The organism is Mesorhizobium sp. BR-1-1-10, assembly GCF_020165595.1.
GTDB classification, from domain to species: domain Bacteria; phylum Pseudomonadota; class Alphaproteobacteria; order Rhizobiales; family Rhizobiaceae; genus Mesorhizobium; species Mesorhizobium australicum.
This window is the reverse complement of sequence record NZ_JAIUIL010000011.1, coordinates 1-55,656: the sequence shown is the minus strand read 5'-3', so window position 1 is coordinate 55,656 and position 55,656 is coordinate 1. Positions and strand designations below refer to the sequence as shown.

Sequence of the window (55,656 nt, the reverse complement as noted above, 5' to 3'; positions counted from 1 at the left end):
GGAAACCATTCTCGGCGTCGGCCTGCTGGTGCTGATCAAGGCCGTCGACCAGCCGAGGACAATGCTGCTCCTGGTGCTCGGCCATATCCTGCTCGCCGTGCCCTATGTGGTGCTGATCGCCCAGGCGCGCATGATCGGCATCCGGCGCGTCTACGAGGAGGCGGCACTGTCGCTTGGCGCCTCTCGCTTCTCGTCCTTCCGCGAGATCACGCTGCCGCTGCTCATCCCGGCCGTTGTCGGCGGCGCCCTGCTCGCCTTCACCATTTCGTTCGACAACACCTCGGCCAGCCTGTTCTGGCGGCCGGCCGGCGTCGAGACCATGCCGACCCAGATCCTTTCCATGCTCAAGATTTCGATCAGCCCGGAGATCAACGCGCTCGGCACCGTGATGATCCTGGTGACCGTCGGCATCCCGCTGATCGGTGGCCTGATCCTGCAAAGCCTGACAAAACTGAGAAGACGTGGCGAACCAAAGGAGGAAATACAATGAAACTCACCACCACCAAGCGGCTGGAACGGCTGCACGATCGATACGCCAATGGCGACCTGAGCCGCCGCACGTTCCTGACGCTGACCGCCGCAGCGGCAGCATCGGCGGGCCTTTCCATGCCGTGGATGGGCCGGGCGCTCGCCGCGGTCCAGGAGGTTCGCTTCGACGGCTGGGGCGGCACGGTGCAGGACGCGATCGACAAGTTCGCCTTCCAGCCCTACACGACCAAGACCAAGATCAAGGTGGTCCAGGGCACGTTCGGCGACGAGGACGAGATCATCACCAAGATCAAGACCGCCAAGCCCGGCGACTACCAGGTCATCCATTCCTCCGGCGTCAACTACTACATCAAATACGTGAACGCCGGCCTGACCTCGGAAATCAACGAGGCCAACATTCCCAACATGGCGAACGTGCTGCAGCCGATGATCGAGCCGTTCCGCAAGCTGACACCAAAGCTCTCCGCCGTGCCCTACGACTACGGCACGACGGGCATCGCCTACAACACCAAGGTGATCTCGCCGGAGGAAGCCAAGGAAAAGGGCGCCGGGCTCCTGCTCGACAAGAAATACGCCGGCAAGGTCGGCGGCTATTCCGACATGACGACGCGCGTCTGGTATGCGGCGCTCGCCACCGGGCAGGACCCCAACAACCTCAAGGACATGGACGCCATCTGGGCCAAGGTGCGCGAGACGCGCGACCTCGCCAAGAAGTTCTGGAGTTCCGGCGCGGAGCTGATGGACCTGCTTTCCAAGGGTGAGATCGTGGTGACCGATGCCTGGTCGGGCCGCGTCGCCGCGCTGCAGGACCAGGGCCATCCTATCGGCTATCTCGATCCGGCCGGCTCCTACGCCTGGATGGAGGACATGCTGATTCTGAAGAGTTCGCCCATGGCCGAATGCGAGGAACTCATCAACTTCATGCTCGACCCGGCGACCTCGATCGCGGTGGCCGAAGGCCAGAGCTATCCGCCGTCGCTCGATCCTAACAAGGTCAAGCTGACCGAGAAGATCGAGAAGCTGCCGGCATTCGACAAGACGGGCACGATGAAGTCGCTGACCTTTGCCGATCCGACCTACTGGGCGACCAACGAGGACGCCTGGACCAAGCAGTGGAACAGGATCTCGAAGGGTGCCTGACAGCCAGGAAACGACACTCCATCCCCGGCCTGTTCAGGCCGGGGCAGCCGGCGCGAGCGCGGCCGCCGAGGCGAACAGCCCGGCGGTCGAGTTCCGCGACATCGACATCGCCTACGGCAAGTTCGTCGCGGTGCGCGATTTCTCGCTCTCGATCCGCAAGGGCAGCTTCGTCACCTTGCTCGGGCCTTCGGGTTGCGGCAAGACCACGATCCTGCGCTCCATCGCCGGCCTGGTCGATATTTCGGGCGGCCAGATCATGATCGACGGGCGGCGCGTCGACGACGTCCCGATCTACAAGCGCAACATCGGGCTGGTCTTCCAGAGCTACGCGCTCTTCCCGCACAAGAACGTATTCGACAACGTCGCCTTCGGCCTGAAGTACCGCAACGTGCCGAAGCCCGAGATCGTGCGCAAGGTCGGCAAGGCGCTCGAAATGGTGCGGCTGCCGGGCAGCGAGAAGAAGCTGCCGTCGCAACTGTCAGGCGGGCAGCAGCAGCGCATCGCGCTCGCCCGCGCCATCGTCTTCGAGCCGCAGGTGCTGCTGCTGGACGAGCCGTTGTCGGCGCTGGACGCCAACATGCGCGAGGAGATGCGCGTCGAGATCAAGAAGATCCAGAAGGAAACCGGCATCACCGCCATCTTCGTCACGCACGACCAGGAAGAAGCCCTTTCCATGTCGGATCGTATCGTGGTGATGAACGCGGGCGCGGTGGAGCAGATCGGCACTCCGGAGGAGGTCTACGAGGCGCCGGCGACAGCCTTCGTCGCCGACTTCCTCGGCAAGGCCAACATGCTTGCAGGGACCGTGAGCCGGTCCGGCCAAGGAACGGTAACGGTGGTGCTTGGCACCAGCCAGACGGTCAGCGTGGCTTGTCCAAGGCCGCTTGCCGACGGCAGCAAGGTCACCGTCGTGGTGCGGCCGCAGAAATTTTCGGTCGGTGCTGGAACGAGCGCCAATCGACTGTCCGGCCGCGTGATCTCGGCCTCCTATCTGGGCGGCAGCGCGATCTACGAGATCGACATCGGCGGCAAGACCAGCCTCCGCGCCAATACACCGATCACTGGCCGCGTGCTTCGCGAAGGCGAGACGATCGAGTTGGGTTTTGCCCCGGACGGCTGCGTGCTGCTGGACGGGGCCGGGAAGCGGATTTCCTGAAGGTCGCGGGCGCTTGGTGCGGTTCAGCCACCATTTGACGCGCCCGTGCCGTCTCGCGCAACAGCCCAGATCCCAGCCGCCTGAAGGCGTGGGGTCTGCAGATCCCCATCGGGGCTCTAAACGCTTGTTTCCGCAATTCCGGCAGCGCCGGTCTGGTTTCAACTCGCACCGGTCAGTGATCGACTTTGCGGATGTTGCGCTCGGCCGTGGGTGCAAGGCTCCCGGCTCCGGGCACTGAAGCCGGCGCGCCTTGAAGAACCCAATCCGCCGCGATCTGCCCGATCACCGGCGCCAGCTGGATGCCATAGCCTCCGGCGCCGGCGGCGGTGACCAATGCCGGTTCCGAGGCATCGATCGGTCCGACGAGCGGCCGATGATCGGCCGTGACAGGATAAAGGCCGGCCCAGCCACGGCCAAGCCGCGCGCCCGGCAGATCGGGCAGCCGTTCCAGCAGCAGTTCGGCCAGGTGGACCTTCGATTGCTCCTCGCACTGGTCGTTGTAATTGTCCGGATCCTCGGGAGCGATGGACGTCACCTTGTGGATCTCGGCAATCAGCGCGCCTGGCTTGTCGTGGCGGAAATTAAGGCCGCTGCCCTCGCCGTCCACGAGGTCCATGACCATCGGCATCGTATAGTCGAGCGGCCTGTCCAGATGGATGACGACCGCCTCATGGCGCTCGGGCCATATGTGCAGGCGCTGGCCGAAGAGCTCGGCGACCCGCGGCGCCCAGGCGCCGCCTGCGTTGACCACGGCATCGCATTCGACCGGATCGCCATTGGTCTCCAGCCTGTAGCCGCCTGGCCGCCTTCCCACCCCGAGGACCTTGCGGTACTGGTGGATGTCGCCGGCCTTTTCGCGGACGATCCGCGCCAAGAAATTGCACATGTCATAGGGATCGAGAAAGCCGTTGTCGGGTCCGAACAAACCGCCTTCGAGCCCGTCGGGGCTGAGGTGGGGAACAAGGTCCCTGAGTTCGTTCGCACGGATCAGGCGCGACTTCAGGCCGGCCCCGCCCTGAATCTCGACTGATTTCGCGAACAGCTCCATCTGCGCGGGCGTGCGCGCGAGCCGAAGATAACCGATGTGGTTGAATTGAAGCCCCTGCCCCTCCCACTGGCGAAACCGGCGGAACGATTGAACGCGAAGCATGATCTCGAACGGATCGGTAAATTGCGACCCGACAACGCCGACCGACCTGCCGCTCGAGCCCGAAGCGATCGACTGCGCTTCCAGCACCGTCACGCGCGCGCCCTGTTCGAGGAGGTTGAGCGCCGTGCATAGGCCCAGCGTGCCCGCACCGATCACCGCGACATGGAGGGAAGCTGTCATATTGTCACCTGCGTTCAGGCATGGTCCCCGATGTTCCAGAGCTCATGCTTCGACAAAGAGATAGGGAGGCGAATCGACCAAACGTCATCCTGATCCACGCTGCGCGGCGATCTCGCCCAGAATGTCGTCGATCGCATGCAGAATGCTGCGCGCGTCCGCCTGTGTCATTGGCGTCGAGAGCGCGAACAGGCCGTAGCTGGCAGACAGGACGCCGCGGCCGAGCAAGCCCTTGTGGAACGTATCGAACCTCCGGTGCTCGGCCTGGCCCGGATAGACGGATCTATAGTCCGTAACCGGATGCGAGGTAAAATGAACCTTGAACAGCGAACCGAGGCCCACGCATTGGCCGGCAAGGCCATGCCTGTCGAACGAGGCGGACACCCCTTCGCGCAGGAATGCGCCCAGCGTATCGAGATGGGCAAAGCTCTCCTTCGTCAGCGCCCGCATCGAGGCGAGCCCGGCCCGCATGGTCACCGGATTGGCGGTGAACGTGCCGCCATGGGGAAGAGCGGGCTTGCCCCTGGTCGGATCGAACACCGCCATGACATCGGCGCGCCCGCCAACGGCGCCCACGGGGAAGCCGCCGCCGATGATCTTTCCGAGCGCGGTCAGGTCGGGCTCGATGCCCCACAACCCCTGCGCGCCCGACCAGCCAAGGCGAAAAGAGATGACTTCGTCGAAGATGACCAGGGTCCCGGCCGCGCGGGCAATCTCGACCATCGCGCGCAGGTAGTCCCGGCGTGCCGGGATGAGGCCGGCACGATTGGGCATCGGGTCGATCAGCACGCCTGCTATGCAGTCGCCCTGAGCGGCGAAGACGGCGCGAAGCGCCTCGACATCGTTGAAGGGCACGGCAATCACATCGTCCAGCACCCCGCGCGGCGTTCCCATTGCGTAAGGCGTCGATCTTGGCATGTCGCCCCAATTGGACGGGGAACTGTCCAGGCTCACCTCGGCGAAATCATACGACCCATGGTAGGCGCCTTCGATCTTGACGATCTTCGGCCGCCCTGTGAAGGCGCGCGCGGCCTTGATGGCCATCATCACCCCCTCCGTGCCGGAGTTGGTGAAGCGGATCCGGTCGACGGAGGGCAGCCGGTCGACGAGAAGCTCGGCAAGCTCGATCTCGCTGAGCGTCGGGGCGCCGAAGGCCGTGCCGAACGGCAGTTGCTCGACCACGGCGGCAGCGACATCGGGATGCGTGTAGCCATGGATCATCGAGGTGAAATTGTTGATGCAGTCATAGTAGACGTTGCCGTCGACATCCCAGACCCTGCACCCCTCGCCTCGCGCGGCATAGATCGGAAACGGATCGACAAAGACGGTGGTGCGCGTATTGCCGCCCGGCATCACCTTCTTGGCGCGCTCAAAGAGGCTCTTTGATCCAGGCATGGCGTCGGGATAATGCGGCATGGCTCTCGCTGGCGAATTTGACCGTCAAGGCAGCGGCGGCACCGCCGCTCGTCGCAATGCTATGGCCAGCTTCTGCACCGACGCAATCGGCCAGGCGGAGTATGCGACACGACCAGGCCGTCACTGACCATTATCCTCCCGCCGCCACTGCCCGGTTCGGATGCCTGAGGTGGGTTGGCGTGATGCCGGTCTGCTGGCGGAACACACGGCTGAAATGGCCGGCATTGGTGAAGCCGCAGCGGTAGGCGATGTCGCCGATCTGCAAGTCGCTGCCTTCCAGCAGCGACTTCGCATGATGCACCCTGAGCGCCAGATATGCCGCCATCGGGCCGATGCCCAGTTCCAACCCGAAGAGCCGTTCGAGCTGGCGCCGCGAGCAGTTCAGGCGGCTTGCGATCTCCGCCACCGACAGCGTCTCCTGCAGGTTGCTCTCCATCAACAGCAAGGCCCGCTTCACCGCCCGGCTCGACGCCGCCGGAAACAGGTCGCCGACGGGCTGCACGTCGCGGCTGCTCCTGATCCGGTCGAGCACCAGGATCTTGGCGGCCTTCTCGGCCGCCTTCTGGCCGATGAACTGGGACACGAAATGGCCCGCGAGGTCGGCGGCACCCGTGCCGCCCGCGCATGTCGCGCGGCCCCGGTCGACGGTAAAAAGGCTGTCGGCATGGGCGTTGACCTCCGGGAACCGGCTGCGGAAATCCTTGATGTGGAACCAGCTGACGGCAGCGCTGTAGCCGTCGAGCAACCCGTAGCGCGCCAGCACGAAGCTTCCCGTGCAGAGCGCCGTCAGCGGCACTCCCTTGCCGGCGGCACGCAAAAGAAACGCCTCCTTCTCGGAACTCAGGCTGCGGTTTGTGTCGAGCAGGCCGCCGACCACGACCACGTTATCGAAATCCTCGGGGTTGCCGATCCCCCCGGTCGGCAGCAATTCGACGCCGCAACTTGCCCGGATCGGCAGGCCGCGTTCGCCGACGATCTCCCAGTCGAACTCTATCCTGCGGCTGCGGTCGCCCTCATCGCCCGCCAGCCGCAGCGTGTCGATGAACAACGATAGCGGCGACAGCGTGAAGTCGCGAACGAGGAGAAACGCAAAACGCCTGGCCATTGTTGTTCGGAACCGTCCTCGTGCCCTCTGATTGCACCCTGCTGCGCATCAATCGCCACCCCCTTATATAGCCCGTGTCGGAAAAGGCAGAGTTGGTTTGGCAAGCCCAACTCCTTTCGCTAGCGAATTCCTTTCGCCGGGAAAGTTCTGGTCTTCGGCTTCGTGCACGAGATCCCCGCGACGAACATCGGACGCTGCTCAAGCGCCCGTCGCGTCCGACATGAAGGCGATCGCAACCCTTCTCGCCGCGCGGGCAAGCGCGATCAGCGCCGAGATCAGGCGCGGCCTCGGAGTCGAGGACTTCGAGCAGTCGGATGAGCGCGACCGTCCGCGCCGGCGGCGAGACACTTCGCGCGCGCTGGCTTATTGGCTGCGGTGGCGGCCCCAGGGCCACCGACGCTGATCCGCACCTGGAGGGAGTTGCCAAGGCCGCGGCGCGGTGGTCTGGCGAACCCGAATGAAGCGTGTCCATCGGGCGGCGAATCCAACTGCCCCGCCGATGAAGCCGAACACCCGCCGGGTCCCATGCTAGGGGAACTGATCGAGCCTGATTTCGGTTGTCTGTTGTGCGAACGATCGTTGCACGGCAGGCACCTGACGAGCGAAGATAAAATATGAAACCTGCAGCCAAGCGGCGCGGTTCCCTGCGGAAGGTCCTAGGTGGCATCGCAGCGGCGATTGCGACCACCCCTGACCGGAGGGCCGAGCAAGGCGCGAGCACCGCGTCAATGGTTGCCGAATGGCCGCTGCCGCCGTCGGCGACGCTTGGCTCCTCCTTGCGCCTGAAAGGGATCGAACGCGAAGTACGGGCCAGGCTGCCCTGGACAGTGAGGAAATTTGCCAAGGCCGAGACCGGCCGCATCGTCTTGCGCATGCTGCAGGCCGACGCGGATGCGTTCCGGGCCGCCTCGGCGACCATCTCCAGGACGCTGGAGGGGATCGAAGCGCTGGCCGTGCTTCCGCGAGAAGCGGAGGACATTCTCACCATCTCGTCGCGCGAGCGGCACAGGTGGCTCAGGGACGGTCGCCTGAAAAAGCATCGGCACGCGCACCGTGAAGATGCGCGGGCGATCCAAGGCCGTGACCTTCCATGTCTTCGATCCACGCCACATCGAGGACGTTCTTGATCGTGACCTGGCGACCGCCTGGCGGGAGGAGGATGCGCGGGAAACATCCGAAAACAGGAGGCGCGGAGCCGGCAAGGCCGCGCTGACGCGAGCAGGCAAGCGGACGGGCAACGCCCGCAAGACCAGGAATTCGGGAAAAGACGACGCGCCAAAGCTCGAGGGCTGGGACACGTTCGAGGCGGAAGGATTGCTGCGGTAGAGCAACCCCAGGAAAGCGATTTTTCCGGCGAGGGTCGCGCTCGCGCCCCACTCGTCTACGGATATTGCGCCTTACCGGGGCCGGCAGCGCCGAGATCGCCTTGCAACTCCTTGGGCAGGGGAAGGCTCGAACATTGCAGATGGACGTCGCGGGCGAGCAGCTTTCGCTGCTTCTGCTCGTGCTCCTCGGTGGCTGCTATGATCCCCAATCCATACGGGCCAAGTGCGACGAATTCCCAACCCGGATGCGTTTTTTCGCGGACCGCGTAGTCCGAAGCCGCCGCTCGAGCTTGCTGGCATTGCGGCGACGCCCATTTCTGGTCCTGCTGCGAAAGAGAGGCTCCGTAATCGACTGGAGAGGTCGCGCATCCGGCCATCGTCGCGGCCAATGCGGACATTGCAAGCCCCACCGCAATTTTCATCCAGAAGCCCTTTGCCAACCACCGTGGAGAGTACATGGACGCCTTCATCTCACAAGGGAAGCGTTGCGACCAGAGAGCCCGGCCTCGTTTCCTGGGGCCCGCCCGTCGCCAGATTTGGACCGCAGCTGGGAACCAATGATGGGCGAGACTGTTCAGTTGTAACTTGATACGACGCTGACATTCTTGCCGGCGGGCAAGGCGGACATCTTCAGGAGTTCCCATCATGACTATTTCGTCCGGATTTCGTTCAATCGCCATTGCCGCGATCGCCGCTGCGGGCGTCAGCCTGGCCAGCGCCGCGCATGCCGACAGCGGTAAAATCCGCTTCTCCGTCTACAAGGCGGCCTTCTTTGTCGGAGGCTCCGGTGGCGAGGGCACGCTGACTTTTCATGGCCGCAAATACCCGATCTCGATCGGCGGCGTCTCGGGCGGCCTCGCCTTCGGCGTCTCCAAGACTTATTTCCAGGGCACCGTGCGCCACATCAAGCGCGTCCGGGACGTGACTGGCGTGTACGGCGCCGCCGGCGGCGGCGGCACGCTCGGCAAAGGCGCCCAGGTGATCGTGATGACCAACGACAAGGGCGCCCAGCTTGAACTCACGGGCCGACAGGTTGGCCTGCAGGTCAACGCCGATCTGAGCGGGCTCGCCATCTCGCTGAGATAAGCCCTCGTGGCGTGAAGCGCGTCGCCATGACCATGCGACGCGCTCCGGCGCACATTTTGAAACTGGAAATCAGCTCCTCAACCCCGGCGCTTCCTGTCCAGTGCGCTCGACATATTCCGTATAGCCGCCACCATAGGTGTGGATGCCTTCCGGCGTCAGTTCGAGCACGCGGTTCGACAGCGCGGCCAGGAAATGCCGGTCGTGCGAGACGAACAGCATCGTGCCTTCATACTGCGACAACGCCTCGATCAGCATCTGCTTGGTGGTGATGTCCAGATGGTTGGTCGGTTCGTCCAGCACCAGGAGGTTGGGCGGGTCGAACAGCATCAGCGCCATCACCAGCCTTGCCTTCTCGCCGCCTGACAGCACCCGGCATTTCTTCTCGATCTCGTCGCCGGAAAAGCCGAAACAGCCGGCAAGTGCCCGAAGCGGCGCCTGGCCGGCCTGCGGAAAATTATCCTCCAGCGTTTGGAACACGGTGCGCTCGCCTTCGAGCAACTCCATGGCGTGCTGGGCGAAATAGCCCATTTTCACACTCGGTCCCCGCGCCACCGTACCGGTATCGGGATCGGAAGCACCGGCCACCAGCTTCAGCAGCGTCGATTTCCCCGCGCCATTGACGCCCATGATGCACCAGCGCTCGCGGCGGCGGACCTGGAAGTCGAGCCCTTCATAGATGGTGCGGCTGCCATAGGCCTTGTGCACGTTCTTCAAGGTGACGACGTCCTCGCCACAGCGCGGCGCTGGCTGGAACTCGAAATTCACCACCTGGCGGCGCTTTGGCGGCTCGACCCGGTCGATTTTGTCTAGCTTCTTCACCCGGCTCTGCACCTGCGCGGCATGCGAGGCACGCGCCTTGAAGCGCTCGATGAAGGCGATCTCCTTGGCCAGCATCGCCTGCTGACGTTCGAACTGAGCCTGCTGCTGCTTGTCGGCGATCGCCCGCTGCTGCTGGTAGAATTCGTAATTGCCGGAATAGGCGGTGAGCGATCCCGCATCGATCTCGACGATCTTGTTGACGATGCGGTTCATGAACTCGCGGTCGTGCGAGGTCATCAGCAGCGCGCCGTCATAGCCTTTCAGGAACTGCTCAAGCCAGATCAGGCTTTCCAGGTCGAGATGGTTCGACGGTTCGTCGAGCAGCATGGCGTCGGGCCGCATCAGCAGGATGCGGGCCAGCGCCACGCGCATCTTCCAGCCGCCCGAGAGCTTGCCGACATCGCCGTCCATCATCTCCTGGCTGAAGCCCAGACCGTCCAGCACCTCGCGGGCACGCCCGTCCAGCGCATAACCGTCGAGTTCCTCGAAGCGATGCTGCGCCTCGCCATACTTTTCGATGATCTCATCCATCCGGCCGGCCTGGTCGGGGTCGGCCATCGCAGCCTCGAGTTCCGCCATTTCGGCCGCTACGTCGCTCACCGGCCCAGCACCGTTCATCACTTCCGCGACCGCGCTGTGGCCCGCCATGTCGCCGACATCCTGGCTGAAATAGCCGATGGTGACGCCACGATCGACCTGCACCTGGCCCTCGTCAGGCTGCTCCTGGCCCGTGATCATGCGAAACAAGGTCGTCTTGCCGGCGCCGTTCGGCCCGACGAGGCCGATCTTCTCGCCCTTCTGCAGCGTGGCCGACGCCTCGATGAAGACAAGCTGACGGCCGTTCTGCTTGCCGATGTTTTCAAGTCTGATCATGGTGGTCCGGGGAGGCTCAAAGGAGATTGGAGGATTTGCCCGCGCCCTTACGCGAATGAAGATGCCAGGGGAAGAGGCAGAAGCGCCGCAGATGCCTGGCGGAGCACGAGGCGCCGATCTCCTCAGCGGGGGGAAATCGGCGGGTTTGCATGGCTGCTCCTGCTTGTCGGCGCCCATGAAAATCGGCGGGCGGTCGAAATCCGCCCTTGTCGAACGACTTTGGCGCGGCGGCCTGCACGGCCGGACCAGCAACGCCAACAGGACAGGAACCATGGCAATGGCCAAGATGCTCGTGATCTACAAAACCCCGGCCGATCCGGCCGCCTTCGACCGCCACTATTTCGACGTTCACATACCACTTGCCAAGAAGCTTCCCGGGCTGCGGCGCTATGATGTCAGCAGGCGGCCCATCGTCAAGCTCTCGGCGGGCGAGATGCCTTATCTGGTGGGAACATTGTATTTCGACAGCCTCGACGACATCCGCGCCGCCTTCGCCTCGGAAGTCGGTGTCGCCTGCGCCGCCGACCGGCGGATACTGGCTCCGGGCGACGACGATCTGACGATGCTGTTGTTCGACGCCGACGAGGTGTGATCCCGACCGCCAGAAACACTCCAGAAACAAGATTCAACATCCGGGAAAAAGTGAAGAAAACATCGTCGGGCATAACATGTTCGTGGCAACCGGACAGCGGTCGCCACCAATGCAAAGGGATGCTGCCCGCGATGCAACGACATTCGACCGGATGGATGAGTGCCCTAGCAGGCATTTCGCTGGCCATGCTCGCGGGCGCACAGTCGGGTGCGGAGGCGGCGGTCACCCGTAGCGAATATTGCAGCCGGCTCGGTCTTCAACTCGACGGCGCCATCCAGACCAAGGCCAGGCCCGGTGCCAGTGCGAGCCAGATCGCGCAGGCAACGGCACTGCAGGACAAGGCGAACCGGTTCTGTGCCGAAAGCAAGCAGGCGCAAGGCATCCGGACCTACGCCAACGCCCTGAAGCTCCTCGGTGTGACACCGGTCGACCTCAACCAGTGACGAGCAGTCATCATCCTTGAAACCCGTCACGAAAAGGGCGGCTTTTTCCCACGGGCAATGCCGCGAGCGGTCCGCCCTCGCACAGCGTGTCTTGCCTTTGCTGGATGGCGGCAAAGTCCTGATGACGGATCTGGATGGAATCCGGGTAGAACGCGGTCGAGGAATTCTGCACGCCATCACCACGGCAGTCCCGCCGTCACCACGGCAATCTCTTGCCATCGCGAAAAAAGCCGCCGGTCGGGCCGTCGTCCGGCAAGGTCGCGGCCCAGACGATGCCGGCCGCCCCTTGCCTCGCCGGCAGCGACTTCACCGTCGCCGACATCGCCGTCTATGCCTACAGCCATCGCGCCGGGGATTGCGGCTTTTCGCTCGTGGACTATCCGGCGTTCGCCGCATGGACGGAGCGCGTGCGCGATGCCATCGGACCCGGCTACCCCGTCCATCCCTACGGTATCGATCCGCATTCCGGAGCCTGAGCGCATGCGCTGACGGATCTGGCTCCCGCCAGAATCCGTCTCTGTTTACACCGCAGTGGAATAGGGATACTTTTTATCCTTAATAGGTCGGTCGGTACCGGCCCGGGAACCCGTGGATGATCCTGAAAAGCCAAGTCGAATGGGCACTGCACTGCTGCGCCATTCTCGCCGGTCTGCCCGAGGGGCGGTATCTCTCCACAAAAGCGCTTGCCGAGTTCCACGGCCTTCCCAAGGAATATCTCTCCAAGGCACTGCAAAGCCTGTCGCAGGCGGGACTGGTGCACACGACGCTGGGGCCGTCGGGTGGATACCGGTTGGCGCGGACGCCGGCAGAGCTGACCTTCCTCGACATCGTGGAGGCGGTTGAGGGCAAGGCGCGGACGTTTGTCTGCAACAATATCCGCGAGAACAATCCGTGTCGTCCCCAGGGCTATTGCGAAAGCAATCCTTGCCCGGTGGCGCGCATCATGTGGGAGGCCGATGAGGCCTGGCGCGCAAAATTGCGCGCCGTCAGGCTTTCCGACCTCACCGAAGCGTTGGCGCTCGACATCCCCGCGGAGCTTTGGAAAAACAGCTTCGAATGGGTGCTAGAGCGCGCCGGATGAACGTGGCCGCATGACCGTCGCGGGCGGCCGGTCTCCCGTCGCCGGCATGCAGGCGGCTAGCCATGCCCGCATCGTTCCGGGCGCCCGTTATCGACAGCGCCACGCCGAGATAGATGGCGGCGACCACCAGGTCCTGGAGCAGGCGCGCTTCTCGCGGCCTCAGGCGTGCCATGGGACGCCCACGGCCCTGGAAATACCAGACGACGATGCCGGCAAGCCCGAGAAGGTTGATCAAGACCAGAGCCAGAAATGATGATCGCCGAACATGGGCTCACCGACAGTATTTTGGCTGGCGGCAGGGCCGGACGCCAGGAAGGGCGACCGGCCTTGCGCCCCTATTTCTTGGCCGGATAGGTCAATTCCTTCTGGGCGCTATCGACCACGAACACCGCCAGCAGCTTCGCGGGCTTCGTCTCGCTGCCGTTTTCGCTAACACTGTGGCGATCACCCGGCATCTCCGAAAAGCTCTCGCCGGCCTTGTAGACCTTGACCGGGTCGTCGTTGACCTGGCTGCGGATGGAGCCTTCCAGAACGGTGGCATAGATGAAGGCGGAGCTTGGATGCGTATGCGCCTCCGAATAGCCGCCCGGGCCATATTCGACGAGGATGCCCTTGATGCTCTTGCCGGGGGCATTCGGCAGTTCATGCTCATAGACGAGGGTGACCTTGGCGGCCTTCTCGCCGGCGCGATGGGCCTCCTTGGCTCCAACCGGGCCGGCCAGTGCCGCCGTCAGGGCGAGCGCGATGGCGATTGACTTGATCATTCGAAAACTCCTTTGTGTGTTGAGCTACGGCGCATCCTGGCGGTCATTTCCGCGCCGCGGTGGCGAACCATTGCTCGAAGGTGATGCGGCCAAGGCGCGGATTGTTGTCGGAGACGAGCGAGGTGTCGTTCAGCCTCGCGCCGAAGTAGAGCGCCTCCGGATCAGCCACGACCTCGCGGGGATCGCCGACAGCCTTGAGGTAGCGGGCGACGAGTTCGCTCATGCGCGCACGCTCCGGACCGGAAATCTCGATCATGCCGTTGATCGGCGCGCCGAGCGCGATCCCGGCCATCGCATCGGCGACGTCGTCCGATGCGATAGGCTGCACATAGGCCGGCGACAGGTGCACGGCCTCGCCGACCGTGCCGGACTTGGCGATGCTGGCCAGGAATTCCATGAACTGCGTCGAATGAACGATGGTGTAGGGGATGCCGGAGGCCTTGATCAGCTCTTCCTGGACGAGCTTGGCGCGAAAATAGCCGCAGTCCTGCAGGCGTTCGGTCCCGACAACCGAGAGCGCGATGTGGTGCCTGACCCCGGCAACTTTGCCCGCGGCGAGCAGGTTGCGGCCCGAAGTGGTGAAGAAATCCATGGCGGGCTGGTCCTCGAACGAAGGTGAATTGGCGAGGTCGATGACGACCTCGGCGCCAGCCAGCGCCGCCTCCAGGCCTTCGCCCGTGATGGTGTTGACGCCGGTATTCGGGGCGGCGGCAACCACCTCGCAGCCCTGCTTGCGCAGCCGTTCGACCGTCTTGGAGCCGATAAGCCCGGTGCCCCCGATGATGACGATTTTCATGATAGTCTCCGTTCGCGGTCGCGCCGCGTCGTTGCTGGTTTCGTTGAGGGAGAGGTCAGTTCAGGCCGGCCTTGTCGAGGCCATAGAGCTTGTCCGCGGAGCCGGGCACGGTCTTGAAGGCGACGCTGACACGGTTCCAGGCGTTGATGGCCATGATCGAGAAGGTGAGGTCGGAGATTTCCTTCTCCGAAAGCTGCCCGCGCACGCGTTCATAGAGCTCGTCCGGGATACCGCCTTCGGGGAGTTTGGTGACGGCTTCGGTCCAGGCAAGGGCGGCACGTTCTCGGGGAATGAATAGGATCGATTCGCGCCAGACGGCGAGATGGTACAGCCGCAGCTCGCTCTCGCCGTGGATCTTTGCTTCCTTGACGTGCATGTCGAGGCAGAAGGCGCAGCCATTGATCTGGGATGCCCTGACGTGGACCAGATCGCGGAGCTTCTCTTCGATCGCGCCATGTGTCTCGGCCATGCTGAAATCGAGGAGCTTCTTGAAGAGTTCAGGCGATTGCTGGGCGGCGTTCAGGCGCTGCGTCATGGCTTTTCCTTTTTTGGATATCTTGTGTCCTTAAGGATAATTAATATCCATAATGACTGGACAGTAAAGCGCCACCCGCCTACGATGCGAACATAAGGCTTATGTAGAAAAGTATGAGGGCGAGGATGGACGTCGTATCTGCGTTGCGAACGTTCCTGCGGGTGGCGCAGACAAAATCCTTCTCAGCGGCCGCCATCGACCTCGATCTGACGCAGCCGGCTGTATCCCGGCAGGTCTCCGCGCTGGAATCGCATCTCAAGACGCGCCTCCTGCATCGCACGACGAGCGCGCTCGCCTTGACGGCGGAGGGTGAACGGATGCTGCCGATGGCGTTGCGCGTCATCGAAGCGGTCGAAGCGCTCGGCGAAGCCAGCGGCGCCGAAGCGGCAGCCATATCCGGAAAGGTTAGGCTCAGCCTGCCGACGCCCCTCGGCTTCTTCCTCAGCGACCGTCTGGCAGGGCTGTTGGAGCGCCATCCGGCACTTCAGGTCGAACTGCTCCTTCGGGATGAACCGTCGGACGTGGTCGCGAATGCGATCGATCTAGAGGTACGCCTCGGGCCGGTCTGTGACAGCAGCCTGATCTGCCGCCGGATCGGCTGGACAACAGCCTTTCTCGTGGCCTCGCCAGCCTACATCGAGGGGCGCGACACACCGCGAACGCCGCAAGACATCAAGGATCACTCCTGCATTTGCTACAGCCGTGGCGGGGACGGCCGGTCGTGGTCGTTCTCCAGTGGAGCGGAGGAAGTGGTTCTGCGGATCGAGCCCCGCCTCGTCGCCAACAATTCGATGGCCGTCCATCGCGCGACCCTGGCGGGAGCCGGGCTTGCGGTGCTTTCCCACATCCTCGCCGGATCGGACATCGAAGCGGGCAGGCTGGTCAAGCTGATGCCGGATTTTCCGCCGACGCGCCTGCCGATCAATGTCGTCTACCCGTCCCGCCGGAATATCCCGCTGCGTGTGACAACGGTGCTCGACTTTCTTGTCCAGGCCGTCCGCGGCGATGTCTTGATGGCGTCGTCGGCGCCCGTGCGGACAATTCCCGGACCCTTGACCCACACTACCGCGTCTGAAGGCTGCTATTTCTTTCCCTGCGGATAGATCGTCTCGCCGCGCTTCAGCATCGCCACGAAGGCTTCGATCTTCTTCTTGCGCCCGGCTTCGGTCTTCATATTGTGGGTGCGGAAGGCGAGCGAGAAGCGGTTCTGCGCGCTGAGCTTTTCCAACATCGCCTTGGCCGCCGGCTCGGCATCGATCGCCGCTTGCAAATCATCGGGGATTTTCATTTCCTTGCCGCTGCCATAGGCACGTGCCCAGCGCCCGTCGGCCTTGGCCGCCTCGACCTGTTTCAACCCGTGCTCGGTCATGCGGCCCTCCTCGATGAGCCGCGCGACATTGTCGATGTTGATCTTGCTCCAGATGCTTTTTTTGCCGCGCGGCGTGTAGCGCTGCAGGAAACTGTTCTCGTCCAGCCCCTTGCGCACGGCGTCGATCCAGCCGAAGCACAGCGCGACGTCGATGGCTTCCTTCGGTGTGATCGACTTCAGTCCCGAGCCTACCTTGTGAACCTTGATCCACACTTCGGTTTCCGTGGCGTGGTGCTGGCCGAGCCAGGTATGGAAACTGGCCGCGTCGGGAAATTCCCTGACCTTTTCGGGATCGACCTTGACCGGAGCCATCAGCGGGCCTGCCGGTTCAGAATTGTTGTCGCTGGGGCCCCTGTCATCTTGCCTCCGTCATCCTGCGGCCCGGCATCATGGCATCACACCCAATTCCCGTCAGCAATGGAGACGCTGTCATGAAGTTGGAAACACACCATGGATTGCCGCGTTGCGGCTGAAGCGCGCCCGACCAGATGGAGGAGCACGACGCTTCCCCACCGTGCTATAGGACCACAAATGCCACGCGGGGGGGATATGCCGCAATGAAATCTCTGCTCTTCGGCCTTGCCTTGTTGCTGCCGGGCGTGGCGCTGGCCGAACCGATCGAAACCCGCAATATCATCACCGCGCTGACCGGCGACTTCAACGGCGACGGCGCTCCCGACCTTGCCATGGTGGTCGAGACCGGCCCGACCGACCCGATGGACATCCATTTCTTCCTCGGGGACAAGGAGCACAATTACCTCAAGCCTGTCGAGATCGTGCGCGAACAGATCGGTGGCGAGTGGAACGGCTACGACCGACCGGGCTACGATAACTCCAACGCCGAGCCGGAACTGACAATGCTGCCCAACGGCTCGATCAAATTCCATCTGCCGGCGCCGGAGATCGGCAGCGAGCGCACCAACCAGACGCTGACCGTCGCCTACCGCAACGGCGCCTTCATCGTTGCCGGCTTCGCCTACGATTCCGATGATTACCTGCAGGAGAATGCCGCCAGCGCCTGTGACTACAATGTGCTGACCGGCAAGGGCACCAGCTCGAAGCAGCAGCCGGACGGCAGCACGAAGCACAAGACCGTGTCGGCGGAAGGCAAGACCATCGCATTCCGGGACTGGAACTCGGGCGACGCCTTCGCTGCTTGCCAGGAATAATGGCTCGCTGGGCTTCGGCCGGCATCAGGCCGGCGGCGGCATTGCCGGCGTCAGGCCATGGCGGCGCATGATCTCCATCATGGCAGCTTTGTCGGGCGGCCCGCCGGCAGCGGCGTTAAGCAGACCGAATGCCTCGCGGAAATAGTCCGGACCAATTGCCGCCGGCGTGATGACGCACAGCGTCTTGGCATCCCGGGTGCCGTTATTGTCGAAGCGGTGGACGGCGCCGCGTGGAATGCACAGCGCCTCCCCCGGCCCAACCTCGATCGGCTTGCCGTTCACGGTCCAGGTCAAAACCCCGTCAATGCCGTAGATCGTTTCCTCGTAATGGTCGTGGCTGTGCGCCGGCGCGGGCAAGCGCTGCGCGCTTGGCACCATCAGTTCGAAAGCGGCGACGCTGCCGTTCGAATTTTCGCCCGACACCAGGAAACGGACCGACAGCCCCTTGGTGCCGATGGTTTCATCGGCTGGGTTGACCCCAGGATTCATGGATGACATTGCGCAAACCCCTCCGGTAAATTACATTTACTAGCTATCAGTAAATTCAATTTACCGGATCGTCAATGGCCACCTCCACCGAAGTTCTGCAGACCAAGACCGAGGACCTTTTGATCGGCGCCCTGCTGCGCGTGCCAGCCCAGGCGATCCAGCGCCGGCTGATCAGGGAGCTCAATGCCGCCGGCTTCGACGAACTGCGTCTGCCGCATATGGCCGTGCTGCAGTTTCCCGGCCCGGACGGCGCGCGGCCCGGCACGATCGCCGAGCGTGCCGGCATGAGCAAGCAGGCCATCAACCAGCTGCTCACCAGTCTGGAAGGCTACGGTTATCTCGTCCGCTCCGACGGCGAAGGCAGCGCGCGCGTGGTGCGGTCCACCGAGCGCGGCCACGCCGCTTTCTGGAAAATGGTCGACATATTGCGCGACATCGAGGAGGACTGGCGCACCGAACTTGGGCCGAAGCGCTTCGCCGAACTTAAAGCGCTCTTGTTCGCAGTCTGGGATAGCCCGCTGGCCCGTTGAGCAAGCTCCGGCCATCGAGGCAATCGGGTTTCCAAACCGCACCGCGTCGGGACCAATCGGCATCTCCGATAGCACCATCGGTTTCTTCCGTTTCCCCTCACCGCATCGAGCTGCCAATCCCTGCTCTTGTCCAACCAACGAAGGCAGAGCGGAATGAGCATTTCGAACCAGAGAATCCTGATCGTCGGCGGCGGATCCGGCATGGGCCTCGCGCTTGCAAGGCGCTGCCTGGCAGCCGGGGCCGAAGTCATCATCGCCGGGCGCGGCGAGAACAGGCTGCGGCATGCGCGTGAGGCGCTGGGCAATCCCGCAGGGCTGGGGATGGCCACTGTCGACATTACGCGGGAAGACCAGATCGGGGCGTTGTTCGCCGGGATCGGCGGCCTCGACCATATCGTCAGCACCGCCGCCGACATCGAAGGCGCCTACCGGCTGCTGCCGGAGCTCGGTCTCGAGGCGGCGCAACGCGTGGTCGACAGCAAGCTCTTCGGCCCGCTGCTGCTTGCCAAGCATGGTGCGCCACGGTTGGCAGTGGCTGGATCGATGACCTTCGTCTCCGGCATCGCCGCCTACCGGCCGGCCGCGCGCGGCTCGGTCGTCGCCGCCGTCAATGCCGCGCTCGAAGGGCTGGTGCGGGCGTTGGCCATAGAACTCGCGCCGCTCCGCGTCAACGCGGTGTCACCCGGCTGGGTCGATACCGAAATTTGGGCGCAAGTGGCGGGCGACAGGAAGGCAGACACGCTTGCGGTGATGGCCGAGCGGCTGCCGGTCGGCAGGATCGGCCAGCCCGAGGACATCGCCGACTCGATCGCCTTCCTCATCGGCAATGGCTTTGCCACCGGCACGACGCTCCACGTCGAGGGCGGACATCGTCTCGTCTAAAACGGACGGCTCTGCGAAATGCTTTTAAAGCAGGACCTTGGAGCGGCTTGAGGATTCAGCGTCTGAACTGGCTTTCGAGGATGCCGGCGCCTGCATGTCGCGCGCGGCGGCGAGCAGTCGGCGCAATGCCGGCGGCTGGACGCGCCGGCGCCGCCAGATCATCGTCAGCGGCGCCGCCTGTTCCGGGCCAGGCCAAGGCAGTTCGATCAGCTCACGACGCTTGAGCGCGTCGCTGACCGCCAGACGTGGAATGAGGCCCAGCCCCGCGCCGGCCGCCACCAGCCGGGCAATGGCACCGATGCTGCCGACTTCGGCGGCAAGTTCAGGCGTACCAGTGCCCGCCTCGGCAAAGGCGGTGTCGAACATGTGCCGGTAGATGCATCCAGGCTCCGTTGCCACGAAGCGCAGCGCGGCAAGGGCGGCCAGGTCGCACGGAACCGGCTTCTGCCCCGGCGCGGTGACCAGCGCCAGCGGTTCGGCCAAAATCGTGCGCCTGGCGAAGCGCTGATCGGCGCCGCCGTTGGACATATCGCGGCGCTCGAAACAGAAGGCGACATCGATGTCGCCCTCCTCCAGCAGGCGCAGCAGCGCGCCGCTATCAGTCACTTTCATGCGCACGGCGATATCAGGATAACTGGCCTGGAACCCCGGCAGCCAGGGCGCCAGCCGGGCCGAGGCGATCGTCTCCAGCGCGCCGATGGTCAGCGCTCCGCTGGTCTGTCCCGCCACAGCGAGCACCGCCGCCCGCGCTTCGGCATCGAGCCGCAGCAATTCCTCGGCGACAGGCTTCAACACCAGTCCCGCCGGCGTCAGTTCCAGGCCCGACTTCGAGCGCGTGAACAAGACAGCGCCAAGCTCGGCCTCCAGCGACTGGACCTGGTCGCTCACACTCGACTGGGCGAGATGAACCGTCTCGGCGGCGCGCGTAACGGTACGGCAGCGCGCCACCGCGAGGAAGGTCTTGAGCAGTCTTGGATGCATCGGCTGGCCGAAATCGCCCGGCCTACTGCAGCTGCGGCTTTTTCAGGAAACTGCCGCGGTCGGCGGATTTCACACGCAGCCACGTTTCGCGGCCGTCGCGCACCACCCGCATCGGGATCTCGGCACCGGCCGAACCGCTTTCCCACAGCTTGCGATAGAAATCGGCGAGGCCGTCGACCGCGCCGTCACGGACCTCGGAGATGACGTCCCCTTCGCGGAGGCCGGCCTTGGCGGCCGGGCCGCCCTCGGTCACGCTCATCACCACCACCTTGCCGTCGCTTTCGGCCGACAGCGCCCCGAGCCACGGGCGCGGCGGCTTAGCCACCTGGCCACGCGTCAGCAGGTCGTCGAGGATCGGCGGCAACAGGTCGATCGGCACCACCATGTTGATATCGGCCACCTCGCCGGCGCGGCTCATCTGCAGGCGCAGCGAACCGATGCCGAGCAGTGCGCCCTCGGCGCTGAACAAGGGCGCGCCGCCCCAGGACGGATGCGCCGGCGCGATGAAGATCGCCTCGTCGAGCAGATACTCCCAATAGCCGGCGAATTCCTGCTTGGTGACGATCTTGGCCTCGACTGCCCGGCCGATGCCGTCGGCAAGCACCACCGCGTCGCCGATCCTGGCCTTGCCGGCATCGCCCAGCGCCACGGCCGGCAGGCCCGTCGGAGCCAGCGCCTGGACGAGGCCAAAGCCTGATTCCTGGTCGTAGGCCAGCGCGTGCGCGGGGATGACACGGCCGTCATGCGAGGTCAGCCAGACCTCTTCCGCCTCGGTGATGAGATAGCCGATGGTCAGCACCAGCCCGTCATCGCGGATGACGACACCGCTGCCTTCCCTGAGCGTGCCGAGGGCCCCGGCCGTGAAGGCATCCTCCGGAACGGTCGCCCGCACGGCAACCACGGAGCGCGGATTGGGATTGATGGTCATGATTTTGTCCTGCGATGCGAATGCCTGGCGGCTTGTTGTATAGGTATGCCACGCGGGAGAAGGCGCAAGGGGTGAGAACGGTGGCCATGGATCACGAAGCCAATCACTTGGCCTTTCGAGGTTCGGACGCCCGGCGGGGCAATGCGGCGGCCCAAGATTAAACATAGTTCAACACAAGTTGAACTTCCCCCTCCACAGCCCTACCTATAAACGCCTATCCATTCTTCCCACGACAAGAGGCCGTGCAATGACCGAATACACCCCGCCGAAAGTATGGACCTGGAACAAGGCCAATGGCGGCACCTTTGCCAGCATCAACCGGCCGATCGCCGGTCCGACGCATGACAAGGACCTGCCCGTCGGCAAGCACCCGCTGCAGCTTTATTCGCTGGCGACGCCGAACGGCGTCAAGGTAACGGTGATGCTGGAGGAGCTTCTGGCGCTTGGCCACAAGGGCGCCGAATACGACGCCTGGCTGATCCGGATCAACGATGGCGACCAGTTCGGCAGCGGCTTTGTCGAGGTCAATCCCAATTCCAAGATTCCCGCCCTGATGGATCGCAGCGGCAAGACCCCGCTGCGCGTCTTCGAATCCGGCTCGATCCTGGTCTATCTCGCCGAAAAATTCGGTGAATTCCTGCCCACCGAACAGCCGGACCGGGCGGAAGTGCTGTCCTGGCTGTTTTGGCAGATGGGTTCTGCGCCGTATCTCGGCGGCGGTTTTGGCCATTTCTACGCCTATGCGCCGGAGAAGTTCGAATACGCCATCGACCGCTTCTCGATGGAGGTGAAGCGGCAGATGGACGTACTCGACCGCCGGCTGGCCGAGGTCGAGTATCTCGGTGGCAAGGATTATTCGGTCGCCGATATGGCGGTCTGGCCCTGGTATGGCGGGTTGGCGCTCGGCCGGATGTACAATGATTCCGCCGAATTCCTGTCGGTTCAGGATTACAAGCACGTTCAGCGCTGGGCAAAGGCGATCGACGAACGGCCGGCTGTCCAGCGTGGCCGCATGGTCAACCGCGCCTTTGGCGAACCGTCCATGCAACTGCACGAACGCCATGACGCCAGCGACTTCGACACCAGGACGCAGGACAAGCTGGCCGCCGAGTAAATTCTGGAGAACTGGCGGGCGACAAACAAAAGCCCATCACCGGATTAAATCGGTGATGGGCTTTTTGCTTGATGCTGAGACGGATCAGTGAAGAACTTCCACGATCTGACGGGTGTCCGGGTCGACCAGCACGGTCTGATCGTTGATCACCGCAACGCGATACTTGACATTGGGGACTTCGCGCAGTTCGACCTTGTCCGGCACGGACGAGCCGAGCTTAAGCTCGACGCCCAGCAGGTTCACCGACGCTAGCGGCTCCTTCTTGATGTATTCGCGAACCACCGTCTCCTGTTCCGGCTGGACCACGATCGTGTCCGCCAGGGCCGCTCCGACGCCGCCCAGCAGGACGATGGCAGCCGCGGCGCTCGTAAGATAATGCTTCATAACAACCTCCATGATTGGGTATTTCGCTCCGCCTCAGGGGAAACTCTCACGCAACTGGGAGGTTCCATCCTTGTTTGTGAAATAAATGTGGCGCGCAACCAGAAACATGCCACATTTTATTATGCACACATGTGAAGATAAGCAATGGTATGCTTTGCTTTTCTGAAGAAACTTCTTCTAATTTGCGGAAATAGCAAAAACATCGCGCGTTGCAGCGCAAGCAATGTCGCCTCTTTCTCGGATTACCCGCTCCTTAGGAACAACTAACGTATAGCGAAGAGTGTCGTTCCAAATGCTCTACCGGGCCTCCAAAAAAGGCCCGCCCTGCCGGGAGCAGAACGGGCCTTCAACGGACCGGTGGAGGTGGCGCCTCACCGATCGAGGCAGGAAAAACGCACGCATCACAGCTTCGTTCCACCGGCCGCCGCGATTTGGCGGAAGGTGCGCAGCGCTCGATACCGGAGCGGGAGCTCTTCGTCAGAATCGGACGCCGTCCCGATGGAGCGGCGGCACCGGGTTGACTGCATCCGGGCTCATCGCGACGTTTTGCGCGCGCCTGTAGATCAGCCCCACGACGAGCACGAAATAGCCGACCTGCAGGACGACCAGGACCACCACTGTCCAGCCAAGCGCCACCCAGAACGAACCGGTAGCAATATAGGTCCACACTGCGACAACGATCGTGGTCGCCGACATCCCGACGAGAAAAGACCCAAAATACATCGACCATCAAGATCGCCGAACCGATTCCGGTCCGGCGACTCCCTGCCCATCTCCACACCCGCGCACAGGCTTTCATTATTTTAGCAACTACGCAAGTATGGCGTCCGCCTAGGCATCCATGTAGAAGTTTGTTGCGGGGCGGCCCCGGCAGGAGCAGTTTGATGCTCACGGACCGCGATATCAGGGAAAAGAAGTTCGGTGGGGATTGGAAATGACGCTCAAGCTTATCGGCGCCGGTTTCGGCCGCACCGGCACATGGTCGACCTTTGCAGCGCTTAACAGGCTCGGCCTGCCCTGCTATCACATGCAGGAAGTGATCATGAACAAGGCCAATAAGGGCCATCTTGATTTCTGGCGCGCGGTGGCCAACAGCCCGCCCGGCACCCAGCACGACTGGAACCGCGTGTTCGCAAACTATACGGCCACCGTCGACAATCCAGGCTGCTGCGTCTGGAAGGAATTGATGGCTGCCTACCCCGACGCCAAGGTGCTGCTGACATTACACCCACGCGGCGCCGAGGCCTGGTATGAAAGCACCATCGACACGATCTACTTCACCGAGAACCTGTGGCAGTTCAAGATCCTGGAATGGCTCACACCGTTCGGCCGCAAGTTCGGCGACATGTCGCGCAAGCTCATCTGGGGCCGCACATTGGCCGGCGTCATGGGTGACCGCGACAAGGCGGTTGCCCGCTACGCCAGCTATGTCGACGAAGTGAAAGCAGCCGTGCCGCCGGAAAAGCTGCTGGTGTTCAACGTCAGCGAAGGCTGGGGGCCGCTCTGCCATTTCCTCGACGTCGCCCAGCCAAACGAAACTTTCCCCAACCTGAACGACCGCGAAACGATCAAGAAGATCATCCGCGACATCATCAAAGGCTCCTACATCATGCTGGGGCTGACGATGGCCGCCATCGCGGCGGTGATCGCGGCATTGTGGTGGTGGCTGGGGTAACGGCAAGCCCAGGCAGTTCGATCCCTTGCCTGCATGGAGCCGTCAAGTTTTTCGCTCCGAAACAAACGACCTCAAAAAGCTACCCGCTTTCACGCGGGCAAGCTGGCTGGCAGCGGCTCTCGCCGGAACTTTTGCGCTTGTCTTCCCCTGCCGGGCGGTCACCAGCCCATGCCTGTCCGAGCAGGCTACCATTCTTGAACCTGGCGGCGAGGCCGGGTGATCATATCTCGATTGGATAAAATAGCGGAACGTCCAATGGACATTGCCGGAACCGAACGTGGCCTCTCGGACTTTCGGGCGCACGAAACAAGACCTTGGTCCTACAAGGAAAACCGATCAGTTCGATCCGCAGGCGCGCAGCCTATCGAGTCAGATAGGAACGCAACGTCCCCGGTCAATCCATGGACCAGCACTTTGCCATACTGCGTTACCGCCTCGCCAGCCGTCCGGCGGTTGGTCGATCATGCCCGGCTAGAATGCCGAGCCTTGCGGCCCCTGCCTATTCCGCTTTCGCGGAAGTTTCCGACGTGTGGGCGATGTGCGATGGTATCGTTGCGGCGGTACGAGCCGCCCTGGTTGGCGCGGGCGCCGAGCACACCCCAACAATGCGCCCCCCCGTCCGCGTCGACCATGGCAAGCGCCCCGATTACTTGACCAGCGTCCATGCCCCGGCCCAGCGTCTCCAGGCATTCACCCCGGCGCCCCTGCAAACAGCACGACGCCGTCACCACCGGCCGCTGGCCAATCCCTGATGGTGCGGTCGGAGCCGCCGGTCAGCACCGTGCCATCGGCGGCGAAGGCGACGGCGTAGATCGGTCCGGTCTGGCTGTCGAACATGGCGATCTGATTCCCACTCGCCATGTCCCACAGCCTTGCGGTGCCGTCGAGTGATCCCGACAGCAGGCGTTTGCCGTCGGCCGATAGCACCAGTGCGTAAACCGTGCCCTCGTGGCCCTCGAGGCGCTTCACCTCGCGGCCGCTGTCGACATCCCAGACCTTGATCGTCAGGTCGCCGCTGCCGGTGATCAGATGATGCCCGTCGGCGGTGAACACGGCGCCATAGGTGCCTTGCTCATGGCCGTGCCAGCTGCGCAACTGCTTGCCGCTGTCGATGTCCCAGAGTTTCAGCGTCCCGTCGATGCTGCCCGAGAGGGCCTGCTTGCCATCGGGCGAGACGGCGACCGCGCTGATCGACCAGTCGTGGCCGGTCAGCACATGCAGCACGGACCCGTTGACGAGGTCCCAGATGATGACGTTGCCGGTGTCGTGCCCGCTGACGGCGCGCCTGCCGTCCGGGCTGATCGCCAGCTTGTTGACGCCACCATTCTGGCCGGATTGGAAGACGTGCAGCACCGCCCCGTCGGCGAGTTTTCGCTGCACGATCTCACCGTCGTCGCCGGCCGTCAGCGCACTGACGCCGTCGGGCATGTAGAGCGCGGTGCGCGCCATGTCCTTGTGAACGCCGAGATTGCGCATCAGGTGCTTGCCGCCCATGTCCCAGAGCTTGATCGTGTGGTCGGTGCTGGCGCTCATGATCGAACGCCCATCCGGCGCCACCGCCAGCCAGACGACCGCATCGCGATGGCCGTCGGGCTGCGTTGGTGCCGCCGGCGGCGACGGCGGCAACGGCGCCACCGTCGGCGGCGGAATGACCGCGACCTCCGGCGGCATCGGGGCCGTAGACGCCGGCGGAACAGCAGGCTCGGCCACCGGCGGAGCTGGTTGCACCGGCAAAGCCGGCGGGTTTGCAGCGGCTGGCGGCGTGGCCGCCTGCTCGGACGGCAGGGCCGGCGGCAAGGGCGGTGTCCGAGCAACCGGCGACGGCGATTCCGGCTTTGGCGCGGATTCCATGGGCGGCGCGCTGGCGACATGCTCGCCACCCTCATGCGGCCGCCACGAGCCGAACCCGTCGCCAAGCAGCGCCAGCAAGACAACCACTGGCAGCACCAGGAAAGTCCGGCGCAGGCGTGGGCGGCCCGCCGGCTCCAATTCGGCGTCCCTGCCGAACAGCGGCACCCCGGCCGCGTGCACGGGCCGGCCGGGCAATTGACCCGCCAGGAACAGCAACGCACCGATGAAACAGGCAAGTGCCGCCGCCGAATATGCCGCCGGCCGCAGCATGGCAACGTCGAGCCCGGCAAGGCCACGCCCGGCCAGGATGTCGATCAGCGGATAGACCTGGGCCAGACAGGCAGCCGCGACCACGGCCAGGACAAGCGCCAGCACCTTGTCAGCCAACCTGTTCATCGCGCATCCTCCTCGCCTGGCCTTCAGGTCAGACTATCAGCGTCATGGGCGTATCGCAAAATGCCGCCGGCATCGCGTGAGACGGACGCAGACAGCCGCGGTATAAGAAGATCTGCGGCGGCCCTGCTCAAGAAAACCCAGCTTGAGGTTGATTGCGCCGCCTCCGTCGTGGCCACGATCTCCGGTTCGACCAGACGACGCCGACAAAGGTTAGTGTTCAATTTACCACGGTCGCTGCCGATAGGAACTCAGCCATCCCCGGCGAAATATTGACAGCGGACGGAGTTATGACACACTCCGCCCGGGATATAGTGGAGAGCTTGCATCATGAAGAAGATTTATGAACGGCCCGTTTTGATCAGGAAGGGCAATCTGAAATTGATCACAGCCGCGACCAACGGGCCGATTGTGATCTCGATCACGAAGTAATCAGCTGGTCAGAACCAGGTCGTCTACAACCATTTGCCAGTGGTGTTTCGTCGAAAGGCGGACACGGGTGATCTCCCTGAGCATCGGGGCGTAGCGCAGCGGCGTGAGCGCCGACAGCACCATTTCATCGCTGGCGACCAACCGGTCGCCCGACCAGCTTTCGATCAGCGCCGTTTCCCCCTCCGCCTTCAGCCAGGCAGCGCTGAGCAGCACCGAGTGGAAGACAAATGGCGTCTCGCGGCTGAACTCGGCCGGATAGCCGCTGCTGGTGTATGCCACGTGGTCGCCTGAAACATTGCCGTTGACATAGCCCTCGCTGTCCTTGGTGTGGTCATTCGCCATGGCGTTCAGGTTGCGCCAGTCGAGCCCGGCGTGGCCGCATGGGATCTTGCGGAAGCCGCGCCCGGTGACGTCGTCGAAGCCGATCGTGCGCGCCGCCGCCTCATCCACCGGCGCCCGGGGCGAAAGCAACCCGAGATCGGTGGGGTAAGGCGACAGCACCAGCCGGCGGTCGAGCCCGCCGCCGGTGATCACCACAGTGTCGGCGTCGTCGGCAAGCTCGAACCGGAAGGCCGAAGCCGGCGCCAGCGTCCGGCTCTCCGTCACCTGCCCCCGCGCCATCACCGACAGGGTCGCGCTACCGCCTGCCGCCATCCTGCCGGCCAGGCTGCGCACCGGTGCCAGCCCGACCGGCCGCGGCAGGTCCTGCGATATCAGCCCGGCGGGCGAGCCGGGTGCCAGCCGGAACTCTATCGACTGCGTGTCGTTGGCGCTTGGCGAGCGCCAGCCCGGCGGCACTGAAACGGAGAACCGGTAGGCGGCCGGCACGCGGATCGCAGCCGTCAGCGCAGATGTCGACATGGCGAAATTGGCATAACCGCCATTGTTCGTCCTCGAGGACGCGACAAAGCCACCCTGCCCGTCGAACAGCCGCACCATGATGCCGGCCATGGGCCGGTCGGCCACGCCGTAGCTGCCGTCGCGGTCGACGTCGAAATAGACGAAGGACGAGTAGTTGACGGTGCCGGTGCTGCGGCTCCAGTCGGTGCGCACGGCGTAGTCGTTGGCAGGATTGGCCCGGCGCAGCGCCCGACGGCGCAGGCGCGCCTTGCGCAACAGCTGAATGGCGGCAACCGCGGCGGCAATGATCGCGAGCGCCGCCACAAGCAGGCCGACAAGAGCGAGGTCACTCATGGCAGACCGGCTTCGGTAGCCGCTCGCCATTGTCACAAATGCAATGCATCAACTATCCCCGCCGATCCTGTCCAGCTTAGCGCGAGAGACAACCCGCGGAAAAGGGTGCGTGCGCCGCTGACGGACGTGAAATCCCTCACCCCAATTCCACCCAGACCGGCGCGTGGTCGCTGGCGCCATCTTGCCCGCGCACGTCACGATCGATGCCGGCGGCCCTGAGCTTGCGCACCAGCGTCTTCGACAACAGGATGTGGTCGAGCCGCAGGCCCGCGTTGCGTGGCCAGCGGTTCCGGCGGTAATCCCAGAAGGTGTAGAGCGTTTCCTTCGGGTATTTCTTGCGCAACGCATCGGTCCAGCCTTGTTCGAGCAGCGCGGCGAAGGCGGCGCGGCTTTCCGGCTGCACCAGCGCGTTGTCGTCATAGGAGCGTGTGGCGTAGATGTCGCGCGGCTCGGGCACGATGTTGTAGTCGCCGGCCAGCACCACGGGCAGGCCGGTGTCGATGAGTTGTTCGGCATGCGCTTCCAGCCTTGCGTGCCAGGCGAGCTTGTAGGTGAATTTCGGTCCCGGCCGCGGGTTGCCGTTCGGTGCATAAAGGCAGGCGATGACGATGCCGTTCACCGCCGCCTCGATGTAGCGGCTCTGCCGGTCGGCATCGTCGCCGGGCAACACATCGCGGGTCAGCACCGGCTCGGCACCGCGCGCGAGTATGGCGACGCCGTTCCAGGTCGGCTCGCCTTTCCACACCGCGCCATAGCCGGCATCGGCAAGCGCGGTACGCGGAAACTGCGTGTCGCGCGCCTTCAGTTCCTGCAGGCAGACCACATCGGGTTTTGCGGAGCCGAGCCACGACAGCAGGTTGTCCAGCCTGCTGTTGATGTTGTTGATGTTGAAGCTGGCGATCTTCATTGGGATCAGGGCGCGATCCTGCCCATCCAAGCCTTCACCGTCTCCGCCAGCGTCGTCAGATGATCCGCGGTAGAGAAACCCGAAATACTCTTGCGCGGCTTCAAATCATGGTCGCCGTCCTCCAGCCAGATCACTTCGATGGCATCGGAAAGGTTGTAGGTCGCGACCTCGTCCTTGGTGCCGAACTCGTCGCGTGTGCCTTGGAAGATCAGCGTCGGCGTCTTCAGCCCGGCGAGATGTTTTGTCCGCAATTGCTCGGGCTTGCCAGGCGGATGGAAGGGATAGCCGAGGCAGACCAGTCCCGATATTTCGCCCTTGGAAAACATCTCGTCGGCGATCATCGACGCGACCCGCCCGCCCATCGACTTGCCGCCGATGATGAGCTTGCCCGTCACGCCCTTCGCCCTGAGGTCGGCGATCGCCTTGATGTATTCCGGGTTCACCGTCTCGGCACGCGGCGGCGGCTTGCGCTGGCCGTAGCGGCGCGCGGCCATATAGTGGAACTCGAAGCGCACGACCTGGAAGCCAGCGGCGGCCAGCGCCTTTGCGGTGGCTGTCATGGAGGGAGAGTCCATTGAAGCGCTGGCGCCATGGGCAAGCAGGATGGTGACGGGAGCGGTCTCGTGGCCGTCGAAGAGGAAGCTGGTCATGATGTGACACCCCGCGCGACGGCGAAGCTGCCGATCTCCCCCCACGAAGCGAGAGATCGGCTGTCATCGCGGCCTTCGCCCACCATCGTCACCCCGCCGACTTCGCCAGCTGCATGTCCACGAACTGCACACCCCTGGCAGCCACCCCTGCCCATTCCGAGACCGCGTCGAGCTCCAGGTACCGCATCCACAACCGCCGCGCCTCGAGCAGATTGCCGGCGTCAAACTCCAGCCGCGCCAGATTGAACACCGGGTCGGCATAAGTCTTGTCGAGTGCGATCGCCTTCTGCAAATGCCTTCGCGCCGAAGCGTCGCGCCCTTGCTCGCTCATCAGCCCGGCCAGGTTGAACCAGGCTTCGACGAAGGCCGGATCGAGCTTGATCGCCCTGGCATAATCATGCGCGGCTTCCGCCACGCGCCCGGACCCGCGCAAACAGTTGGCGCGGTTGAAGGCGGCGATGGCGTCAGTGGGATCGATGGCGAGGCAGCGCTGATAGAGTGCGGCGGCCCCGTCATGGTCCCCGCCCTCCTCGGCGGCTTCCGCCTCGGCGAACAAATCTTCCAGCGTGTCGTCGCCTTCTGCCGCGGCGCCGAGATCGAACAGCAGCTGCCCGTCGAGCTCGCTCTGGCCGCCTTCGAGGTAGATCGCGTCGGGCCGCCCGTGCCGCGAGCCGACATTGAGCGACTTGGCGGTGAGCGAGGCCACCGGGCCGGAGCGGTGGACGGAGCGCGCGATCGCACCCCATGTCGCACCCCCGGCGATCAGCCCGGCATATTTGCGCGCCAGGATCAGGTCGCGGAAGGAATAGGGCTCGCCATCATGCTCGAAGGCGTCGAACAGGCTGAGCCTGTCGAGATCGGCGCCGGACAGCCTTGACTGGTCGATCAGCGATTGGCGCGACAGCGAAGACGCCTCGGGCGCCTTCATCAGCCCGAGCAGCCGCAGGAAACCGTTCTCGCTCATGAGAATGCGCCCGGCCGCGCGCTCGGCGCCAACGCGGCGTTCGATCTCGCTATCGCTATTTTTGGTTAGTCCGGCCTTGGTCAGCCCCGCCTTGACCAACAATGCGCGTCCGAACACGACATGCGTGGTGCGGCGGGTGACGCCGCGCCTGAGCTGGCCGTGCTGGCGCTCCACCTCGCGTGCGGCAAGCCTGAGCGGAAACGCCGCCAGTGCGCCGATCGTGCCGAAGACAGCGCCCGGAACGGCCGGAGCCGTCATTTCTTGCTCTTGCCGACCGCCTTGAGCAGGTTGGCCTTGAGCGGATTTTCAGGCGCACCACCCGCAGCCGCCTTCTTCGCGGCGGGCTTGGCGGGCTCGTCGGCCTTGCTCTTCGACTTGGCCGGCGGCTTCGACTGAGACAGGCTGGCCTTCAGCGCATCCATCAGGTTGATGACGTTGCCGCGCTCCGGTGCCGCCGCGATGATCGGCTTGTGGCCCTTCAGCTTCTCGCGGATCATCGTCATCAGCGCGACCTCGTAGCGGTCCTCGTAATTCTTCGGATCGAAGGTGGTTTCCTTCTGCTTGATCAGCGCTTCGGCAAGCTGCAGCATTTCCGGGTCAGGCTTGCCGGCTGGAATGTTGCCGAAATATTCAGCCGTGCCACGCACTTCGTTCGGGTTCCTCAACGTGCACACGAACATCCCGTTCTCGCGCGCGCCGATCGTCACCACGCGCTCGCGGCTGGACAGCACCAGCCTGGCGATGGCGAGCTTGCCGGATTTGCGCATCGCTTCGCGCAGCACGGCGAAAGTCTCTTCCGCCATCGCGCCGTCCGGCGCCATGTAATAGGGCGCGTCCTGGTAGATGACGTCGACCTCGTCCTCATCGACGAAAGCCTCGATGTTCATCGTGTGGTTGGATTCGATGCGCACCGCGTCGAGGTCGGCATCGTCGATGATGATGTACTGCTTGTCCTCGTACTCGTAGCCCTTGACCAGATCCGCCCGCTCGACGAGCCCCAGTTCAGGGTCGACCGGCTTCATGTTGATGCGGTTGTGGGTCTTCTTGTGCAGCTGGTTGAACGAGATGCGCTCGCTGGCGCTGGTGGCGGGATATAGCCGCACCGGACAGCTGACGAGACTGAGTTTGAGGTAACCCTTCCAACTTGCCCTGGGCGCCATGATGAACTCCTACGCGGCCATGCACTGACTGTTACTTCGCAGCGCTTCGTCCGAAGGACGAACAAGGCTGCGCAAATCCTACACCGACCCCGCACAATACCGACAAATCCCTGACGAAATCTTCCAGCCGGGGCTGCGAGAGGACCGGCGACAAGATAATTCAAATTGTCGAAAGCGTCGATGGCGTTTGAGCCGACACGCCGGCGACCACAGCGAACGCTCCACGCTTCGTCATCCTAGGGCGTAGCAAGGAGCGAAGCGACGCGCGCAGACCCTAGGATCCATGCCGTGACCTACAAGCGTTGCCGCGGTGAAGGAAAGCTCACCATCCAGTCCCGCGAAAGAGTTCGAACCAGTCTGGATTGGCCTTCTCGATCAGTTCAACTTTCCATAGGCGCGGCCAGCGCTTAAGTGACTTCTCGCGCTGGATTGCATCGGTAATGTCGAAATATTCCTCATACCAGACCAGCCGTTGCACGCCGTATTGGCTGGTGAAACGCGAGCCTTGGCCCGACTTGTGTTCTGGCATACGGCGACCGAGGTCATTGGTGCCACCGATATAGATTGTGCCACGCTTCTGGCTCGCGGTCATGTAGACGTATCCGGTCATCTGAACAGGTGCATTCTACAACAACGGTCGCGGCATGGATCCTAGGGTCTTCGCGACGGAGCTTCGCTCCTGCTTCGCCCTAGGATGACGAGGTTCAGGAGCCCTGGTCGTCGAAGGGCGCCTCAAAGCCCGTTTACCTTTCCCGAGACCACCGGCAGATCCCTGGCGAAGTCGTCGATCTCAGCCCACGGATCGCCCGACGTCTCCAGCAACCCCGGCAGCGACGCATAATTTAAATCCTGCGGTGCATCGATCGCCTCCAGATCGGCCCAGCTCACCGGTGTCGAGGCCGGCAGGTTGGTGCGGGCGCGCAGCGAATAGGGCGCGGCCGAGGTGTGGCCACGCGCGTTGCGGTGATAGTCGATGAAGATGCGCCGCTTGCGGTTTTCCTTGCCCATTGTGGTGGTGAAGGTGTCGGGCGCGGTGGCCGCTAGATGCGTTGATATGGCGCTGGTTGCCTGATGCAGCTTCTTCCAGTTCTGCTTTTGCGTCACCGGCACGGTGATGTGGATACCGCTGCCGCCGGAGGTTTTTGCGAACGGCACCAGGCCAAGCCCCTCCAGCTCGCCCTTGATGTGCACGGCGGCCTCCACCACCTCGCGCCAGGAAATCCCCTCGCCCGGGTCGAGGTCGAGGACGATCTGGTCGGGCTTGTCGAGGCTCGAGCGATGCGTGCCCCAGGTGTGGAACTCGACGACGCCGAACTGCGCCAGCGCCAGGTATCCTTTCGCGCCCTCGACCGAGAGATAGGACTTGGTCTCGCCCTCGGAATTGGTCGCCTGGAACGTCACCACCGAAGGCGGCATGCCGGTGAACGCATGACGCTGGAAGAAGCAGTCCTTGGGCAGGCCGGTCGGGCAGCGCACCAGCGACACCGGGCGGCCAAGGATGTGCGGCAGCATGAAGTCGCCGACCAGCGCGTAATAGACGGCGATGTCGAGCTTGGTCGGGCCGGTCTTGCCGAACAGCCGCCGCGTCGGGTTTGTCACCCAGATGGTGGCGAGATCGGCTTCGGCGATCAGGCGCTTGCGCGTCGAGGAGACCGGCGTCGACAGGCCGACATCCCTGAGGCCCCGGAACACACCGTGGCGCAACGAATTGTCCGCGGTTCGATTGGCGTAGTGGATGCGCGCCGAAAACAGCGGCTTGACCCAATGCATCTCGCGCATGATTTCGCGCGGCACGCCTTCCGGCGGCGTGGCGCCGGATGTGAGCGGCCCAAGCCGGGCCAGCAGGTCGGCCGCGGTCCCGGCATCGAAGCCGGTGCCGACCTTGCCGCGATAGTGCAGTTCGCCGTCCACCCACTCGGCCATGCCGAGCGCGGCCAGCCCCTCGGCCGCGTCCGAAATGGTGTAGCCGGCGATGACGAAATCGTCCTTTTCGAGTGCCTTGGTCTTGGTCCAGCTCTTGGTGCGGCCGCTCTGATAGATCGCGGTGGCGCGCTTGGAGACCACGCCCTCCAGGCCGAGTTCCGTCACCTGGTCGTAAAGCGCTTGCCCGGAACCCTCGACATGGTCGGAGAACTGGATCGCGGAGTTGGCGCCAAGCCCGCCAAGCAGTTCGGCCAACAGCGCCTTGCGCCGGATGAGCGGCACCTTCATCAGATCCCAGCCCTCGAGATGCAACAGGTCGAAGGCGTAGAAATGCAGCTTGCTGCCGGCGCCCGCTGCCAGCGCGTCCTGCAACAGCGCAAAGCGGGAAATGCCCTTGGCATCGAGCACGACGATCTCGCCATCGACGATCGCCTCGCGGCACGGCAGCTTGGCGAACGCATGTGGCAAGTCGCCATAGCGTCTCGTCCAGTCGATGCCACCGCGCGTGATCAGCCGCACCTCCCCGTCGGAGATATGCGCCATGGTACGGTAGCCGTCGAATTTGATCTCGTGCAGCCAGGGCTCGTTCGTATTCTCGGCAAGGCTTTCGCCGCCCGGCGGCTTCGGCACCTGTGTTGCCAGTTGCGGCTCGATGCGGCTCAGCGCCGGCGCCTTGGCCGCGCCCGGCAGGTCGCCCGGCTTCAGCGAACCGGGCTTTGGCGCGGACTTCGCGGCCGGGCTAGGTGGCGCTGCCAGCTCCTCGATGCGCAGGCCGGATTTCACGCTTTCCGGCCGCGCTTCGAGGATATTCAGCCCCGTGTCGGCGGCGAGGTCGCGCTCCTTGAACAGCAGCCAGTTCTTCTTGTTCTCGTCTTCGCCGGGCTTTGGCTTCAGCCGGGTCAACATCCAGCCGCCATTGAGCTTTTCGCCGGCCAGCCGGAACTTGAAGGCGCCGGTGCGCAGGCTTTTGTCGACATCGTCCATCGGCGCCCAGCTGCCGGTGTCCCAGACGATCATCGGCCCGCCGCCATATTCGCCTTCGGGAATGACGCCCTCGAAATCGATGTATTCGAGCGGATGGTCCTCGGTCTCCACCGCCAGCCTTTTGTCGGCTGGGTTGAGCGAGGGCCCGCGCGGCACCGCCCAGCTTTTCAAGACATCGCCGACCTGCAGGCGCAGATCGTAGTGGTCCGCCGTGGCGTGATGCTTATGGATGACGAAGCGGTTGCCGCCCCCCGTCATCAGCCCGCCGGCCGGCTCCGGCGTCTTCGAGAATTCGCGCTTGGCGCGATAGGATCCGAGCTTGGCGGGCGGCATGTCAAAAGCCGAGCCTGGCGGAAACCAACAACCGCCTCGTTCCTTCGCGCCGTGGGGCGCTATCTTGGCACCGCTCGCGATTTATCACGTGGTCTCAGTCGTCCGTCGCCGGCGTCAGCTCCAGCTCGGCCGGCGACAAACCCTGCTGCAACTGGCTCAGCCGGAACTCATCCACCCAGTAGGCCTCGCCGTCGACCAGCACGCGCGCACTGTAGGTGCCGCCTGAGAAACGCTGCGCGGTGACGTAGACCTTGTGGCGGTCAAGTGCCTTGCGCACCGCGGCGCGCTTGGAGTTCTGGCCGTTCACGGCAGTGGACATGCGCTTCGCCCTCGGTCGCCTGACACGGAACTCGGCCGCTTTTGGCGGCCCGGCGACTGGCCCCAAGGATGGCGGAGACACGCGCGCCTGTCAATTTCGCGGGCGGCATCCTTCAGGTCTTCAACCGCCGGAAACGGCGCATCACGCCCTGCACGGCCTTGTAAAGCCGCGGCTTGGAGCGCACGAACAGCTCGGCCTTGCAGCGCAGCCTGATATAGGCGGTCGAGCCCCTGCCCTTCAGCGTCATCGCCTCGCACAGTTCGGCCAGCACCGAGTTCGAGGCGCCGATATGCTGCTTGTATCCCTGTCCGCCGACCGAGAGGTCGAAATAGCCGAGCCCTTGCGCCCGTGCCCACACCATCAGCTTGCCGATCATCGTCAGGCCCGGCGCGACGTTGGCCACCGCGTCCTGGTCGATCCCGAGCAGCAGGGCGTGCAAGGTGCCCTTCATGACCAGCACGTACATGACAGCGAGATAGGCCTGGCCGACGCGCAGCCCGAACAGCCGCACCGAGCCGTCGGAAAGCCCCTGCAGCGCGGCGTTGCGGTAGAACTCCACGATCGGCGCCTGCGTCAAAAGGTCGAAGCGCCCGAGTTCGCGAAAGCGGTTGAGCCTGAGGTCGAGCAGCCTGCCGAACTGCTCCTCGATCATCTCAGGCGTCTCGGCTTCGACCAGTGCGAGGCCTCCGAGTTGTTCGAAGCGGCGGCAGTGCTTGTTGAAATTCTTGGTGAAGGAGGATTTGCAGATACGCTTGACCAGCGTCTCCGGCTCGCCATCCATGACCAGACCCGAGGCGATCTGAATGGAGTCGCGCGCCGCCGAAAGCAGCGCCAGCGGATTGGCCACGCCGTGGATTTCCCGCGGAATCCCCGCAATATGGATGCGGTCGGCCGGCGGCAGCACGGCGCGGACCGCGGCCCAGGCGGCGTCGGCGTTTTGCCTGGTCCAAGGCCTGGCATCGGCCAGCAGCGGCGCCGAATAATCGCACACGCCGCAGCTCAGCCATTCGATCACGGAGTGGCCGAGCGCCCGGCGCCGCATCAGCGGCAGCAGCATGACATGCACGCCCGTGGCGGCATCATTGACCTCGACGACGAGCAGCTCGGCGCTTTTGGGCATCAGCCGCCCGGCGATCCCTTCCACCCAGGCAAGGCCCTGGTGGCCGGTGCACAAACCAGTCTCCTCAAGACGCTGCCAGAGCCGCCTTACGGTGTCGAAGCTCGTGTGCAGCCGCGCCGTATAGCGCGCGGTGGCGCCCATGCCTGCTCTAACCGGCGAAATCGGTTGAACCGGTGCATTCGCTGTCGCGACCAACCGCACTGCCTGGCTTGCCACATGCCTCTCCCATTCGTTCTGGGGCGCATGGGCATTATCCACGCAAGCGCCGAAAACCCCGCATTGTTCCCTGGACCGCGTTGAGCAGCCTTGGGCTGGAGCGTACGAAAGCCTCGACCCGCCTGCGGAACTCGATGGCGGTGGTCGCCACACTGCCCCGCATCGTGAACCCATGGCAGAGTTCGACCAATACCGAACCCTTGGCGCCCATATGTTCCTTGTAGCTCTGGTTGCCGACCGACAGGTCGAAATATCCAAAGCCTCGTTCGCGCGCCCAGCCGATCAACCTGCCCATGATTGCAAGCCCCGGCGAGACATTGGGCACGACGCCCTGGTCCATTGCTATCAGCAGAGCATGAACAGTCCCTTGATGCACGAGCAGATATTGAACCGCGATCAGAGCCTCGCCGACGAGCAGCCCGAAAAGCCGCACCGAACCGTCCAACAGGCCCTGAACAGCCGCGTTCCGGTAAAATTCGACGATGTTCTCCTGGGTCAGCAGATCGAAGCGACCAAGCTCGCGAAAGCGGTCGAGCCGCATCCGCACCAGTTCGCCGAAGATACGGTCAACCTCGGCCGGCGCCCCGGCCTCGACCAGTTCCACGCTGCTAAGCCGTTCGAGTCGGCGCCAGTCCTTGCCGAATTCCTTGACGAAGGATGGCCTGCAGAGACGCTTGAGCACTGTTTCGGGATCGCCGTCGATGGCGAGGCCGAAAGTGGTCTGGATGGAATCGCGTGTGGCCGACAGCAAGGCCAGCGGATTGGCGACGCCCTGAATCTGTCGGGGAATCCCCACGATGTGGACGCGGTCCGCCGGCGGCAGCGCCGAGCGCACCGCCGCCCACGCAGCCTGCGCGGATTGTCGCGTCCACGGGCTGGCATCGGCCAGCAGCGGTGCCGAATAGTCGCAGACGCCACAGCTCAACCATTCGACCACCCAATGATGGAAGGCCCTGCGCCGCATCAGCGGCACCAGCATCCTGGGTTCGCCAGTCGTGGCGTCGCCCACCTCGACGATGAGGAGTTCGGCGCCTTCCGGCAGCAGCCGCGTGGCGATCCCTTCCGCCCAGGCGTAATTCTGGTGTCCGGTGCACACACCGCTTTCCTGGAGGCGCAGCCAGAGTGGCCTGACCGCCTCGAGGCTGGTGTGCAGTTTTGCCGTATAGGCGTCGTTCGCCGCGACGGAGGTAGGATGCGAGACCTGCCCGCCAGGCAAGTCGGTCATCGCGGCAATTTGCACTGCGTGGCCTGTCACATCCTTCTCCTATCGCTTGACCGCGGCGAACGAAACCGCCCGTCGCCAGGAGCCCAGGCGGCTGTCGCGCTGCTGGTCCGGGTGTTCGATGTTCCACATGCGATGATGCACGAAATACCATGATGCCACGAGCACGAAGATCTCGGACACCGCCGAACCCAGCAGCGCCCATGGCGGGGAGGCGATCGACAGCAGGATGGCGATCAACGCCAGCCCGACGATGGCGCCGCCCAGGGTGATGAAGGCGACGATGCGGAAGTCACCCATTATCTCGAGCACGATGCGGGGCATGATGTAGAGCATGATCGGAACGAAATTCGCGATCACGAAAAACCCGATGAATCCCACCGATGCGTCCTGGAGAGCCTGGGACTTTATCATCGGCAGGACGAACAGGATGGCGCATCCATAGACAACCGCGCCAAGGCCCATGACAACGGCCCACAGCTTTGCCTGCGCCCAGACACGGCGCGTTTCGTTGTTGCGCATCAGCTTGGCGAGTTCGGGCTGCGTCATGTTCACGAAGGCAAGACTGCTGATGCGCAGCGGCGCGAACAGCACCAGCACCGCCGCCAGCGGCGCATAGGCGGCCGGCCCGGCAATCCCCGCGACCAGCAGCGCCAGGCATTGCCCCTGGATGTTGGTGGTGGTGGCGCTGAATGCCGACCAGCAGAGCTGGGACCACAGCCTCGCATAGCGCCGCCGTGTCGGCATGCGGAAGCTGATGCGCATCGTGCGGCGCGCCAGCCTGACCAGGACGAAGATGCCAAACACATTGGCCGCCGCGAGCGCATAGAACACAGTCTGCAGCGCGTCCTTGGCCAGCCAGATCGCCAGGCCGGCCATGACCGTGCCGGCGATCGTGAAGGCGGCATCGCTGACGGAAACGATCACCTGCTGGCGGCGCGCGAAGAAGGCCGTGCGCATGTGGCTGCGCAGCGACCATGCGCCGACGAAACAGCCCGCGGCAATTCCGCTGGGGTCGCCCAAGAGACGCATCACGATCGCCGTGCCGACGGCCATCAGCAAGGCAACAACCAGCGCCGCCGTCCCGAAGGCAACGTCATAGGCATCGACGCCGGCGCTGTTGGTGCTCTTGCCCATCCATATCGAGGCCGGAACGGCGGTGAGCGACCTGATGTAGGACAGGCCGACGCCGCCCATCACCATGCCGATGGCAAAGAGGCCGTAGCCTTGCGCCGAAAGCATATGCAGCAGCGCGATGTTGAGGGCGAAGTGGAAGCCGCTCTGCATCGCCTCGCCGCCGATCATCAGCACGAGACGCCGCACCAGATGGCCAGGAAGTTTCACGGCCGTGTCTCCGCCTGGCGGGCGGTTGCCGTCCGCCCCGGCCTGGCGATGGCTGTCTTCAGCTTGTCGGCGGCTATCGCCGCGATCGCCGCCGCCGCGACCGGTTCGCTGAAGACCGCCTCGTAGCGCGCCCGCCCGGCAGCGACAAAGGAGCGCCAGGCCTCGGGCCGCAGGATGATCTCCTCGAGTTTGGCTGCAAGGGCGGCGGCATCGCCGGGCGGAACATGCCAGCCGGTCTCACCATCGCTCACCACCTCGACCAGCCCGCCGATCGCCGACACCAGCGGCGGCCGGCCGTAGGCCATCGCCTCGATGGCGACGCGGCCGAGCGATTCGGGACGCCGCGAGGGAACGGTGACGGTATCGGCCCAGCGATAATGCTCGGCGGGATCGGGGATGAAGGGCAGCACGCTGACGCGTCCGCCGAGCCCCATGCTGCCGACCAGTTCGGCGAGCGCACGTTCGCGCTCGGTACTTTCGAAGGCGCCGCCGACCAGCCGCACCTCGATCCTCGACTTGAGTTCCGCCGGCAACGAGGCGATCGCCTCCAAAAGCACTTCCTGGCCCTTGATCCTGTTGATGCGGCCAAGCAGCAGCACCTTGAGCGGCCGCTTGCCGTCATAGGTCGTCGCTTCGGCCGCGGCCGGGCCGGCAACGCCGTTATAGACCACATGGGAGCGCGCGTATCTGGGCTCGCCGAACGCGGCGCGTGTGGCGCGCGAGTTGAAGATGAGATCGGCATGGCTCCAGTGCATCAGGCCGACTAGGATCCTGCGCATGGCGCCTTCGGGAATTTCGTGGATGTGCAGCACGGCCTTGTGCGGCAGCAGGCGCGCGGCAAGCGCATAGTCGGCCACGATCGAGGTGTTGACATAGGTGAGATCGCAATCCCGGAGCCGCCGCCAGGCCCTCAGCACCGCGACCGGCAGCCGCGCCATCTCGATGGTGGCAAGGCGCGCAATCGCCTGGCGCCTCAGCACCCAGAGCGGCTCGAAGACGATCCGGGTCGCATGCGGTTCGAGGATCCGCACGATCGGTCCGCTGCGCGGCAGGACGACCTCGATATCGGCTGAAGGAAACGCGGCGCGCAACGCGGCGACGCTCTCCGCGAAGCTGCGATCGGAACCATAGAGTTCATAGCCCTGATGGACGCATGCAATCCGCATATTCCCATGCATCTTTCTGCCAGGGGTAGTTTGACGATCCCGCCGCCTGACAGAACAGGCGACTGGAGACTTCAAGCCCAACACCCCTTTGGACTTCACTTGTTGCCGGCATGGTGACGAGCGGATGTAGAACCCGGATCACCATACCAAATGCTGCACGTCCTCCGCCGGTGTGGCGCACAGAAGTCCATGAGCAAGGATCATGCCGGCCCTGATTTCTCCGTCTGCAGGTCGCCCGGTCGCGGCATTGCCTTGTTTCGATACACATACGCTGGGATAGTTGACCGATAGTGAAACAACTCCGGCCGCTGGAAGAAATATTTTACACCCCGGTGCGATGATGGCTGGAACTGAGTCTGGCACGGATATTCGCTGGGCTGTGTTTCCAGAGGGACGGCCGCGCATTGCGGAATCGAGCGGACTTGAAAGCGCCAGCAGCCATGAAACCTGAAATGCCCACCATCCTGATCCTCGGGACGCGCGGCATTCCAGCGGCCCATGGTGGCTTTGAAACCTTCGCCGAGAGGCTGGCGCTGTTTCTTGCCGGGCGCGGCTGGAAGGTCGGCGTCTATTGCCAGGAGGAGGTCGAGCGGGTCGACCAAAGGGTGCGTGTCGACACCTGGAACGGCATCGATCTCATCCATGTCCAGGTCGCCTCGAAAGGTCCCCGCGCGACGCTGGAATTCGACTGGCAGTGCGTGCTCGACGGCGCCCGGCGGCCCGGCATCTGCCTGGTGCTCGGCTATAATGGCGCGGTCTTCCTGACCTGGCTGAGGCTGATGCGGCGCAAGATCATCACCAACATGGACGGCATCGAGTGGCGCCGGCCAAAATGGGGTATGGCTGCGCGCACATGGTTCTGGCTAAACGAATGGATCGGCGCCTGGGCCTCGCACCGCCTGGTCGCCGACCATCCGGTGATCGCGGATCACCTGGCGACGCGCCGGCCGCGCAGCGCCATCGCCACCATCACCTATGGCGCCGACCCGGTGACATCGGCCCCGGAGGCGCCGGTGCGCGCGCTCGGCCTTGAGCCTGGCAACTACCTGATCTCGATCGCGCGCATCGAGCCCGACAACAACATCCTGCCCATGGTCGAGGCCTTCTGCAGCCAGAAGCGCGACATGAAGCTGGTGGTGCTGGGCACGCTTTCCCCCGATATCCCTTACCATGCCGCCGTCCGCAAGGCGGCGAACGCCTCGGTGGTGCTGCCCGGCGCCATCTACGACCAGGCGGCGGTGAAGGCGCTGCGTTTTCACGCGCGCGCCTATCTGCATGGCCACACCGTCGGCGGCACCAACCCGTCGCTGGTCGAGGCGCTGGCCGCCGGCAACATGGTGATCGCTCACGACAACCCCTATAACAGATGGACCGCCGGCGCGGCCGCCATCTATTTCACCGACCGGCAGAGTTGCGCCGAGCGGATGCGGCAGGCGATGGAGGATGACGCGTTGGTCAGGACCTGCGGCGCGGCCGCGAGAGCCCGCGCCAACGAAGCTTTCCGCTGGGACGATGTCCTGCTTGCCTATGAAACCGAAGCCTGCCGGCTTCTGGGCGTGAGCGCCGCCGCAGCCCAGCCGGTCGACCGTCCCTCGCCCGGCGCCGTATGACGGGCTGGTCGCGACGGCGGCTGCTGAGGACCGCGCTGTCGACGGCGCTGGTGCCCGCCACGGCAGCACTCTCGTCCGCATCGCCCGCGCTGGCCGCCACCGGCGAATGGCGTTTTCACCGCGGCGTCAACGCCTGGCCCTGGTTCGCGCTGACGCGTGAGTTTCCCGCGCCGCGCACCGACTATGACTGGCCGCCCTTCCAGTCGCAGCGGCCGGTGCCGACACCGGACGACCTTCGCCGGCTGCGCCGGACCGGGCTCGACTTCGTCCGCCTGCCGGTCGATCCCGGCCCGTTCCTGGCCGCCGATGCTGCCACGCGCACAAAATTGCTGGCGATGCTGGACGATGCCGTCGCGGCAGTCATCGATGCGGATCTCGGCATCATCGTCAACGTGCAGGCCAACGGCGCCACCCATTACTGGAATCCCGACCGCATGGTCTCCAGCACCGCCGCCCCCGAATTCGAAGCCTATCGCGCGCTGGTCGGCACGCTTGCCGGCAGGCTGCAGCGGTTCCCGTCGGTGGCGCTGGAGCCGGTCAACGAACCGCCGCAATCCTGCTCCTCCAACGTCTGGTCGAACGTCCAGGCGGCCCTCCTGGCGGCGGCCAGGGCGTCATCCCAGACGTTGCCGTTGGTCGTCACCGGCGGCTGCGGCTCGATGGTGAGCGGGCTTGCCGCGCTCGATCCGGAACCGCTGGCGGCCTTCGAGCCGATCCTGTTCACCTTCCATTTCTACGAACCCTATCTGTTCAGCCATCAGGGCGCACCCTGGATGCGCGAGCCGGTCTACCGCGCGCTCAACAACGTGCCATGGCCAGCCTCCGCCGGTTCGCTCGAACGGACGCTGGCCTCGGTCAGGGCCCGCATGGCCGGGGACACCGAAACCTCGGAAGCGGACAAGCAGGCCGCCTATGCCGAAACCGAACGCGTGCTGAAGGTCTATTTCGACGCCAGGCCAGATCGCTGGTTCGTCGACAAATATATCGGCCAGGCGCGCGATTGGGCCGACAGCCACGGCATCGCCCCGACGCGCGTCATCATGGGCGAATTCGGCGCGCTGCGCACCGACGCCCGCTACGTCGCCGCCCCCAATCCCGACCGCGCCCGCTACATCGCCGATGTCAGGCAGAGCGCCGAGGCATCCGGCTTCCCCTGGGCCTTCTGGGACCTGTTCGACGGCATGGGCATGATGGACGACAAAACCCGCTCGCTCGACCCGGCGATGGTGGATGCACTCGGGTTGAGGATGCCGGAATAACCGCCTTCCAAATGCGGCCGAGTTCCTTGTCGCCGTAGAGCAGCGCTACCTCGGCACCCCTTGTGCGCCCGGACGCCCCGCCACCTTCACCGGCCTGTAAAGCACCAGCGCGATCACCACGAACTTGGTCATCAGCGTCGTCTTGGACGCCAGGCTTTCGGAGGTGTTGAGCAGGATCAGCCAGCCCAGCATCGGCAGCCAGATGCCGGGATGGCAGCGGCGTGCCACTTCGTGCATGAACAGCGCGAAGCCGAAAAACAACAGCAGGGTGAAGAAGGCGCCCTGATAAAGGAGCAGGCGGATGATCGGGTTCTCGATACCCTGTTCGAGGCCGTTGATGCGGCGCAGGCTTTCGATGAGATCGATGTCGGGCCCCACGATCAGGTCGCGCAGTTCGAAATGCTTGAACAACTCGAACATTTCGACGCGGGCATTGGCGCTGCCGCTGTCCGACACGAAGCGCTCCAGCAGCGCGTCGAAGAAGCCGTAGGAGAACAGCATGACCACCACGACCGGCAGCAGCGAGGCGAGCATGACGGCAAGGGCGGCACCCGGCAGGCTGATGCGTCCTCGCCGCAGATAAGCCACGCCACTGAAAAGCAGATAGATGCCGCCGAGCGCGATCGTCGTCACCATCGCCGAGCGCCCGCCAAATGCGACCAGCGCCGCGCATTGCAGGCCGATCAGCCCGAGCCGCAGCGGCATGGACAGGGATTTCGAACCGGAGAGCAGCGCCAGCACATAGATCGAGGTGATCGTGGCGTTGGACAGCGGATGGCCCTGGAGCGCCGTCGAGCGCAGGTCGTTCATGAACACCTCGCCGTCGAGCCGGTAGGGGAAGACCAGCGTCTTGGTGGCGAACTCGAACAGCGCCAGCAGCGCGTTGACCGTCATCACCGCGTGCACCACGGTTTGCATGCGGGCGAACGTCTTTTCGTCGGCCTCGGCCAGCATCATCACCAGCAGCGCCGCCGCCACGAACGTGTCGATCATGCCGGCCATGCCGGGGCGCTGCCTGACGATGACGACGACCAGCAGCATGATCGACATGACGGCCAGCAGCGCGCTGGCAGGCCGCCTGTCGGCGATGGCCAGCGTATAGCCTACCGGGTTGCCGAACGTGCAGGCGCGCCAGGCAAACATCAGCACGAGCAGATAGGTGGAAGGATGGATCTTGGTCGCCGGATTGCCCGTCAGGCCGTCGTAATTGTAGCCCACCAGCCACAGCATGCCACCCGAAATGCTGAACAGCAGCGCCACCACCGCCACAAGGCCGTAGCCGGTCACCCAGTCCACGGAATTGCCGGTGCGGGGCGCGGTCGGGGCTTGACCCTGGCCGGCCCAGCCGGCCGCCGGGGTGGCGGACCGGGCGGCGCCCCGGATGGCAGCCATGTCAGGCCGCCTCGTCGACCAGCAAGGCGCCGGTCGGCAACCGCCCCATGACCGAAATGGCTTGCGAGGCCGCCGTGACGTCGCGCATCGGCGTCGCGTTCAGCGTGGCGACGAGCACAATCTCGTCGACCATGGCGACCAGCGGTGAGGCGTTGAGATTGTCGGCCAGCGCGCCGCCGTCGACGACGACGAGTTCGAAATTGCGGCTCGCCTGGGCCAGCATATGCTGTGTGAAATAGACGCCCTGCGCCTCGGAAAAAGCAGCCTTCGGCCGACCCTTGCCCAGAAGCGCGACGTTGCTGCCGGGCGCGTATTGGCTGAGCGCTTCGAAGGCGTATTCGCCGCGCAGCACGTCGAGGAGACCTGGCTGCGGCTCCTTCTGGCTGCCGCCGGTATTGTTGGTGTCGATGAACAGGACACGGCTGCCCCTGGCAGCCGCCGCGTTGGCCAGCAGGCGCGCCACCCGGCCCCGCTGCGCGGCGTCCTCTGGCGCCGACGTCACCAGGATCGACGGTACCAGTGGCCAGTTCGGCGGACGCCGGCTGGAGGAGAACAGGCGTCTCAACGCCAGGCCGGCGACGGCGTCCATCTTCTGTCCGGCCGGCGCGGCGGCGCCGCCGAAAGGCCACCAGCGGCGGCGCGCTGATTTTGCTGGCAGCACGCCCACCACGGGCGCGTCGATGGCCGATTGCATCTGCGCGCTGGAAAGCACCGTCGGCGATGAATATTCCGCGATCAGCGCCATGCCGGTGCCGAGCCCCAGCCCGCCGAAGAACGCGCCGAACACCAGCAGCAACAGCGGCGGCCAGCTCTTCTTCAGGGCCGGCATGGCGTCCGAGATGATGCGCGCATTGGTGCTGTCGACATTGACCTGCTCGCGCGTTTCCTGCGCCCGTTGCAGATAGGTGGCATAGACGGAGCGCACCGCCTCGAGATCGCGTTGCAGTTCGCGCAGCTTGACCGAGGCCTGGTCGGTGTCGAGCGACTTGCTCTTCATGCCCGCGACCTTCGCTTCCAGCGCCTGCTGGTTGGCCAGCGCGCGCTCGTAGTCGGTTTCGGCGGCGGCGGCGATACGACCGAGTTCGCGCGCGATGAGCGCGCGCGTGTCGCGCAATTGCTGCTGGGCCGCCATCATCGAAGGATGGCGCGGCCCGAGCTCCGTGCCGAGCTGCGAAACCTGGTCGACAAGTGTCGCCTCCTGCGCCCGCAGGCTCGAAATCACCGCCGAGCGCATCGCTTCCGAGGTCGCGTCCGGCGCGCCGCCGGACCGGTGCAACTGGTCGACCTGCGCCTTCAGCGTCGCGGTGCGGCTCTGCGCGGCGGCGAGCTGCGTGTTGATCTCGGTCAGTTCCTGGTCGCTGACCAGATTGCCGGCGGCCATGACCATGTTGTTGGCCGACCTGTAGGCCTCGACCGCATTCTCGGCCCGCTGGACGCGCTTGCGCTGCTCGTCCAGCCGCGCTGTGATCGAGTCGGAAGCATCCGTGGCCATCTTCGCGCGCGCGCTCGCCTGATCCGCCAGGTAAGCCTGCGCGATGGCATTGGCGAGCTTCGCCGCCTTGTCGGCGCTCTTGGCGGTAACGATCACGTCGAGGACCAGCACCTTGTCGGCCCGCTTGACCGCAAGCCGCCGGCGCAGCGCATCGAGCGTCTTGCCCGCCTTGTCGGTTTCGGCCGAGCCCGAGCCCAGCACGCCGCCGAGCAGGCGGCTCAACAACCCGCCCTGCCCGTTGAATTCCGGGTCCTCGGTCAGGTTGGTCGCCGCGATTGCCCTGAGCAGCACGCCGCTCGACTGGACGACGGCAACCTGGCTTTCCACCATGGTGATGCCGCCATCAGGCGGAACGCGGCTCGGATTGACGTCGTTGGTGACCACCTGCAGGTCCTGCGGATCGACGATGATCTCCGCCACCGAGCTGTAAAGCGCCGGCGTGAACAGTCCATAGAGCAGCGCCCCGAGGGTCAGCAGCGCGGCGGTGGCGAGGATCAGGAAACGGCGGCGCACCAGAATGCGCTTCAGGTCACCCAGCTCGACGGTCGAGGACGGATAGGACGCGGCCGGCGGTGGCTCCGGCGCATATTGCATCACCTCTGGAGCGTGTTGTTGCGGCAACGAGAGCAGGGATGATTGCAAAGGTCGCTCCGACAACACTCCATGTGCCCCAAAAGCTTAAATTGCGGCTTAAGCTTAGCTATTACTCCAACTGTTAAAACACTGTTAATTATGTTGGGAGCTCTTCTGATTTTTGGCACGGAGTTTGCGTAGCAGAGGCATGGGCCGTGTTGACAGGGCGCGAGCGAGCGGGAAACGAATGGAATGGAGCAACATCTTCCTCCAGTCCGACCGTCGCCCACCGATCGTGCCTAAAAATCGAACACCGGCCAATACCGAATATCAGAATTCTAGGGGTGCGACATGCAGGTGAGCCTGCGCCTGGACAGCGACTGCCTCCGTGCCTTTCACCTGCTGCTGCTGCAGCGCCTGGCCGCGCTCGCCGAGGTCGCGGTCAGCGTCGACGCACGCCCAGCCGGGAGCGGCATTCCAGGCAGCGTCGCGGCACTGTTCCAGCTTGAAACGGTCATCCATGGCTTGCCCGCGGACGGACTGGCCAAGCGCCTGCCGTTGTCGGCGCTGGCACCCTACCGCACGCAGCCCGCCGCCGCGCCCGACCTCGTGCTCGACCTCTGCGGCGATGTGCGAATGGAAGGAACACGCGTCTGGCATGTGACCTATGACGGCGCCGGCGGCGAAGCGGCCCTGCTGGCGTCGATCCTCGATGGCCGGACCCCGCGGGCCTGCATCGAGGAGAACGGCGCCGTCGTCGCCGAAGGACGCCTGGGCACCGAATATGGCGGCATCGCGCTCGCCTCGTTCCAAGACATGCTGGCGCGCACGGCAAGCCTGATCCTGGCGGCGGTGACGGGCGCGGCGGGGGGCGCCCTGCCCGCCCTGCCCGAGCCGGAGGACGGCAGGGGGCCGCCATCGCTGCCCTCGGCCGGCAAGCTCGGCGTCAGGGCGGGCAAGGCATTGGCGCGCCGCGTCGTCCAGAAGATCTACCATCTCTGCTACAACGCCCCGCACTGGAAGGTCGGCTGGCGCCAGACCGGCGGGCGGGATCTGTTCGACCTGCGCGCGCATCCGGCCTCTGGCTGGCGAGAATTGCCCGACGACGGCAGCCGCTTCTACGCCGATCCGTTCCCGATCCTTCATCAGGGACAGGTAACCCTGTTCGTCGAGGACTATATCCACCGCCTGGGCCGAGCCATCATTTCCGCCGTGCCGTTTGGTCCGTCGGGGCCGATCGGCCGTCCGGAGCCGGTGCTCGATCTGCCCTACCATCTCTCCTACCCCTTCGTCTTCGAGCGTGATGGCGAGGTTTGGATGGTGCCGGAAAGCTGCGCCAAACGGACGGTGGATCTCTACCGCGCCACGGCCTTCCCGGGCGGATGGGTCAAGGAAGCGACGCTGCTGTCCGACATCGTCGCCAGCGACGCCACCTTGGTCGAGCATGGCGGCTCGTGGTGGCTGTTCGCCACCGTCCGGGACGGTGAAGGCAGCGCCCGGGACGGCGGCGGCGCCTTCTCGGACGCGCTGCATCTGTGGTCGGCGCCTGACTTTCGCGGCCCCTGGACGCCGCATCCCAGGAATCCGGTGCTGATCGACATCGCCTCGGCGCGGCCGGCCGGACGCATGGTCGAACGTGACGGCCAGTTGCTGCGTCCGGTACAGGACTGCCGCAGGAGCTACGGCGGCGCCCTTGGCATCGCACGCGTCACTCACCTTGATTTGAACGGCATGGAGCAGCGTGTCGAGACGATCTTAACCCCCGGCGCGCTATGGAGTGGGCGTAAGCTGCACACGCTCAACGAGGCGGGCGGCCTGGAGTTCATCGACGGCTCGGCGATCGCGCCGCGCTGGAAAAGAGGTGGCGGTGGTTAACCTAAACGTTTGTTACTACCGGCCACCCGCGCTGGTTGCTTGAGGTTGATTATGGTCCGGAAGATATTTTCCACCACGGATTGTGGAGACAGAAGATGACCAGCATGAAGGGCAGCGAAATCACCCCCGCCGACGCTGACCCCATCGAAGTCGACGTGGCGATCGTTGGCGCCGGAATGGCCGGCACCACGCTGGCAACCGTGTTGGCAAAAGCCGGCCGCAAGGTGGCACTGATCGATCCGCACCGCGTTCATCACGACGAGTTCCGGGCCGAAAAAATCGGTACCGATCAGATACGGCTGTTCGAGAAGCTCGGCCTCGACAAAACGATCATGCGGCTCGTCACGCCGTTTGACGACATTCATGTCTTCCGCCTTGGCCAGTTGTTCGCGCGTGAGCGCAGGCCCGAATACGCATTTTCCTATGGAGCGTTGATCAACGGGCTGCGCGATGCCCTTCCCCCGCAAGTGCCGATAACGGTCGGCAAGGTCGCCGAGGTCTCGACCGGACCGGACCGGCAGCGCCTTGTGCTGAACGACGGCAGGGTCATCACGGCTCGCCTGCTGGTGGTCGCCACCGGTCACAGCGAAGCGGTGCGGCGCGCCATCGGCGTCGAGCGGGTCGAGCAATCGAAAGCTCATTCGCTGTCGATGGGTTTCGACCTCGCCATTCCGCCGCGCGAATGCGGCTACCAGGCCGTCACCTGCTACGGCAGGCGGGCCAGCGACCGCGTCGCCTACATCACCGTCTTTCCTCTCGGCGACAAGATGCGGGCCAACATGTTCGTCTATCGCACCGTGGCCGAACAATGGACGAGGGACTTTCGGGCCAATCCGCAGAAAATGCTTTGCGAATTGATGCCTGAAATATCGGCGCAATGCGGCAACTTCGCTGTCTCAAGTCCCGTCGAGGTCCGGCAGATCAACCTGACCACGACGCAAGGCCATCGCCGCGACGGGGTCGTCTTCATCGGTGACGCGTTCTGGACGACATGCCCGACGCCGGGCGTCGGCATAGGGCGGGTCATGATCGACGTCGATCAGCTCCATTCCGTTCACATTCCACGCTGGCTGGAAACGCCAGGCATGGCGGCGGACAAGATCGCCGCTTTCTATGACGATCCGGTCAAGCTGGCCTCCGATGAGGCCGGCATGCGTGTGAGTGTCTATGCCAGGCGGATCACCACCGAAACCGGGCTGGAATGGCGCGCGCGGCGCCTGCGCAACAACACGGCACGCAGGCTGATGATCATCGGCCGCAAGGTGCGCCATTTGGGAATGCGGCGGGAGCCGGGCATGGCGTGAGGGGGCTTTCCACCCTCTATCGTCATCGTGGTTCTGTCCTGAGGGCCGTACCTCTAACCTGGCTCCACCCCTCCCGGAGAAGGAAACCGCTGGAGCGCTTCACCGGGACAGCGACATCGCGCTCAAAAAGCAGATCCAGTGCCGTTCGGTGGGAACAAGCGGCTTGCCGACAGGTTATTCCCGCAGGAGATCCTGTCATGGTCAAGAATATCGACCGCGCGTTGCAGGATGCTATTCTGGCAATGCGCATTCTTCGCAAATCCATCATTGATCATGGGCATATGGAAGCCATGGCCGAATTTGACGGCTTGATGAGCGTGACCATATCGGAGGCCGAGCGCCAACTCACCAGTTGGCAGACCGGTCATCGCGCCGAGCGATCGGACCACGCAGAATCCTGACGCGATCTCAAAGCTCGGACCCAACGGAACCTTGCCGAACGGCGTTGGTTTCATGGAATGCGACACGCTGCCGGAGGACAAAGTGGCCCGATTGGTCGACAAGCATAAGCTTGAGAGAGCCGATCGCGAGTCGCGGCTCATCCTCGACGCCGAACGGCAGGCCCGCGACGCAAAGACCGAGCGCCTTCGCAAGCAGCGACTGTCCGCGGAGCCAAGCGGCGAGCGACAGAAGCCCGCACCGCCGAAGCGGCGTGGGTGACGGCCTGCTCGTTCGCAAAGGCAAAAGGCGCGATCGGTCGATCGCGCCTTTGTTTCAGCAGGCGAATGCGTTCAGGTCGGTAACCCTGAAGGTCCAGCGAGAGCAGTGACGGCCGAAAGCCGTTCGCGCTTCTGCCAGGTTGGCTTCTCGTATTTCTTCACCAGCCATCTCCCCTTGTTGGAAACCGCAGAGAAGACCGGCTTCGCCGCCAATGTCAATCGTACCAGGACGGCCGTGGTGATTGTTCGAAACGCCCCGCGCCGGGTGAATTGGTCTACCGTGCTTTCAAATCCGCCGGCACGGGATAGATTTAGGATCGAGAAAGCGCCACAAGGCGCGTGGGAGGACTTGCCAATGTCAGACACCGCCTTGCCGCTGGTGATCAGCGCGCCCGAGCCGCGCACGCTCGAACTGATCTTCACGCCGCCGCAGCTGGCGCGCCTCAAGGCGCATTATCGCATCGTCGAGACGACGCCCGACGGCGTGGCGCGGCTGCCGGCCCAGGTGCTGGCCGAGGCCCGCTACATCGTCGGCCAGCCCCCGATCTCCCCGCGGACGCTTGAAGCGATGAAGGCGCTGCGCTGCGTCTTCAATGTCGAGAGCAACCTCCTCGACAACTTGCCCTACGAAACACTGTTCGCACGGGGTGTCCATGTCGTCACGACGGGCCTAGTCTTCGCCGAGCCGGTAGCCGAGCTCGGCCTGGCCATGGCGCTCAACCTTGCCCGCGGCATCGTCGATGCCGACCTTGCTTTCCGCAAAGGCGAGGAACTGTGGGGCGGCGACGGCAACCAGACGGCGCGGCTGCTTTCAGGAGCCGATGTCGGCATCATCGGCTTCGGCGATCTCGGCCGCGCCCTCAACCGCCTGCTGTCGGGCTTCCGCACCCACACGAAGGTGTTCGACCCCTGGCTGCCGCCGTCGATCCTGAGGGAAAACGGCGTCGAGCCGGCCTCGCTGGACGAGGTGCTGTCATCAAGCGACTTCGTCTTCGTCGTCGCCTCGGTAACCTCCGAGAACCAGGGGTTTCTGGGCGCCGATGCTTTTGGCAGGATGCGCAAGGGAGCCGCCTTCATCCTGCTCAGCCGTGCCGGCGTGGTCGATTTCCCCGCCTTGATGGCGGCTGTGAAGAGCGGCCACATCCTTGCCGCCAGCGATGTCTTTCCCGAGGAGCCGCTGGCAGTCGACCATCCCGTGCGCGCGCTGCCCGGCTTCCTGCGCTCCGCCCATCGCGCCGGCGCCCTCGACACCGCCTTCAAACGCATGGGCGACATGGTGCTGGAGGACATGGACCTGATCGACCGTGGCCTGCCGCCGCTGCGCTCCAAACGCGCCGAGCGCGAGACGGTGTCGAGGATGCGTTCGAAGCCGTCCGACAGGAATTGAGCAACCGCGCGGGTGTGCTCAACCGCATAGGCGGGTTTTGTACCAAACCGTACGCTGAATCCCCTTTGAGATGCACCTTCGGAGGCGTAAAAAACAACCTCAGGGAGGTAGCGATGGTTGGAAGCCATATAGACGTGGCGCGGGCAGCTATCGAAGCCAGCTTCCTGCTACGACATCGTTCCATTGCTGGAAACATCGCCTTTCGCCGCGAAATGGACCATTCCAGGCGCGCGATCGCGCAATCGCGCGAGCTTCTGAAACGCCTTTTCCAACGCGATGACAACGGTCAAGCCTGGGAAGCTACAGACCCGGTTCCCGTTGCCGTCTCAGCGTTCGATGCCGACATTCTGCGCGCTGTATTTCGAGATCTGGTCTCGCAAGCGAACGTGCCCGAGTGTCAATGGCGCGATCTGGCCAAAAGCCTGGTTCACGAGTTTACCGGCTGCGAGCTGGCCGAGACCGGCTTGATAGAATGGCTCATCCACAAATAGTGACCCGCAAAGGTCGGTGAGCCCGTCTCCCAGAGATGCCCGCTTCCTGATGGAACGATCGCGCCGCCGGCTGGTTTTGCAAATGGCCGGGCGGTGGGAAGCCCGGCGTACTCGGAAGGCCCGTCACGAGTCGCGTCGGTGGCGGGCCTTTCCATGTCCAGCAGCGATATTGGCCGAAGGTCCCATTCGTGGCCGTGCAGTGGGCGCCCTTCTCCGAACCGGTCCTAGTCGGCCAGGCCTTCGTGCTGACCGGAGCGGGGCCGGGCTGCCTGCCGGTCATCATGCGCCAGCAAGTCGGCAGGATCAGCCTGCGCCACGCGATGCGGATGTGCGGCGTCGTCAGCCTCGATGACACGCGCCTCGACCAGCTTGTGGCCAGCCTCGCGCGCGAACGCTAGAGTGGTCGGGGCCAATGACGATTTGGCCGGGCCAGCAAGAGGATCGCGATGCTCAACACGGTCGACTATGGCGGCAAGGAAGCCGATATCGTCCATGCGCTGGAGGAAGACATCATCTTTGGCCGGCTGGCGCCCGGCACGCGGCTGGTCGAGGACGTGCTGCTGGCCCGCTTCCCGGTCTCGCGCCACACCATCCGCCAGGCCCTCTACCAGCTGGAAAGGCTTGGCGTCGCCACGCGCGAGCGCAACAAGGGCGCCACGGTGCGCCGGCTCGCCCCCGAGGAAGTCCGCCAGATCTACGAGGTGCGCGAGATGCTGCAGCGCCAGGCCGCGCTGATGATCCGGCTGCCGGCGAGCGAGGCGCTGATCGCCGAGCTGATCGAGATCCACCGCGTCTACAGCACCCATGTCGACGCCGGCTACCTCAGAGGCATCCATGAGGCCAACGACCGCTTCCACCTCACCATGTTCTCGGCCTGCGGCAACGCCTATCTCGTGTCCTCGATCGAGCACTATATGCGCCTCAGCCTGCCGGTACGGGCGAATTCGCTGGCCGACCGGGACAAGCTCGAAATCTCGCGCCAGCATCATCTGATGATGATCGAGGCGCTGAAGCGCAGCGACAATTGGGTGCTGGCGCAGCTTTGCGTCGACCACCTGCAGCCGAGCAAGGCGTTTTATCTCAGGGAGGTCGAGATGGGACCGGTGGGCCGCGACGCCGGCTAAGGATGATGACGGACAGTGCCGGGGTACAGGTGACGCGCCGCTGCCGCGCCATTCTATCTGACCTTGATGACGACCTTGCCTTTTGCCCGTCCGGTCCCGACATAGGCCAATGCTTCGTTGGTCTGTTCGAATGGGAAGACCCGATCGACGACGGGGCGTACGGCGCCGGATTCGATGAGCGACGTGATCTTGCCCAGCTGGTCGCCCTGCGCCCACATGAACAGGAACGAATAGTCGACACCGGCGCGTTTTGCCTTGCGGCGTATGCCACGGCTGAGCAGGCCCACGATCAGCCTCAGGACGATGTTGAGGCCTTGTTTCCTGGCAAAGTCGGAATCCGGGGGACCGGAGATGGAGATCAGCTTGCCGCCCGGCTTGAGAACGCCCAGCGATTTTTCGAGCGTCTTGGCGTCCTGGCTGTTCAGGACAACGTCGTAGCCCTGCAGGACGTTTTCGAAATCGTCCTTCTTGTAATCGACGACGATATCGGCGCCGAGACTTTTGACCAGATCGGTGCTCGCCGCGCTCGCTGTTGTCGCGACCGTCGCGCCAAGATGCTTCGCCAGCTGGATGGCGAAGGTCCCCACACCGCCGGAACCGGCCTGGATGAAGACTTTCTGGCCCTTCCTCAGTTTGGCTTTCTCGACCAGCACCTGCCAGGCAGTCAGGCCGACGAGCGGGATCGAGGCGGCCTCTTCCATGCTGAGGTTTTTTGGCTTCAGGGCCACGTCGGCTTCGTTCATGGCTATAGATTGCGCGAATGTCCCGATCCGGCCATCGCGCGGCCGGGCATAGACTTCGTCGCCTGGCTTGAAGCCGCGGACTTTCGATCCGACCCGCACGACGATTCCTGCCACGTCGTGGCCCAGAATGAAGGGCGGGCGATAGGGCAGGATGGGTTTGAACTCTCCGTCCCGGACTTTGGCATCCAGGAGGTTCACGGCGGCGGCATGGATCTCGACCAGGACATCATCGTCCCGCGGATCCGGCTCTGGCATTTCGGCCAGCCGCAGGGCGCCCTTCTTCTGATATTTGTCGACGACAAAGGCTTTCATCATGGTCACTTTCTGAAAATCGTTTGCTCAGGCAGGCAAGCGGAACTGCTTGCGCAAGGTCTTGTCGAACATCCCGGCGGGCGCGAAGCGACGCAGCAGGCTGACCTGCCGGGCCGCCTTGCCCGCGGTGTAGCGCCGGCGCGGCTGGCTGGCGGTCGCCGCTTTGACGACCACATCCGCCACCACTTCCGGCCGATCGGCTTTGGGCATCACATCGGCAAGCAACGCCTTGAAGCCGGCTCGCGCCCGATCGTATTCCTTCAGCACGGAATCCGGTTCTATTCCATTCTGGTCGAAGACGGTGCGCACGAATGCCGGCTCGATGACCGAGACGCGAATATTGAAGGCACGAATCTCATGATCGAGCGATTCCGAATAACCTTCGAGCGCGTGCTTGACCGCGGAGTAATGCGCCGAATATGGCGCGGGTACCAATCCCAGGATCGAGCCGATATTTATGATGCGTCCTACGCCCTGCCGCCGCATCGACGGCAACACCGCATTGGTCACGCGCATGACGCCGAACAGATTGACGTCGAACAGCGCCTGCACCTGCGAGATCGAGGATTCTTCGGCTCCTCCAAACATGCCGACGCCGGCATTGTTGACCAGCAGATCGATGCGGCCGGTCTGCGCGTGTATGGTTGAAACGAGTGCATCGATGGCCTTGTCGTCGGTCACATCGCAAACCAGCATGGTTACTCCGTTCGGGCTGTCGCCGAGCTTGCGGCGGCTTGTGCCGAACACGGTAAATCCCGCTCGCGGCCGCCCCGACCCGCGGGGGCGGCC

The 55,656-nt window shown here is 64.3% G+C and carries 53 protein-coding genes and 3 pseudogenes (1 of these 56 only partly in view); 24 read left to right on the top strand and 32 right to left on the bottom strand.

The annotated features are described in order from the left end of the window. The 3 genes in view from LB555_RS22805 to LB555_RS22795 are tightly spaced (each overlapping or abutting the next) and all read left to right on the top strand, a layout consistent with a single transcriptional unit that may run on beyond the window. On the top strand, window positions 1-490 hold the 3' portion of the coding sequence (locus tag LB555_RS22805) for an ABC transporter permease (RefSeq protein WP_140617954.1). It extends 353 nt beyond the left edge of the window; 490 of the gene's 843 nt are visible here — the last part of the coding sequence; the start codon falls outside the window, past its left edge; it ends in the stop codon at window positions 488-490. Next, window positions 487-1,629 (top strand): ABC transporter substrate-binding protein, encoded by a 1,143-nt coding sequence (locus LB555_RS22800; protein WP_224683823.1) that lies wholly within the window; start codon window positions 487-489, stop codon window positions 1,627-1,629. Before LB555_RS22805 ends, LB555_RS22800 begins: the two co-directional genes overlap by 4 nt. Beyond that, complete coding sequence (locus LB555_RS22795; RefSeq protein ID WP_140617952.1) at window positions 1,622-2,785, top strand: ABC transporter ATP-binding protein; 1,164 nt, start codon at window positions 1,622-1,624, stop codon at window positions 2,783-2,785. Before LB555_RS22800 ends, LB555_RS22795 begins: the two co-directional genes overlap by 8 nt. Window positions 2,786-2,957: 172 nt before the next feature. Here the strand turns inward: LB555_RS22795 and LB555_RS22790 are convergent, their stop codons facing one another. The 3 genes from LB555_RS22790 to LB555_RS22780 form a co-directional block, all read right to left on the bottom strand. Further along, window positions 2,958-4,115: an NAD(P)/FAD-dependent oxidoreductase gene (locus LB555_RS22790; RefSeq protein ID WP_015316879.1), complete on the bottom strand. Its 1,158-nt coding sequence runs from the start codon at window positions 4,113-4,115 to the stop codon at window positions 2,958-2,960. An 84-nt stretch (window positions 4,116-4,199) separates the two neighbouring features. After that, complete coding sequence (locus LB555_RS22785; protein WP_224683822.1) at window positions 4,200-5,528, bottom strand: aspartate aminotransferase family protein; 1,329 nt, start codon at window positions 5,526-5,528, stop codon at window positions 4,200-4,202. Window positions 5,529-5,658: 130 nt separating this feature from the next. Continuing rightward, window positions 5,659-6,633, bottom strand: a complete 975-nt coding sequence (locus LB555_RS22780) for a GlxA family transcriptional regulator (RefSeq protein ID WP_015316877.1) — start codon at window positions 6,631-6,633, stop codon at window positions 5,659-5,661. Between the two features lie 614 nt (window positions 6,634-7,247). Between LB555_RS22780 and LB555_RS22775 the strand changes: the two are divergent. Continuing rightward, window positions 7,248-7,959 (top strand): annotated as a pseudogene (locus LB555_RS22775) (hypothetical protein). Window positions 7,960-8,014: 55 nt separating this feature from the next. On the opposite strand, the gene LB555_RS22770 reads toward LB555_RS22775, so the two are convergent. Next, on the bottom strand, window positions 8,015-8,380 hold the full coding sequence (locus tag LB555_RS22770; protein ID WP_224683907.1) for a hypothetical protein: 366 nt from the start codon (window positions 8,378-8,380) through the stop codon (window positions 8,015-8,017). 223 nt (window positions 8,381-8,603) lie between these two features. Between LB555_RS22770 and LB555_RS22765 the strand changes: the two genes are divergently transcribed. Next, entirely contained in the window at window positions 8,604-9,044 is a 441-nt protein-coding gene (locus tag LB555_RS22765) for a hypothetical protein (protein WP_140663452.1), read from the top strand. Between the two features lie 69 nt (window positions 9,045-9,113). On the opposite strand, the gene LB555_RS22760 is transcribed toward LB555_RS22765, so the two are convergent. Next, window positions 9,114-10,736 carry an ABC-F family ATP-binding cassette domain-containing protein gene (locus LB555_RS22760; RefSeq protein ID WP_224683821.1) on the bottom strand — a complete coding sequence of 541 codons (1,623 nt, stop codon included), beginning with the start codon at window positions 10,734-10,736 and terminating at the stop codon, window positions 9,114-9,116. A 277-nt stretch (window positions 10,737-11,013) separates the two neighbouring features. Between LB555_RS22760 and LB555_RS22755 the strand changes: the two genes are divergently transcribed. The 4 genes and pseudogenes from LB555_RS22755 (at window position 11,014) to LB555_RS22740 (ending at window position 12,852) form a co-directional block, all read left to right on the top strand. Beyond that, the gene (locus LB555_RS22755) at window positions 11,014-11,328 is read left to right on the top strand and encodes an EthD family reductase (protein WP_015316871.1); all 315 of its coding nucleotides are present in this window, start codon (window positions 11,014-11,016) and stop codon (window positions 11,326-11,328) included. Between the two features lie 155 nt (window positions 11,329-11,483). Further along, window positions 11,484-11,771 carry a hypothetical protein gene (locus LB555_RS22750; protein ID WP_083883010.1) on the top strand — a complete coding sequence of 96 codons (288 nt, stop codon included), beginning with the start codon at window positions 11,484-11,486 and terminating at the stop codon, window positions 11,769-11,771. A 305-nt stretch (window positions 11,772-12,076) separates the two neighbouring features. Continuing rightward, window positions 12,077-12,247 (top strand): annotated as a pseudogene (locus LB555_RS29500) (glutathione S-transferase family protein); the annotation flags it as partial. A gap of 116 nt (window positions 12,248-12,363) precedes the next feature. Beyond that, entirely contained in the window at window positions 12,364-12,852 is a 489-nt protein-coding gene (locus LB555_RS22740) for an RrF2 family transcriptional regulator (protein ID WP_015316869.1), read from the top strand. An 82-nt stretch (window positions 12,853-12,934) separates the two neighbouring features. Here the strand turns inward: LB555_RS22740 and LB555_RS22735 are convergent. The 4 genes and pseudogenes from LB555_RS22735 to LB555_RS22720 form a co-directional block, all read right to left on the bottom strand. After that, window positions 12,935-13,119 (bottom strand): annotated as a pseudogene (locus LB555_RS22735) (hypothetical protein); the annotation flags it as partial. 68 nt (window positions 13,120-13,187) lie between these two features. Continuing rightward, window positions 13,188-13,616, bottom strand: a complete 429-nt coding sequence (locus LB555_RS22730; RefSeq protein ID WP_140663463.1) for a cupin domain-containing protein — start codon at window positions 13,614-13,616, stop codon at window positions 13,188-13,190. A gap of 43 nt (window positions 13,617-13,659) precedes the next feature. Then, a complete protein-coding gene (locus tag LB555_RS22725) occupies window positions 13,660-14,412 on the bottom strand; it encodes an SDR family oxidoreductase (RefSeq protein WP_140788450.1) in 753 nt (250 codons plus the stop codon). 55 nt (window positions 14,413-14,467) lie between these two features. Further along, window positions 14,468-14,947 carry a carboxymuconolactone decarboxylase family protein gene (locus tag LB555_RS22720; protein ID WP_015316865.1) on the bottom strand — a complete coding sequence of 160 codons (480 nt, stop codon included), beginning with the start codon at window positions 14,945-14,947 and terminating at the stop codon, window positions 14,468-14,470. A 125-nt stretch (window positions 14,948-15,072) separates the two neighbouring features. Between LB555_RS22720 and LB555_RS22715 the strand changes: the two genes are divergently transcribed. Further along, the gene (locus tag LB555_RS22715; RefSeq protein WP_224683819.1) at window positions 15,073-16,050 is read left to right on the top strand and encodes a LysR family transcriptional regulator; all 978 of its coding nucleotides are present in this window, start codon (window positions 15,073-15,075) and stop codon (window positions 16,048-16,050) included. Here LB555_RS22715 and LB555_RS22710 read toward each other — a convergent pair. After that, the gene (locus LB555_RS22710; protein ID WP_140725121.1) at window positions 16,029-16,628 is read right to left on the bottom strand and encodes a YdeI/OmpD-associated family protein; all 600 of its coding nucleotides are present in this window, start codon (window positions 16,626-16,628) and stop codon (window positions 16,029-16,031) included. The two genes, LB555_RS22715 and LB555_RS22710, sit on opposite strands and share 22 nt — an antisense overlap. Window positions 16,629-16,873: 245 nt before the next feature. On the opposite strand from LB555_RS22710, the gene LB555_RS22705 reads away from it, so the two are divergent. Further along, window positions 16,874-17,485 (top strand): hypothetical protein, encoded by a 612-nt coding sequence (locus LB555_RS22705; RefSeq protein ID WP_224683818.1) that lies wholly within the window; start codon window positions 16,874-16,876, stop codon window positions 17,483-17,485. A gap of 24 nt (window positions 17,486-17,509) precedes the next feature. Here the strand turns inward: LB555_RS22705 and LB555_RS22700 are convergent, their stop codons facing one another. Next, window positions 17,510-17,983: a cupin domain-containing protein gene (locus LB555_RS22700; protein WP_140617937.1), complete on the bottom strand. Its 474-nt coding sequence runs from the start codon at window positions 17,981-17,983 to the stop codon at window positions 17,510-17,512. 65 nt (window positions 17,984-18,048) lie between these two features. Between LB555_RS22700 and LB555_RS22695 the strand changes: the two genes are divergently transcribed. Together LB555_RS22695 and LB555_RS22690 are read left to right on the top strand one after the other, a co-directional pair. Beyond that, complete coding sequence (locus LB555_RS22695) at window positions 18,049-18,504, top strand: MarR family winged helix-turn-helix transcriptional regulator (RefSeq protein WP_015316860.1); 456 nt, start codon at window positions 18,049-18,051, stop codon at window positions 18,502-18,504. 153 nt (window positions 18,505-18,657) lie between these two features. Beyond that, complete coding sequence (locus LB555_RS22690) at window positions 18,658-19,386, top strand: SDR family oxidoreductase (protein WP_224683817.1); 729 nt, start codon at window positions 18,658-18,660, stop codon at window positions 19,384-19,386. 24 nt (window positions 19,387-19,410) lie between these two features. Here LB555_RS22690 and LB555_RS22685 read toward each other — a convergent pair whose 3' ends face one another. Beyond that, window positions 19,411-20,367, bottom strand: a complete 957-nt coding sequence (locus LB555_RS22685) for a LysR family transcriptional regulator (protein ID WP_141906956.1) — start codon at window positions 20,365-20,367, stop codon at window positions 19,411-19,413. A 22-nt stretch (window positions 20,368-20,389) separates the two neighbouring features. Next, entirely contained in the window at window positions 20,390-21,295 is a 906-nt protein-coding gene (locus tag LB555_RS22680; protein WP_023775064.1) for a S1C family serine protease, read from the bottom strand. A 247-nt stretch (window positions 21,296-21,542) separates the two neighbouring features. On the opposite strand from LB555_RS22680, the gene yghU reads away from it, so the two are divergent. After that, the gene (yghU, locus tag LB555_RS22675) at window positions 21,543-22,409 is read left to right on the top strand and encodes a glutathione-dependent disulfide-bond oxidoreductase (RefSeq protein WP_140617934.1); all 867 of its coding nucleotides are present in this window, start codon (window positions 21,543-21,545) and stop codon (window positions 22,407-22,409) included. 84 nt (window positions 22,410-22,493) lie between these two features. Here yghU and LB555_RS22670 read toward each other — a convergent pair whose 3' ends face one another. Together LB555_RS22670 and LB555_RS22665 are read right to left on the bottom strand one after the other, a co-directional pair. Next, window positions 22,494-22,793, bottom strand: a complete 300-nt coding sequence (locus tag LB555_RS22670; protein WP_015316855.1) for a DUF1236 domain-containing protein — start codon at window positions 22,791-22,793, stop codon at window positions 22,494-22,496. 477 nt (window positions 22,794-23,270) lie between these two features. Beyond that, window positions 23,271-23,516, bottom strand: coding sequence for a hypothetical protein (locus LB555_RS22665; RefSeq protein WP_015316854.1), 246 nt, complete (start codon window positions 23,514-23,516; stop codon window positions 23,271-23,273). A 211-nt stretch (window positions 23,517-23,727) separates the two neighbouring features. On the opposite strand from LB555_RS22665, the gene LB555_RS22660 reads away from it, so the two are divergent. Next, on the top strand, window positions 23,728-24,468 hold the full coding sequence (locus tag LB555_RS22660) for a sulfotransferase family protein (protein ID WP_140716443.1): 741 nt from the start codon (window positions 23,728-23,730) through the stop codon (window positions 24,466-24,468). Between the two features lie 690 nt (window positions 24,469-25,158). Here the strand turns inward: LB555_RS22660 and LB555_RS22655 are convergent. The 13 genes from LB555_RS22655 to LB555_RS22595 form a co-directional block, all read right to left on the bottom strand. Beyond that, entirely contained in the window at window positions 25,159-26,715 is a 1,557-nt protein-coding gene (locus tag LB555_RS22655) for a WD40 repeat domain-containing protein (RefSeq protein ID WP_224683816.1), read from the bottom strand. 429 nt (window positions 26,716-27,144) lie between these two features. Next, on the bottom strand, window positions 27,145-28,338 hold the full coding sequence (locus tag LB555_RS22650) for a hypothetical protein (RefSeq protein ID WP_015316850.1): 1,194 nt from the start codon (window positions 28,336-28,338) through the stop codon (window positions 27,145-27,147). Between the two features lie 136 nt (window positions 28,339-28,474). Beyond that, window positions 28,475-29,245, bottom strand: coding sequence for an exodeoxyribonuclease III (locus LB555_RS22645; protein WP_015316849.1), 771 nt, complete (start codon window positions 29,243-29,245; stop codon window positions 28,475-28,477). Window positions 29,246-29,250: 5 nt separating this feature from the next. Beyond that, window positions 29,251-29,895, bottom strand: a complete 645-nt coding sequence (locus LB555_RS22640; protein ID WP_015316848.1) for an alpha/beta family hydrolase — start codon at window positions 29,893-29,895, stop codon at window positions 29,251-29,253. Window positions 29,896-29,983: 88 nt separating this feature from the next. Next, the gene (locus LB555_RS22635; RefSeq protein WP_015316847.1) at window positions 29,984-31,117 is read right to left on the bottom strand and encodes a tetratricopeptide repeat protein; all 1,134 of its coding nucleotides are present in this window, start codon (window positions 31,115-31,117) and stop codon (window positions 29,984-29,986) included. Further along, entirely contained in the window at window positions 31,114-32,019 is a 906-nt protein-coding gene (locus LB555_RS22630; RefSeq protein WP_015316846.1) for a Ku protein, read from the bottom strand. Before LB555_RS22630 ends, LB555_RS22635 begins: the two co-directional genes overlap by 4 nt. A 322-nt stretch (window positions 32,020-32,341) precedes the next feature. Further along, a complete protein-coding gene (locus tag LB555_RS22625) occupies window positions 32,342-32,629 on the bottom strand; it encodes a GIY-YIG nuclease family protein (RefSeq protein WP_140716453.1) in 288 nt (95 codons plus the stop codon). 122 nt (window positions 32,630-32,751) lie between these two features. Further along, on the bottom strand, window positions 32,752-35,259 hold the full coding sequence (ligD, locus tag LB555_RS22620; protein ID WP_224683815.1) for a DNA ligase D: 2,508 nt from the start codon (window positions 35,257-35,259) through the stop codon (window positions 32,752-32,754). A 94-nt stretch (window positions 35,260-35,353) separates the two neighbouring features. After that, complete coding sequence (locus LB555_RS22615) at window positions 35,354-35,578, bottom strand: hypothetical protein (protein WP_015316844.1); 225 nt, start codon at window positions 35,576-35,578, stop codon at window positions 35,354-35,356. 112 nt (window positions 35,579-35,690) lie between these two features. Further along, window positions 35,691-36,914, bottom strand: a complete 1,224-nt coding sequence (locus LB555_RS22610) for a GNAT family N-acetyltransferase (RefSeq protein ID WP_411970786.1) — start codon at window positions 36,912-36,914, stop codon at window positions 35,691-35,693. Between the two features lie 34 nt (window positions 36,915-36,948). Then, the gene (locus LB555_RS22605; RefSeq protein WP_224683813.1) at window positions 36,949-38,169 is read right to left on the bottom strand and encodes a GNAT family N-acetyltransferase; all 1,221 of its coding nucleotides are present in this window, start codon (window positions 38,167-38,169) and stop codon (window positions 36,949-36,951) included. Window positions 38,170-38,178: 9 nt separating this feature from the next. Next, the gene (locus tag LB555_RS22600) at window positions 38,179-39,480 is read right to left on the bottom strand and encodes a hypothetical protein (protein WP_015316841.1); all 1,302 of its coding nucleotides are present in this window, start codon (window positions 39,478-39,480) and stop codon (window positions 38,179-38,181) included. Next, entirely contained in the window at window positions 39,477-40,646 is a 1,170-nt protein-coding gene (locus LB555_RS22595; RefSeq protein ID WP_224683812.1) for a glycosyltransferase family 4 protein, read from the bottom strand. The genes LB555_RS22600 and LB555_RS22595 overlap by 4 nt, the downstream gene beginning before the upstream one ends. Window positions 40,647-41,086: 440 nt before the next feature. Here LB555_RS22595 and LB555_RS22590 point away from each other — a divergent pair, with 440 nt between their 5' ends. Both LB555_RS22590 and LB555_RS22585 read left to right on the top strand, forming a co-directional pair. Next, complete coding sequence (locus LB555_RS22590; protein ID WP_224683811.1) at window positions 41,087-42,256, top strand: DUF1972 domain-containing protein; 1,170 nt, start codon at window positions 41,087-41,089, stop codon at window positions 42,254-42,256. After that, window positions 42,253-43,515 (top strand): glycoside hydrolase family 5 protein, encoded by a 1,263-nt coding sequence (locus LB555_RS22585; RefSeq protein WP_224683810.1) that lies wholly within the window; start codon window positions 42,253-42,255, stop codon window positions 43,513-43,515. The genes LB555_RS22590 and LB555_RS22585 overlap by 4 nt, the downstream gene beginning before the upstream one ends. Before the next feature lie 45 nt (window positions 43,516-43,560). Here LB555_RS22585 and LB555_RS22580 read toward each other — a convergent pair whose 3' ends face one another. Both LB555_RS22580 and LB555_RS22575 read right to left on the bottom strand, forming a co-directional pair. Continuing rightward, window positions 43,561-44,907 (bottom strand): VpsF family polysaccharide biosynthesis protein, encoded by a 1,347-nt coding sequence (locus tag LB555_RS22580; RefSeq protein ID WP_224683809.1) that lies wholly within the window; start codon window positions 44,905-44,907, stop codon window positions 43,561-43,563. 1 nt (window position 44,908) lies between these two features. Then, a complete protein-coding gene (locus LB555_RS22575; RefSeq protein WP_224683808.1) occupies window positions 44,909-47,041 on the bottom strand; it encodes a GumC family protein in 2,133 nt (710 codons plus the stop codon). Between the two features lie 282 nt (window positions 47,042-47,323). On the opposite strand from LB555_RS22575, the gene LB555_RS22570 reads away from it, so the two are divergent. The 7 genes from LB555_RS22570 (at window position 47,324) to LB555_RS22540 (ending at window position 53,812) form a co-directional block, all read left to right on the top strand. Beyond that, window positions 47,324-48,847: a formyl transferase gene (locus LB555_RS22570; RefSeq protein ID WP_224683807.1), complete on the top strand. Its 1,524-nt coding sequence runs from the start codon at window positions 47,324-47,326 to the stop codon at window positions 48,845-48,847. 95 nt (window positions 48,848-48,942) lie between these two features. Continuing rightward, the gene (locus LB555_RS22565) at window positions 48,943-50,151 is read left to right on the top strand and encodes an FAD-dependent oxidoreductase (RefSeq protein WP_181166486.1); all 1,209 of its coding nucleotides are present in this window, start codon (window positions 48,943-48,945) and stop codon (window positions 50,149-50,151) included. Window positions 50,152-50,348: 197 nt separating this feature from the next. Continuing rightward, the gene (locus tag LB555_RS22560) at window positions 50,349-50,552 is read left to right on the top strand and encodes a hypothetical protein (RefSeq protein WP_140617918.1); all 204 of its coding nucleotides are present in this window, start codon (window positions 50,349-50,351) and stop codon (window positions 50,550-50,552) included. Between the two features lie 613 nt (window positions 50,553-51,165). Further along, a complete protein-coding gene (locus tag LB555_RS22555; RefSeq protein WP_224683806.1) occupies window positions 51,166-52,197 on the top strand; it encodes a hydroxyacid dehydrogenase in 1,032 nt (343 codons plus the stop codon). 113 nt (window positions 52,198-52,310) lie between these two features. Beyond that, entirely contained in the window at window positions 52,311-52,688 is a 378-nt protein-coding gene (locus tag LB555_RS22550; protein WP_140876466.1) for a hypothetical protein, read from the top strand. 188 nt (window positions 52,689-52,876) lie between these two features. Next, entirely contained in the window at window positions 52,877-53,086 is a 210-nt protein-coding gene (locus tag LB555_RS22545) for a hypothetical protein (protein ID WP_224622569.1), read from the top strand. Window positions 53,087-53,134: 48 nt separating this feature from the next. Further along, complete coding sequence (locus tag LB555_RS22540) at window positions 53,135-53,812, top strand: GntR family transcriptional regulator (RefSeq protein ID WP_015316829.1); 678 nt, start codon at window positions 53,135-53,137, stop codon at window positions 53,810-53,812. Window positions 53,813-53,865: 53 nt separating this feature from the next. Here LB555_RS22540 and LB555_RS22535 read toward each other — a convergent pair whose 3' ends face one another. Both LB555_RS22535 and LB555_RS22530 read right to left on the bottom strand, forming a co-directional pair. Beyond that, window positions 53,866-54,867, bottom strand: coding sequence for an NADP-dependent oxidoreductase (locus LB555_RS22535; RefSeq protein ID WP_224683906.1), 1,002 nt, complete (start codon window positions 54,865-54,867; stop codon window positions 53,866-53,868). A 27-nt stretch (window positions 54,868-54,894) separates the two neighbouring features. Continuing rightward, window positions 54,895-55,656, bottom strand: a 762-nt coding sequence (locus tag LB555_RS22530; protein WP_224683805.1) for an oxidoreductase, incomplete at its 5' end; no start/stop codon positions are given.

What these genes read in the sequence shown, in the direction of transcription:
- LB555_RS22800 (WP_224683823.1), top strand. Translation starts at nt 487, where the DNA reads ATGAAACTCACCACCACCAAGCGGCTGGAACGGCTGCACGATCGATAC.
- LB555_RS22790 (WP_015316879.1), bottom strand. Translation starts at nt 4,115, where the DNA reads ATGACAGCTTCCCTCCATGTCGCGGTGATCGGTGCGGGCACGCTGGGC.
- LB555_RS22785 (WP_224683822.1), bottom strand. Translation starts at nt 5,528, where the DNA reads ATGCCGCATTATCCCGACGCCATGCCTGGATCAAAGAGCCTCTTTGAG.
- LB555_RS22780 (WP_015316877.1), bottom strand. Translation starts at nt 6,633, where the DNA reads ATGGCCAGGCGTTTTGCGTTTCTCCTCGTTCGCGACTTCACGCTGTCG.
- LB555_RS22770 (WP_224683907.1), bottom strand. Translation starts at nt 8,380, where the DNA reads ATGAAAATTGCGGTGGGGCTTGCAATGTCCGCATTGGCCGCGACGATG.
- LB555_RS22765 (WP_140663452.1), top strand. Translation starts at nt 8,604, where the DNA reads ATGACTATTTCGTCCGGATTTCGTTCAATCGCCATTGCCGCGATCGCC.
- LB555_RS22760 (WP_224683821.1), bottom strand. Translation starts at nt 10,736, where the DNA reads ATGATCAGACTTGAAAACATCGGCAAGCAGAACGGCCGTCAGCTTGTC.
- LB555_RS22755 (WP_015316871.1), top strand. Translation starts at nt 11,014, where the DNA reads ATGGCCAAGATGCTCGTGATCTACAAAACCCCGGCCGATCCGGCCGCC.
- LB555_RS22750 (WP_083883010.1), top strand. Translation starts at nt 11,484, where the DNA reads ATGAGTGCCCTAGCAGGCATTTCGCTGGCCATGCTCGCGGGCGCACAG.
- LB555_RS22740 (WP_015316869.1), top strand. Translation starts at nt 12,364, where the DNA reads ATGATCCTGAAAAGCCAAGTCGAATGGGCACTGCACTGCTGCGCCATT.
- LB555_RS22730 (WP_140663463.1), bottom strand. Translation starts at nt 13,616, where the DNA reads ATGATCAAGTCAATCGCCATCGCGCTCGCCCTGACGGCGGCACTGGCC.
- LB555_RS22725 (WP_140788450.1), bottom strand. Translation starts at nt 14,412, where the DNA reads ATGAAAATCGTCATCATCGGGGGCACCGGGCTTATCGGCTCCAAGACG.
- LB555_RS22720 (WP_015316865.1), bottom strand. Translation starts at nt 14,947, where the DNA reads ATGACGCAGCGCCTGAACGCCGCCCAGCAATCGCCTGAACTCTTCAAG.
- LB555_RS22715 (WP_224683819.1), top strand. Translation starts at nt 15,073, where the DNA reads ATGGACGTCGTATCTGCGTTGCGAACGTTCCTGCGGGTGGCGCAGACA.
- LB555_RS22710 (WP_140725121.1), bottom strand. Translation starts at nt 16,628, where the DNA reads ATGGCTCCGGTCAAGGTCGATCCCGAAAAGGTCAGGGAATTTCCCGAC.
- LB555_RS22705 (WP_224683818.1), top strand. Translation starts at nt 16,874, where the DNA reads ATGAAATCTCTGCTCTTCGGCCTTGCCTTGTTGCTGCCGGGCGTGGCG.
- LB555_RS22700 (WP_140617937.1), bottom strand. Translation starts at nt 17,983, where the DNA reads ATGTCATCCATGAATCCTGGGGTCAACCCAGCCGATGAAACCATCGGC.
- LB555_RS22695 (WP_015316860.1), top strand. Translation starts at nt 18,049, where the DNA reads ATGGCCACCTCCACCGAAGTTCTGCAGACCAAGACCGAGGACCTTTTG.
- LB555_RS22690 (WP_224683817.1), top strand. Translation starts at nt 18,658, where the DNA reads ATGAGCATTTCGAACCAGAGAATCCTGATCGTCGGCGGCGGATCCGGC.
- LB555_RS22685 (WP_141906956.1), bottom strand. Translation starts at nt 20,367, where the DNA reads ATGCATCCAAGACTGCTCAAGACCTTCCTCGCGGTGGCGCGCTGCCGT.
- LB555_RS22680 (WP_023775064.1), bottom strand. Translation starts at nt 21,295, where the DNA reads ATGACCATCAATCCCAATCCGCGCTCCGTGGTTGCCGTGCGGGCGACC.
- yghU (WP_140617934.1), top strand. Translation starts at nt 21,543, where the DNA reads ATGACCGAATACACCCCGCCGAAAGTATGGACCTGGAACAAGGCCAAT.
- LB555_RS22670 (WP_015316855.1), bottom strand. Translation starts at nt 22,793, where the DNA reads ATGAAGCATTATCTTACGAGCGCCGCGGCTGCCATCGTCCTGCTGGGC.
- LB555_RS22665 (WP_015316854.1), bottom strand. Translation starts at nt 23,516, where the DNA reads ATGTATTTTGGGTCTTTTCTCGTCGGGATGTCGGCGACCACGATCGTT.
- LB555_RS22660 (WP_140716443.1), top strand. Translation starts at nt 23,728, where the DNA reads ATGACGCTCAAGCTTATCGGCGCCGGTTTCGGCCGCACCGGCACATGG.
- LB555_RS22655 (WP_224683816.1), bottom strand. Translation starts at nt 26,715, where the DNA reads ATGAACAGGTTGGCTGACAAGGTGCTGGCGCTTGTCCTGGCCGTGGTC.
- LB555_RS22650 (WP_015316850.1), bottom strand. Translation starts at nt 28,338, where the DNA reads ATGAGTGACCTCGCTCTTGTCGGCCTGCTTGTGGCGGCGCTCGCGATC.
- LB555_RS22645 (WP_015316849.1), bottom strand. Translation starts at nt 29,245, where the DNA reads ATGAAGATCGCCAGCTTCAACATCAACAACATCAACAGCAGGCTGGAC.
- LB555_RS22640 (WP_015316848.1), bottom strand. Translation starts at nt 29,895, where the DNA reads ATGACCAGCTTCCTCTTCGACGGCCACGAGACCGCTCCCGTCACCATC.
- LB555_RS22635 (WP_015316847.1), bottom strand. Translation starts at nt 31,117, where the DNA reads ATGACGGCTCCGGCCGTTCCGGGCGCTGTCTTCGGCACGATCGGCGCA.
- LB555_RS22630 (WP_015316846.1), bottom strand. Translation starts at nt 32,019, where the DNA reads ATGGCGCCCAGGGCAAGTTGGAAGGGTTACCTCAAACTCAGTCTCGTC.
- LB555_RS22625 (WP_140716453.1), bottom strand. Translation starts at nt 32,629, where the DNA reads ATGACCGGATACGTCTACATGACCGCGAGCCAGAAGCGTGGCACAATC.
- ligD (WP_224683815.1), bottom strand. Translation starts at nt 35,259, where the DNA reads ATGCCGCCCGCCAAGCTCGGATCCTATCGCGCCAAGCGCGAATTCTCG.
- LB555_RS22615 (WP_015316844.1), bottom strand. Translation starts at nt 35,578, where the DNA reads ATGTCCACTGCCGTGAACGGCCAGAACTCCAAGCGCGCCGCGGTGCGC.
- LB555_RS22595 (WP_224683812.1), bottom strand. Translation starts at nt 40,646, where the DNA reads ATGCGGATTGCATGCGTCCATCAGGGCTATGAACTCTATGGTTCCGAT.
- LB555_RS22590 (WP_224683811.1), top strand. Translation starts at nt 41,087, where the DNA reads ATGAAACCTGAAATGCCCACCATCCTGATCCTCGGGACGCGCGGCATT.
- LB555_RS22585 (WP_224683810.1), top strand. Translation starts at nt 42,253, where the DNA reads ATGACGGGCTGGTCGCGACGGCGGCTGCTGAGGACCGCGCTGTCGACG.
- LB555_RS22580 (WP_224683809.1), bottom strand. Translation starts at nt 44,907, where the DNA reads ATGGCTGCCATCCGGGGCGCCGCCCGGTCCGCCACCCCGGCGGCCGGC.
- LB555_RS22570 (WP_224683807.1), top strand. Translation starts at nt 47,324, where the DNA reads ATGCAGGTGAGCCTGCGCCTGGACAGCGACTGCCTCCGTGCCTTTCAC.
- LB555_RS22565 (WP_181166486.1), top strand. Translation starts at nt 48,943, where the DNA reads ATGACCAGCATGAAGGGCAGCGAAATCACCCCCGCCGACGCTGACCCC.
- LB555_RS22560 (WP_140617918.1), top strand. Translation starts at nt 50,349, where the DNA reads ATGGTCAAGAATATCGACCGCGCGTTGCAGGATGCTATTCTGGCAATG.
- LB555_RS22555 (WP_224683806.1), top strand. Translation starts at nt 51,166, where the DNA reads ATGTCAGACACCGCCTTGCCGCTGGTGATCAGCGCGCCCGAGCCGCGC.
- LB555_RS22550 (WP_140876466.1), top strand. Translation starts at nt 52,311, where the DNA reads ATGGTTGGAAGCCATATAGACGTGGCGCGGGCAGCTATCGAAGCCAGC.
- LB555_RS22540 (WP_015316829.1), top strand. Translation starts at nt 53,135, where the DNA reads ATGCTCAACACGGTCGACTATGGCGGCAAGGAAGCCGATATCGTCCAT.
- LB555_RS22535 (WP_224683906.1), bottom strand. Translation starts at nt 54,867, where the DNA reads ATGAAAGCCTTTGTCGTCGACAAATATCAGAAGAAGGGCGCCCTGCGG.